42 protein-coding genes and 2 pseudogenes (2 of these 44 only partly in view) are annotated in these 57671 nt (G+C 69.6%); 27 read left to right on the top strand and 17 right to left on the bottom strand.

From position 1 onward, the window contains the following. From iolC to ACQF4J_RS28780, 10 genes are all read left to right on the top strand, one after another. Positions 1-766: the 3' portion of a 5-dehydro-2-deoxygluconokinase gene (gene iolC / locus ACQF4J_RS28735; protein WP_351565781.1), read on the top strand. It extends 185 nt beyond the left edge of the window; only the last 766 of its 951 coding nucleotides appear in the window; its start codon lies beyond the left edge, outside the window; the stop codon is at positions 764-766. 65 nt (positions 767-831) lie between these two features. Beyond that, positions 832-1716: a Cgl0159 family (beta/alpha)8-fold protein gene (locus ACQF4J_RS28740; RefSeq protein WP_427168630.1), complete on the top strand. Its 885-nt coding sequence runs from the start codon at positions 832-834 to the stop codon at positions 1714-1716. A gap of 7 nt (positions 1717-1723) precedes the next feature. Then, positions 1724-2539, top strand: a complete 816-nt coding sequence (gene iolB / locus ACQF4J_RS28745) for a 5-deoxy-glucuronate isomerase (RefSeq protein WP_351565789.1) — start codon at positions 1724-1726, stop codon at positions 2537-2539. Continuing rightward, positions 2536-4428, top strand: a complete 1893-nt coding sequence (gene iolD, locus ACQF4J_RS28750; RefSeq protein ID WP_351565792.1) for a 3D-(3,5/4)-trihydroxycyclohexane-1,2-dione acylhydrolase (decyclizing) — start codon at positions 2536-2538, stop codon at positions 4426-4428. Before iolB ends, iolD begins: the two co-directional genes overlap by 4 nt. A gap of 14 nt (positions 4429-4442) precedes the next feature. Next, complete coding sequence (mmsA, locus tag ACQF4J_RS28755; protein ID WP_427167120.1) at positions 4443-5945, top strand: CoA-acylating methylmalonate-semialdehyde dehydrogenase; 1503 nt, start codon at positions 4443-4445, stop codon at positions 5943-5945. Positions 5946-6187: 242 nt separating this feature from the next. Continuing rightward, the gene (locus ACQF4J_RS28760) at positions 6188-7588 is read left to right on the top strand and encodes an APC family permease (RefSeq protein ID WP_351565798.1); all 1401 of its coding nucleotides are present in this window, start codon (positions 6188-6190) and stop codon (positions 7586-7588) included. A 203-nt stretch (positions 7589-7791) separates the two neighbouring features. Next, positions 7792-10536 carry an alpha/beta fold hydrolase gene (locus tag ACQF4J_RS28765; protein ID WP_427167121.1) on the top strand — a complete coding sequence of 915 codons (2745 nt, stop codon included), beginning with the start codon at positions 7792-7794 and terminating at the stop codon, positions 10534-10536. After that, positions 10533-11405, top strand: coding sequence for an ABC transporter permease (locus tag ACQF4J_RS28770; protein WP_351565804.1), 873 nt, complete (start codon positions 10533-10535; stop codon positions 11403-11405). Before ACQF4J_RS28765 ends, ACQF4J_RS28770 begins: the two co-directional genes overlap by 4 nt. 172 nt (positions 11406-11577) lie before the next feature. Then, positions 11578-13140 carry a vWA domain-containing protein gene (locus ACQF4J_RS28775; RefSeq protein ID WP_351565807.1) on the top strand — a complete coding sequence of 521 codons (1563 nt, stop codon included), beginning with the start codon at positions 11578-11580 and terminating at the stop codon, positions 13138-13140. 87 nt (positions 13141-13227) lie between these two features. Continuing rightward, positions 13228-15147 carry an AMP-dependent synthetase/ligase gene (locus ACQF4J_RS28780; RefSeq protein WP_351565810.1) on the top strand — a complete coding sequence of 640 codons (1920 nt, stop codon included), beginning with the start codon at positions 13228-13230 and terminating at the stop codon, positions 15145-15147. 63 nt (positions 15148-15210) lie between these two features. Here the strand turns inward: ACQF4J_RS28780 and ACQF4J_RS28785 are convergent, their stop codons facing one another. The 3 genes from ACQF4J_RS28785 to ACQF4J_RS28795 all read right to left on the bottom strand — a co-directional run bounded on the left by ACQF4J_RS28785 (position 15211) and on the right by ACQF4J_RS28795 (position 17283). Next, positions 15211-15615 (bottom strand): rodlin, encoded by a 405-nt coding sequence (locus tag ACQF4J_RS28785; RefSeq protein ID WP_351565813.1) that lies wholly within the window; start codon positions 15613-15615, stop codon positions 15211-15213. Positions 15616-15763: 148 nt separating this feature from the next. Continuing rightward, on the bottom strand, positions 15764-16807 hold the full coding sequence (locus tag ACQF4J_RS28790; protein WP_351565816.1) for an LCP family protein: 1044 nt from the start codon (positions 16805-16807) through the stop codon (positions 15764-15766). Between the two features lie 62 nt (positions 16808-16869). Next, positions 16870-17283: a rodlin gene (locus tag ACQF4J_RS28795; protein ID WP_351565819.1), complete on the bottom strand. Its 414-nt coding sequence runs from the start codon at positions 17281-17283 to the stop codon at positions 16870-16872. A 342-nt stretch (positions 17284-17625) separates the two neighbouring features. On the opposite strand from ACQF4J_RS28795, the gene ccrA reads away from it, so the two are divergent. Both ccrA and ACQF4J_RS28805 read left to right on the top strand, forming a co-directional pair. After that, complete coding sequence (gene ccrA / locus ACQF4J_RS28800; RefSeq protein WP_351565822.1) at positions 17626-18936, top strand: crotonyl-CoA carboxylase/reductase; 1311 nt, start codon at positions 17626-17628, stop codon at positions 18934-18936. A gap of 880 nt (positions 18937-19816) precedes the next feature. Next, on the top strand, positions 19817-20275 hold the full coding sequence (locus ACQF4J_RS28805) for a hypothetical protein (protein WP_351565825.1): 459 nt from the start codon (positions 19817-19819) through the stop codon (positions 20273-20275). Between the two features lie 427 nt (positions 20276-20702). Here the strand turns inward: ACQF4J_RS28805 and ACQF4J_RS28810 are convergent, their stop codons facing one another. The 3 genes from ACQF4J_RS28810 to ACQF4J_RS28820 form a co-directional block, all read right to left on the bottom strand. After that, positions 20703-21491 (bottom strand): DUF2637 domain-containing protein, encoded by a 789-nt coding sequence (locus ACQF4J_RS28810; protein WP_351565828.1) that lies wholly within the window; start codon positions 21489-21491, stop codon positions 20703-20705. Between the two features lie 31 nt (positions 21492-21522). After that, a complete protein-coding gene (locus ACQF4J_RS28815; RefSeq protein WP_351565831.1) occupies positions 21523-21780 on the bottom strand; it encodes a hypothetical protein in 258 nt (85 codons plus the stop codon). Between the two features lie 459 nt (positions 21781-22239). Further along, complete coding sequence (locus tag ACQF4J_RS28820) at positions 22240-22986, bottom strand: IPT/TIG domain-containing protein (RefSeq protein WP_351565834.1); 747 nt, start codon at positions 22984-22986, stop codon at positions 22240-22242. 895 nt (positions 22987-23881) lie between these two features. Here ACQF4J_RS28820 and ACQF4J_RS28825 point away from each other — a divergent pair. From ACQF4J_RS28825 to ACQF4J_RS28835, 3 genes are all read left to right on the top strand, one after another. Continuing rightward, on the top strand, positions 23882-24298 hold the full coding sequence (locus ACQF4J_RS28825) for a hypothetical protein (protein WP_351565837.1): 417 nt from the start codon (positions 23882-23884) through the stop codon (positions 24296-24298). A gap of 294 nt (positions 24299-24592) precedes the next feature. Then, positions 24593-25609 (top strand): IPT/TIG domain-containing protein, encoded by a 1017-nt coding sequence (locus ACQF4J_RS28830; RefSeq protein ID WP_427167122.1) that lies wholly within the window; start codon positions 24593-24595, stop codon positions 25607-25609. A gap of 217 nt (positions 25610-25826) precedes the next feature. Continuing rightward, entirely contained in the window at positions 25827-26330 is a 504-nt protein-coding gene (locus ACQF4J_RS28835) for an Ig-like domain-containing protein (protein ID WP_351800388.1), read from the top strand. A gap of 315 nt (positions 26331-26645) precedes the next feature. Here ACQF4J_RS28835 and ACQF4J_RS28840 read toward each other — a convergent pair whose 3' ends face one another. Further along, positions 26646-28052: an MFS transporter gene (locus ACQF4J_RS28840; RefSeq protein ID WP_427167123.1), complete on the bottom strand. Its 1407-nt coding sequence runs from the start codon at positions 28050-28052 to the stop codon at positions 26646-26648. A gap of 775 nt (positions 28053-28827) precedes the next feature. On the opposite strand from ACQF4J_RS28840, the gene ACQF4J_RS28845 reads away from it, so the two are divergent. From ACQF4J_RS28845 to ACQF4J_RS28870, 6 genes are all read left to right on the top strand, one after another. Continuing rightward, positions 28828-30552 carry a fatty acyl-AMP ligase gene (locus ACQF4J_RS28845; RefSeq protein WP_427167124.1) on the top strand — a complete coding sequence of 575 codons (1725 nt, stop codon included), beginning with the start codon at positions 28828-28830 and terminating at the stop codon, positions 30550-30552. 44 nt (positions 30553-30596) lie between these two features. Next, on the top strand, positions 30597-37313 hold the full coding sequence (locus ACQF4J_RS28850) for an SDR family NAD(P)-dependent oxidoreductase (RefSeq protein ID WP_427167125.1): 6717 nt from the start codon (positions 30597-30599) through the stop codon (positions 37311-37313). 577 nt (positions 37314-37890) lie between these two features. Next, on the top strand, positions 37891-38904 hold the full coding sequence (locus tag ACQF4J_RS28855; protein ID WP_351565854.1) for an alpha/beta hydrolase: 1014 nt from the start codon (positions 37891-37893) through the stop codon (positions 38902-38904). 80 nt (positions 38905-38984) lie between these two features. Beyond that, positions 38985-40214, top strand: coding sequence for a glycosyltransferase (locus ACQF4J_RS28860; protein ID WP_427168631.1), 1230 nt, complete (start codon positions 38985-38987; stop codon positions 40212-40214). 402 nt (positions 40215-40616) lie between these two features. Then, positions 40617-40844 (top strand): chaplin, encoded by a 228-nt coding sequence (locus ACQF4J_RS28865; RefSeq protein WP_351565857.1) that lies wholly within the window; start codon positions 40617-40619, stop codon positions 40842-40844. A 114-nt stretch (positions 40845-40958) separates the two neighbouring features. Further along, a complete protein-coding gene (locus tag ACQF4J_RS28870) occupies positions 40959-41996 on the top strand; it encodes a chaplin family protein (RefSeq protein ID WP_427167126.1) in 1038 nt (345 codons plus the stop codon). A 253-nt stretch (positions 41997-42249) separates the two neighbouring features. Here the strand turns inward: ACQF4J_RS28870 and ACQF4J_RS28875 are convergent. Further along, positions 42250-42948: pseudogene (locus ACQF4J_RS28875) on the bottom strand (ATP-grasp domain-containing protein); the annotation flags it as partial. Positions 42949-43047: 99 nt separating this feature from the next. Here ACQF4J_RS28875 and ACQF4J_RS28880 point away from each other — a divergent pair. Then, positions 43048-44343: a glycoside hydrolase family 26 protein gene (locus tag ACQF4J_RS28880; RefSeq protein ID WP_351565863.1), complete on the top strand. Its 1296-nt coding sequence runs from the start codon at positions 43048-43050 to the stop codon at positions 44341-44343. Positions 44344-44365: 22 nt separating this feature from the next. On the opposite strand, the gene ACQF4J_RS28885 is transcribed toward ACQF4J_RS28880, so the two are convergent. The 9 genes from ACQF4J_RS28885 to ACQF4J_RS28925 are packed head-to-tail and all read right to left on the bottom strand — an operon-like array spanning position 44366 to position 54815. Then, on the bottom strand, positions 44366-45460 hold the full coding sequence (locus tag ACQF4J_RS28885) for a GNAT family N-acetyltransferase (RefSeq protein ID WP_427167128.1): 1095 nt from the start codon (positions 45458-45460) through the stop codon (positions 44366-44368). Then, positions 45457-46107, bottom strand: a complete 651-nt coding sequence (locus ACQF4J_RS28890; RefSeq protein WP_427167129.1) for a lipopolysaccharide biosynthesis protein — start codon at positions 46105-46107, stop codon at positions 45457-45459. Before ACQF4J_RS28890 ends, ACQF4J_RS28885 begins: the two co-directional genes overlap by 4 nt. Beyond that, positions 46104-47255 (bottom strand): glycosyltransferase, encoded by a 1152-nt coding sequence (locus ACQF4J_RS28895; RefSeq protein WP_427167130.1) that lies wholly within the window; start codon positions 47253-47255, stop codon positions 46104-46106. Before ACQF4J_RS28895 ends, ACQF4J_RS28890 begins: the two co-directional genes overlap by 4 nt. Beyond that, a complete protein-coding gene (locus ACQF4J_RS28900; protein ID WP_351565875.1) occupies positions 47255-48007 on the bottom strand; it encodes a polysaccharide deacetylase family protein in 753 nt (250 codons plus the stop codon). Before ACQF4J_RS28900 ends, ACQF4J_RS28895 begins: the two co-directional genes overlap by 1 nt. Next, the gene (locus ACQF4J_RS28905; protein WP_427167131.1) at positions 47997-49955 is read right to left on the bottom strand and encodes a lipid II flippase MurJ; all 1959 of its coding nucleotides are present in this window, start codon (positions 49953-49955) and stop codon (positions 47997-47999) included. Before ACQF4J_RS28905 ends, ACQF4J_RS28900 begins: the two co-directional genes overlap by 11 nt. After that, a complete protein-coding gene (locus tag ACQF4J_RS28910; protein WP_427167132.1) occupies positions 49952-51316 on the bottom strand; it encodes an O-antigen ligase family protein in 1365 nt (454 codons plus the stop codon). Before ACQF4J_RS28910 ends, ACQF4J_RS28905 begins: the two co-directional genes overlap by 4 nt. A gap of 9 nt (positions 51317-51325) precedes the next feature. Continuing rightward, the gene (locus ACQF4J_RS28915; protein ID WP_351565884.1) at positions 51326-52753 is read right to left on the bottom strand and encodes an exopolysaccharide biosynthesis polyprenyl glycosylphosphotransferase; all 1428 of its coding nucleotides are present in this window, start codon (positions 52751-52753) and stop codon (positions 51326-51328) included. Then, entirely contained in the window at positions 52750-54042 is a 1293-nt protein-coding gene (locus tag ACQF4J_RS28920) for a glycosyltransferase (protein ID WP_427167133.1), read from the bottom strand. The genes ACQF4J_RS28915 and ACQF4J_RS28920 overlap by 4 nt, the downstream gene beginning before the upstream one ends. A gap of 53 nt (positions 54043-54095) precedes the next feature. Then, the gene (locus ACQF4J_RS28925; protein WP_427167135.1) at positions 54096-54815 is read right to left on the bottom strand and encodes a hypothetical protein; all 720 of its coding nucleotides are present in this window, start codon (positions 54813-54815) and stop codon (positions 54096-54098) included. Positions 54816-55091: 276 nt separating this feature from the next. Between ACQF4J_RS28925 and ACQF4J_RS28930 the strand changes: the two genes are divergently transcribed. The 5 genes and pseudogenes from ACQF4J_RS28930 to ACQF4J_RS28950 form a co-directional block, all read left to right on the top strand. After that, positions 55092-55328 carry a chaplin gene (locus tag ACQF4J_RS28930; protein WP_351565892.1) on the top strand — a complete coding sequence of 79 codons (237 nt, stop codon included), beginning with the start codon at positions 55092-55094 and terminating at the stop codon, positions 55326-55328. A 564-nt stretch (positions 55329-55892) separates the two neighbouring features. Next, the gene (locus tag ACQF4J_RS28935) at positions 55893-56342 is read left to right on the top strand and encodes a hypothetical protein (protein ID WP_351565895.1); all 450 of its coding nucleotides are present in this window, start codon (positions 55893-55895) and stop codon (positions 56340-56342) included. Positions 56343-56364: 22 nt separating this feature from the next. Then, positions 56365-56655, top strand: coding sequence for a hypothetical protein (locus ACQF4J_RS28940; protein ID WP_351800417.1), 291 nt, complete (start codon positions 56365-56367; stop codon positions 56653-56655). Between the two features lie 139 nt (positions 56656-56794). Continuing rightward, positions 56795-57292 carry a DUF5949 family protein gene (locus ACQF4J_RS28945; RefSeq protein WP_351565901.1) on the top strand — a complete coding sequence of 166 codons (498 nt, stop codon included), beginning with the start codon at positions 56795-56797 and terminating at the stop codon, positions 57290-57292. Next, positions 57289-57671: pseudogene (locus tag ACQF4J_RS28950) on the top strand (hypothetical protein); it runs 160 nt beyond the window's last position. The gene ACQF4J_RS28945 and the pseudogene ACQF4J_RS28950 overlap by 4 nt, the downstream one beginning before the upstream one ends.

Genomic DNA, 57671 nt, shown 5'->3' on the forward strand with positions numbered 1-57671 from the left:
CTTCGGCACCTATCTCCACGAAGCGCTGCGGGACTTCGGCGTCGACGACCGCTGGGTCACCCCGGTACCGGGCCTGCCCACGCCGGTCACCTTCTGCGAGGTCTTCCCGCCCGACGACTTCCCGCTCTACTTCTACCGGCGGCCCAAGGCCCCCGACCTGGAGATCGACGCCCACGACCTCGACCTCGACGCCATCCGCGAGGCCCGCCTCTTCTGGGTCACCGGCACCGGCCTGAGCGAGGAACCCAGCCGTACGGCGACGCTGGCGGCGCTCGCCCACCGCGCCAAGGCCGGCCCGACCGTCTTCGACCTCGACTGGCGCCCCATGTTCTGGACGGACCCGGCCTCGGCCCGCCCCTTCTACAAGGAGGCCCTGCGCCACACCACCGTCGCGGTCGGCAACCTCGACGAGGTGGAGGTCGCCACCGGCGTCCGCGAACCCCGGGCGGCCGCCGAGGCGCTGCTGGACGCGGGCGTGGAGCTCGCGGTCGTCAAGCAGGGCCCCAAGGGCGTCCTCGCCGTCGACAGCAAGGGCGGGTCGGCCGAGGTGCCCCCGCTCCCGGTGAACGTCCTCAACGGCCTCGGCGCCGGCGACGCGTTCGGCGGCTCCCTCTGCGACGGCCTGCTGGCGGGCCGGGACCTGGAGACGATCATGCGGCGCGCCAACGCGGCCGGGGCGATCGTCGCCTCCCGGCTGGAATGCTCGTCCGCCATGCCGACGGCGGACGAGATCGAGGCCGCCCTCACGGCCGGAGCGGTGCTGTGAGGGCCGGCCGGGTCCGCGGGGCCGAGGGCGAGGGCACGGACGTCGGCGCGACCGGCGCGCCGGCCGTGCGGAGCGTCGACGTCGGCGAACTCGTCCGGCTGCGGGCCCAGCGCCCCGAGGCGATCGCCGAGGCCGCCGCCCGCCGCACCCGCCGCCCGCTGCTGAACGACTCCGGCCGGCTGATGATCGTCGCCGCCGACCACCCGGCCCGCGGCGCGCTCGGCGTCGGCGAGCGCAGGTTCGCCATGGCCAACCGCGCCGACCTGCTCGAACGCCTCTGCCTCGCGCTGTCCCGCCCCGGCGTCGACGGCGTCCTCGCCACCGCCGACATCCTCGACGACCTGCTGCTCCTCGGCGCCCTGGACGGCAAGGTCGTCATGGGCTCCATGAACCGCGGCGGACTGCAGGGCGCCAGCTTCGAACTCGACGACCGCTTCACCGGCCACCGCGCCGAGGACATCGAGCGGCTCGGCTTCGACGCCGGCAAGCTGCTGCTGCGCATCGACTACTCCGACCCGGGCTCCCTGACCACCCTGGAGTCCACCGCCCGCGCCGTCGACGACATGGCGGCCCGCCGGCTCCCCGTGTTCGTCGAGCCGTTCATCAGCCGCCGCACGGACGAGGGCAGGCTGAGGAACGACCTGTCCGCCGAGGCGGTCACCAGGTCCATCGCCATCGCCTCCGGGCTCGGCGGCACCTCGGCCTACACCTGGCTGAAGCTCCCGGTCACCGAGAACCCCGACGACATGGCCGAGGTCATGCAGACCTCCACCCTCCCGGCCGTGCTGCTGGGCGGCGAGGTCGGCGACGACCAGGACGGCGCGTACGAGAAGTGGCGCGGCGCCCTCCAACTCCCCACCGTGCGCGGCCTGGTGGTCGGCCGCTCACTGCTGTACCCGGCGGACGGCGACGTGGCCGCCGCTGTGGACACCGCCGTAGGACTGCTGTGAGGGCCGCATGAGCAGCAAGGAGCTGTACGTTCCGCGGGGCGCCACCGCCGACGCCGATCACGTGCTCGACATCGGCCCCGAGCGGGCAGGCTGGGAGTACAGCAGTCTGCGCGTCGTCGAGCTGGCGCCGGGGCAGACACACACGTTCGCCACCGGTGACAGCGAGTGGATCGTGCTTCCGCTGGAAGGCGGATGTACCGTGCGAACGGCGGACGAACAGTTCCAACTCCTGGGCAGGGGAAGCGTTTTCGCGTCGGTCACCGACTTCGCGTACGTTCCCCGTGACGCCCGGGTCCAGATCGCCTCCGGCGCGGGAGGCCGCTTCGCCCTGGCAGGAGCGAAGTGCGAGCGACGACTCCCCGCCCGCTACGGCCCCGCGCCGGAGGTCCCCGTCGAACAGCGCGGCAGCGGAACCCAGTTGCGGCACGTCCGCAACTTCGCCTCCGCCGACGCCTTCGACTGCGACAGGCTCATCGCCGTCGAGGTGATCACCCCCGGCGGCAACTGGTCCTCGTACCCGCCGCACAAGCACGACGAGCACCGGCCGGGCGTCGAGGCGGAGTTGGAGGAGATCTACTACTTCGAGATCGACGGCCCGAACGGTTTCGGCTATCAGCGCGTATCTCCCTCCCGTGAGGGCGGATCCGACGTCCTCGCCGAGGTCCGCTCCGGCGACGCCGTCCTCGTCCCCGACGGATGGCACGGCCCGTCCATCGCCCAGCCCGGCCACGACATGTACTACCTCAACGTCATGGCGGGGCCGGGCGAGACACGGGAGTGGCGGATCTGCTTCCACCCGGACCACACGGAGGGTTACCGATGACTCCGACCACCTCGACGACGAGGCTGACGGTCGCCCAGGCGCTGGTGCGCTTCCTGTCCGCGCAGTACACCCGGCGCGACGGCGTACGGCAGCGGCTGATCGGCGCGACCTGGGGCATCTTCGGCCACGGCAACGTGGCCGGCATCGGCCAGGCGCTCGTCGAGTACGCGGACGACATGCCGTACCACCAGGGCCGCAACGAACAGGCCATGGTGCACGCGGCCGTCGGCTACGCCCGCCAGTCCAACCGGCTGTCCACCCACGCGGTGACGACGTCCATCGGCCCGGGCGCCACCAACCTGGTCACGGGCGCCGCCCTGGCCACGATCAACCACCTCCCGGTCCTGCTCCTGCCCGGCGACGTCTTCGCCGGCCGCCCCGCCGACCCGGTCCTGCAGCAGCTCGAAGTCCCCTACGCGGGCGATGTGTCGGTCAACGACTGCCTGCGGCCGGTGTCGAAGTACTTCGACCGGATCACCCGACCCGAGGCCCTGATCCCGTCGGCCCTGAACGCCATGCGCGTGCTGACCGACCCCGTCGAGACCGGCGCCGTGACCCTGGCCCTCCCCCAGGACGTCCAGGCCGAGGCCTACGACTGGCCGGAGGAGTTCTTCGCCGAGCGCACCTGGGTCGTACGGCGCCCGGGCGCCGATCCGACCGAGCTCGCCGAGGCCGTGACCGCGATCAGGAGCGCGCGCAGGCCGCTGGTGATCGCCGGCGGCGGCGTCCACCACAGCCGCGCCGAGGCGGCCCTCGCCGAGTTCGCGGAGACCACCGGCATACCGGTCGCCTCCACCCAGGCCGGCAAGGGCTCCCTGAACCACGACCACCCCCAGGACGTCGGCGGGATCGGCCACACCGGCACCGCCACCGCGGACGAACTCGCCCGCACCGCCGACCTGGTGATCGGCGTCGGCACCCGCTACACCGACTTCACCACCGCCTCCGGCACCCTCTTCGCCGGTGCGGACGTCCGCTTCCTCAACCTCAACATCGCGCCCTACGACGGCCACAAGCTCGCCGGCCTGCCGCTGATCGCGGACGCCCGCTCGGGCCTCCAGGAGCTGACCGAGGCGCTGGAGATGCACGGCCACCGGGTCGCCGCCTCCTACCTCGCCGAGTACACCGAGGACAAGGAGCGCTGGGAGCAGCGCGTCGACGCCTGCTACGAGGCCGACGAGCCCGACGTACGGCCGACCCAGCCGCAGGTGCTGGGCGCGCTGGACGCGATCGTCGACGAGACGGACGTGATCGTCAACGCGGCCGGTTCCCTCCCCGGCGACCTGCACAAGCTGTGGCGGGCGCGCTCGAAGGACCAGTACCACCTGGAGTACGGCTACTCCTGCATGGGCTACGAGATCCCGGCTGCCATCGGCGTGAAGCTGGCGGCGCCCGACCGTCCCGTGTGGGCGCTGGTCGGCGACGGCACGTACCTGATGATGCCGACGGAGATCGTCACCGCCGTGCAGGAGGGCATAGCCATCAAGGTCCTGCTGGTGCAGAACCACGGGTACGCCTCCATCGGCGGTCTGTCGGAGTCGGTGGGCGGCGAGCGGTTCGGCACGGCCTACCGCTTCCCGTCCGACGACGGCACGTACACGGGCGCCCCGCTGCCCGTGGACCTCGCCGCCAACGCGGCCAGCCTGGGCATGCGCGTGCTGCGCGCCAAGACCGTGAGCGACCTCCGGGACGCGCTCGCCGAGGCCCGGGCCGCCGACACTCCCACATGTGTCTACGTCGAGACCCAAACGTCAGACACAGTGTCGGGCGCGCCTCCGGCGCAGGCCTGGTGGGATGTTCCTGTGGCCGAGACCGCGACCCGGCCGTCGGCGGTCAAGGCACGTGAGCTCTACGAACGGCACGTCTCCACCCGACGCCGCCATCTGTGAAGGAGTAACTGGGCATGACGAAGATCGTCAACCACTGGATCGGCGGCAAGACCGCCGAGGGCACGTCGGGGAACTACGGCCCGGTCACCGACCCGGCGACCGGCGCGGTGACGACGAAGGTCGCGTTCGCGTCGGTCGACGAGGTGGACGAGGCGGTCGCCGCCGCCAAGGACGCCTACCTGTCCTGGGGCCAGTCCTCGCTGGCCAGGCGCACCGAGATCCTCTTCCGCTTCCGGGCGCTGCTGGACGCCAACCGGGACGCGATCGCCGAGCTGATCACCGCCGAGCACGGCAAGGTCCACTCCGACGCGCTCGGCGAGGTGGCCCGCGGCCTGGAGATCGTCGACCTCGCGTGCGGCATCAACGTGCAGCTCAAGGGCGAGCTGTCGACGCAGGTCGCCAGCCGCGTGGACGTCTCCTCCATCCGCCAGCCGCTGGGCGTGGTCGCCGGCATCACGCCGTTCAACTTCCCGGCGATGGTGCCGATGTGGATGTTCCCGCTCGCCATCGCCTGCGGCAACACCTTCGTGCTCAAGCCGAGCGAGAAGGACCCGTCGGCCGCGATCAAGATCGCCGAGCTGCTGGCCGAGGCCGGCCTGCCCGACGGCGTCTTCAACGTCGTCCACGGCGACAAGGTGGCCGTCGACCGCCTCCTGGAGCACCCGGACGTCAAGGCCGTCTCCTTCGTCGGCTCCACCCCCATCGCCCGGTACATCCACACCACCGCCTCCGCCAACGGCAAGCGGGTGCAGGCCCTGGGCGGCGCCAAGAACCACATGCTGGTCCTGCCGGACGCCGACCTCGACGCCGCCGCCGACGCGGCCGTCTCCGCCGCCTACGGCTCCGCGGGCGAGCGCTGCATGGCCATCTCCGCGGTCGTCGCCGTCGGCTCCGTCGGTGACGAGCTCGTCGAGAAGATCCGCGAGCGCGCCGAGAAGATCAAGATCGGTCCGGGCAACGACCCGGCCTCCGAGATGGGCCCGCTGATCACCAAGGTCCACCGCGACAAGGTGGCCTCCTACGTCTCCGGCGCCGCCGCCGAGGGCTGCGAGGTGGTCCTGGACGGCACCGGTCACACGGTCGAGGGCTTCGAGGACGGCCACTGGATCGGCATCTCGCTGCTGGACAAGGTGCCCACCTCGGCGAAGGCCTACCAGGACGAGATCTTCGGCCCGGTGCTGTGCGTGCTGCGGGTGGACACCTACGAGGAGGGCGTGGCCCTCATCAACGGCTCGCCGTTCGGCAACGGCACCGCGATCTTCACCCGGGACGGCGGCGCGGCCCGCCGCTTCCAGCTGGAGATCGAGGCCGGCATGGTCGGCGTGAACGTCCCGATCCCGGTTCCCGTCGGCTACCACTCCTTCGGTGGCTGGAAGGACTCGCTCTTCGGCGACCACCACATCTACGGCAACGACGGCACGCACTTCTACACCCGCGGCAAGGTCGTCACCACCCGCTGGCCCGACCCGGCCGACGCCCCCGCCGGCGTCGACCTCGGCTTCCCGCGCAACCACTGACCCAGGCGCCCGGGGCCGTCCGCACTGCGGACGGCCCCATTTTTTTGTCCGCGCGCGCTACGGTTCCCGTACGGGTGAAAATCGAAGAACCGGGGGAGTGAAGCGACGTATCCAGGACCTAAAGGCCTTCCGATCTACGGATTCCGTAGGTAAACGGGTATTGACGGGCTGGTTTTCGCCGGGGTTCCATGCAGCAACCCCAGCCGCCGGAGGCATCCGCACCAGCCGATCGGAACCGCTTCATGACCGACACGCTCCGCCCTGTCGACACCGCCGTCCCAGAGGCAACGGACAGCCACCCCAAGGCGCTCAAGCGCTCCATCGGGGTCGTCGGCGGAACCCTCCTCACCCTCTCCTGCGTCACCCCCGCCTCCACCCTCTTCGTGGTCGTCCCCGACCTGTTCGGCACCCTCGGCACCGCCACCGCCCTGACGATCGCCATCGGCTCCCTCCTCTGTATCGCCGTGGCGTTCTGCTACTCCGAGCTGGGCACCCTCATCCCCAGCGCGGGCGGCGAGTACGCGATGGTCTCGACGATGGCCGGCCGGCTCGCGGGCTGGCTGGTCTTCGTCCTGTCGCTGCTGGTGGTCATGATCGTCCCGCCGGTGATCGCCATGGGCACGGCGGACTACCTCGCCCCGGTCGTCCACCTCGACCCGTCGATCGCGGGCGCCGGCGTGATGCTGCTGGCCACCCTCGCCGGTCTGCTCGACCTGCGCGCCAACGCCTGGATCACCGGCATCTTCCTGGTCCTGGAGGTCATCGCGGCGGCCGTCGTGGCGGTCCTGGGCTTCGCCCACAGCGAGCGCGGCGTGAACAGCCTGGTGTCGATGCAGGTGGCCGACGCGCACGGCCACACGGACACGGTCACGGCGATGCTGGTGGTCTCGGGCCTCGCGATCGCCCTCTTCGTCACCCAGGGCTTCTCGACCGCGGTCTACCTGTCCGAGGAACTGGAGCACCCGCGCCGCAACGTCGCCCGTACGGTCCTGGCCACCCTCGCCATCTCGACGGTGATCATCCTGGTCCCGGTCGCGGCCATCACCATGGGCGCCTCGAACATCTCCGAACTGAGCGGCGGCGACATCAGCTCCATGGTCACCGCCTGGTCGAACTCCGCGGTCGGCACCTTCGTCAGCCTCTGCGTGGCCCTCGCGATCATCAACGCGGGCATCGTCATGGTCATCCAGAACTCCCGGGTCCTCTTCGCCTCCGCCCGCGACAAGGCCTGGCCCACCCCGGTCAACACCGCCTTCGCCCGGCTCGGCCGCTTCGGCTCCCCCTGGGTCGCCACGCTCGCCGTCGGCGTCCCCGGCGCCCTGCTCTGCTTCGTCAACCTCGACACCCTGTACGGCGTCACGGGCGTCTCGGTGACCGGCATGTACCTCCTGGTCGCGGTGGCCGCCCTGCTCTCCCGCCGTGGCTCCCACAAGCACACCCCGGCCTGGCGGATGCCACTGTGGCCGACGGTGCCGGTCCTGCTGATCGCGGTCCTGGCGTACATCCTGACCCAGCAGGAGACGAGCTACCTCCTGTGGACCGGCGGCATCACCGCGGCGGCCACCCTGTACTGGGCCTTCTACCTCCGCCCCCGCAAGGACACCCGCTGGCTGGTCTCCATCCCGGAGGACCAGCAGACCTGACCGCCCCGCAGGGGCGGTTCAGGGGCGCGGGGAACTGCGCGACCATCCCCCACACACCCGCACCCGGCGAACTACGAGGCGCCCCGAGCCGGTAGCCGTACAGCACCTGCGGTACAACCCGATCCCCCGTACTCCTGCGGGATGGCCCACGGTTCCCACCCCGGTCTGCTCCAACTGTCGGAGACACCTCGTACCGTTGACGCATGGATCTTCGACCGCCCCGCCTGCGACGCCTGCTGCGGAACCCCCGGAAGGCCCTCGCCGCCGGGGCCGCCGTCGTCGTCCTCGCGGGCGCGGGTACATGGACGGCCGCCGCCTCGGACGACGCGGCCCCCGTGCACCGCTCGGACAGGGTCATGTCGATGGACGGCGTCCGCATCGACACCTCGTACTTCACGTCCGGTCCGAGCGGCCGCAGGCCGGCCGTGCTGCTGGCCCACGGCTTCGGCGGCAGCAAGGACGACGTGCGCAAGCAGGCCGAGGACCTGGCCAGAGACGGATACGCGGTCCTCACCTGGTCCGCCCGCGGCTTCGGCAGGTCCACCGGCAAGATCGGCCTGAACGACCCCCGGGGCGAGGTCGCCGACGTCTCCCGGCTGATCGACTGGCTCGCGAAGCAGCCCCAGGTGCGGCTCGACAAGGCGGGCGACCCGCGCGTGGGCGTAGCGGGCGCCTCCTACGGCGGCGCGATCTCCCTGCTCGCCGCCGCGTACGACCACCGCGTGGACGCCATCGCCCCGTCGATCACGTACTGGAACCTCGGGGACGCCCTGTTCCCGAACGGCGTCTTCAAGAAGCTGTGGGCCGGCATCTTCGTCAACTCGGGCGGCGGCTGCGACAAGTTCGAGCCCGACCTCTGCCGGATGTACGAGCGCGTCGCCGAGTCGGGCAAGCCGGACGCCCAGGCACGCGCCCTGCTGCAGTCCCGCTCCCCGTCGGCCGCCGGCGACCGCATCAAGGTGCCCACCCTGCTGCTGCAGGGCCAGACCGACTCCCTCTTCCCGCTCGGCCAGGCCGACGCCGCCGCGAAGGCCGTCAAGGCCAACGGCGCCCCCGTCGACGTCGACTGGATCGCGGGCGGACACGACGGCGGCGACCTGGAGACGAGCCGCGTCCAGACACGCGTGCGGGCCTGGTTCGACCGCTACCTCAAGGACGAGCGGGGCGCCGACACCGGACCGGCCTTCCGCGTCACCCGCACCGGAGGCGTCGACTCCACGGACGGCGCGGCCCGGCTGCGCGGCGCGACCGACGACACCTACCCCGGTCTGGAGAGCGGCCGGCGCCCTCTCGCCCTGCGCGGCACCGAGCAGAGCTTCGACAACCCGGCCGGCGCCAGCCCGCCCGGCGTCTCCGCCCTGCCGGGCCTCGGCGGCGCGGGCGGTCTCGCCCAGCTGTCCTCCCTCGGCGTCGGCGTCTCCCTCGACTTCCCCGGCCAGTTCGCACGGTTCGAGTCGGCGCCGGTCCGCAGCGGCCTGCGCGTCACCGGATCGCCAACGGTGACCGTCCACGTGAAGTCGACGAGCGACGACGCCGTCCTGTTCGCCAAGGTGTACGACGTCGGGCCGGGCGGCGGCACACCCGTACTGCCCTCCCAACTCGTCACCCCCGTCCGGGTGCAGGGCGCGAAGTCCGGCAAGGACGTCACGATCACCCTCCCGGCGATCGACCACGAGTTCGAGCAGGGGCACCGCCTGCGCCTGGTCCTCGCCTCCACGGACCTCGGCTACGCCTCCCCGGCCGCCCCGGCGACGTACACCGTCTCCCTCGAGAGCGACCTGAACGTGCCGACGGCTCCCGGTGTGCCGACCGCGGCCGCCCCCCTGCCGTCCTGGGTGTGGTGGCTGCCGCTGACCGGCGCCCTGATCGCCCTGGCACTCCTGGTCACCAGCCGCCGCCGGACGACCACGGCCCCGCCCCCCGCCCCGGACCTGGCCGAAGTCCCGCTCCAGATCACGGACCTGAGCAAGCGGTACGCGAAGTCCGCGGACCGCTATGCCGTGCGCGACCTGTCCTTCCGTGTGGAGAAGGGCCAGGTCCTCGGCCTCCTCGGCCCGAACGGCGCGGGCAAGACCACGACCCTGCGCATGCTGATGGGCCTGATCCGGCCGGACGGCGGCGAGATCCGCGTCTTCGGCCACGCGATCCGCCCCGGCGCCCCGGTGCTGTCCAGGGTCGGCGCGTTCGTCGAGGGCGCGGGCTTCCTCCCGCACCTCTCCGGCCGCGAGAACCTGGAGCTGTACTGGCGGGCGACGGGCCGCCCGGCCGAGGACGCGCACCTGGACGAGGCGCTGGAGATCGCGGGCCTGGGCGACGCGCTCGCCCGCGCCGTGCGCACCTACTCCCAGGGCATGCGCCAGCGCCTGGCCATCGCCCAGGCCATGCTTGGCCTCCCGGACCTGCTGATCCTCGACGAGCCGACCAACGGCCTCGACCCGCCGCAGATCCGCGAGATGCGCGAGGTGATGATCCGCTACGCGGCGGCCGGCCGCACGGTGATCGTCTCCAGCCACCTCCTGGCGGAGGTCGAGCAGTCGTGCACCCACCTGGTGGTCATGGACCGCGGCCGCCTGGTCCAGGCGGGCCCGGTCGGCGAGATCATCGGCTCCGGCGACACCCTGCTGGTCGGCCTGGCGTCCGACATCACGGACCCCGTGGTGGAGAAGATCGCGGCCCTGCCGGGTGTGGAATCGACAACCCGAGCCGACGGCGGCCTCCTCGTCCGACTGACGCCCGGTGGGGCAGCGCCCCAAAGGGGCGCGGGGAACGGCGCGACCAGCCCCCACGGCGCCGCAGACGACGAACAACGCCTCACCGCACTCCCCTCCGCCTCCGCCGCCGCAGGCCTCCTCGTCGAACTGGTCCGCCTGGAAGTCCCGGTCGCCTCCCTGGCTCCCCACCGCCGTCTGGAAGACGCCTTCCTCACCCTGATCGGAGGCAACGCATGAGCACGCTCACCGAGCGCACGGCGGAAGCCGAAACCGCCTCCGGTTACCGTGCCGCCCGCACCCTGCCCCTCCGGGTCGAGCTGGTACGCCAGTTGAAGCGGCGCCGGACGCTGGTCATGTTCGGCATTCTCGCCGCGCTGCCGTTCGTGCTGGTGATCGCGTTCGCGATCGGCGGCACCCCCAGCGACCGCGGCGGCCAGGTGACGCTGATGGACACGGCCACCGCGTCCGGCGCCAACTTCGCCGCCGTCAACCTCTTCGTGTCGGCCGGGTTCCTCCTGGTCATCCCGGTCGCCCTGTTCTGCGGGGACACGGTCGCCTCGGAGGCCGGCTGGTCCTCCCTGCGCTACCTGCTCGCCGCCCCCGTCCCACGGGCCCGCCTGCTGTGGTCCAAGCTCGTCGTGGGACTCGGGCTCAGCCTGGCGGCGATGATCCTGCTGCCCGTGGTCGCGCTGGCCGTGGGCACGGCCGCCTACGGCTGGGGGCCCCTGCAGATCCCCACCGGCGGCTCCCTGGACTCGGGCACCGCCACCCAGCGCCTGCTGGTCGTCGTGGCGTACATCTTCCTGTCCCAACTGGTCACCGCGGGGCTGGCGTTCTGGCTGTCCACGAAGACCGACGCCCCGCTCGGCGCCGTCGGCGGAGCGGTGGGCCTGACCATCGTGGGCAACGTCCTGGACGCCGTCACGGCGCTCGGCCACTGGCGCGACTTCCTGCCCGCGCACTGGCAGTTCGCCTGGGCGGACGCCGTACAACCGCATGCCGAGTGGTCCGGCATGATCCAGGGCACGGCGATTTCCATAACGTACGCCCTGGTGCTGTTCGCCCTGGCCTTCCGGGGTTTCGCCCGCAAGGACGTGGTGTCCTAGGTCAACGGAGGATCTCCCACCGGTCTCGACGGGCCATGATCGTGGCCGCTTCGAGATCCATCCGCAACGCACCGTCACGCACGTTCCGGCCCCCTGCGCCGTCACAGTCACTGAGAGCCCGGGCCTTCGCCCAGGCCCTCGAAGGCGTCGGACGACAAAGGGGGCACGGAAGATGGAGCACCGGTACCGGACACCACGGCAGGGCACGGCACCCGGCCGCACCCGACGGCTGCGGGCCGCCCTTCTCGCCCTCACGGCGACCGGCGGCCTGCTGCTGACGGCATGCAGCGCGAGCGACAGCGGCCAGTCCAGCGCCGACCGCTCGCATCACTCCGCGGGCCTCCCCGCCCCGTACGGCACCGGTGCCGACGGAAGCCGGAGTGTGACCTCGGACGAGAGCCGCTCGCCGTCGGCCGACCACCTCTCCACCTTCGCCCTCGACGTCGACACCGCCTCCTACGGCTACGCCCGCCGCGTCCTCGACGAGGGCAGGCTGCCCGACCCCTCGCAGGTCCGCCCCGAGGAGTTCGTCAACAGCTTCCGCCAGGACTACGACCGTCCGGACGGCAACGGCTTCACGGTCTCCGTCGACGGCGCCCGCACCGACAGGACCGACTGGTCCCTGGTCCGCGTCGGCCTCGCCACGCGGGCCGCCCACACCGACGACCGCCCGCCCGCCGCCCTCACCTTCGTCGTCGACGTCTCCGGCTCCATGGGCGAACCGGGCCGTCTCGACCTCGCCAAGCGCTCCCTCGGCGCGATGACCGACCGGCTGCGCGACGGCGACTCGGTCGCCCTGGTGACCTTCAGCGACGAGGCGCGGACCGTCCTGCCCATGACCCGGCTCGCCGGCCACCGCGGCAAGGTCCACGACGCCATCGACGAACTGGAGACCGAGGACTCCACCAACCTCGGCGCCGGCGTGGAGAAGGGGTACGCCACCGCCACCGAGGGCCTGCGCAAGGGCGCCACCAACCGGGTCGTCCTCGTCTCCGACGGCCTGGCCAACACCGGCGACACCGACCCCGACTCCATCCTCGAACGCATCTCCCGCGAACGCCGCGACCACGGCATCACCCTCTTCGGCGTCGGCGTCGGCAGCGACTACGGCGACGCCCTGATGGAACGCCTCGCCGACAAGGGCGACGGCCACACCGCCTACGTCTCCGCCGACGACGACGCCCGCAAGGTCTTCGTCGACCAGCTCCCGCAGAACGTCGACCTCACCGCCCGCGACGCCAAGGCCCAGGTCGCCTTCGACCCCGAGACGGTCGCCGAGTTCCACCTCGTCGGCTACGAGGACCGCAAGGTCGCCGACGAGGACTTCCGGAACGACAACGTCGACGGCGGCGAGGTCGGCCCCGGCCACACGGTCACCGCCCTCTACGCCGTCCGCACCAGGCCCGGCGCCGACGGCCACCTCGCCACCGCGAGCGTCCGCTGGCTCGACCCCGCCAGCCGCGCCCCGCACGAGGAGACCGGCCAGCTGGAGACCGGCGCCCTCCACGACGACCTGTGGACCGCCCCGCACCGCCTCCAGGTCACCGCGGTCGCCGCCTACTTCGCCGACGCCCTGCGCACCGGCGACGCGACGGGCGACCGGACCGGCGCCCTGCCCGGCAACCCCGGCCTCGACCGACTCGGCGAGCGCGCCCACGCGTTGGCGGACGTCACCGAGGACAACGACGTACAGCACCTCGCGGAGGCCATCGACGAGGCCGGTCTCATGAAGTGACACCGCCGGGAAATGGGACGGGCCCCCTTGACCTTTCCTTACTCACGAGTAAGTTGACCTCCCAGTCAGAGCCGACTGGGAGCCGTCATGGGCGTACGCAAGGATCTGAAGCGGGCCAAAAAGCGCACCGACCTGGCCGCCCGCATCAGGGTCGAGGTCGTCAGGGACGACAGCGGCGTGGTGCGCGAGGCCCGCACCGCGCCGATGGCCACACCCCCCACCACCGGCAGCATCGCCGACCTGCCCTTCGCCAACGCGGCCGAGGCCCCCGACGCCGTCGTCCTGCGCCGCAGGCGGGACAGCGCATGGCAGCCGGTCACGGCGGCGGCCTTCGCCCGCGAAGTCACCGCCGTCGCCAAGGGGTTGATCGCCGCCGGCCTGGAACCGGGCGGCCGGGTCGCCGTGATGTCCCGCACCCGCTACGAGTGGACGGTCCTGGACTTCGCGATCTGGGCGGCCGGCGGCCAGACCGTCCCGGTCTACGCCACCTCCTCGGCCGACCAGGTCGAGTGGATCGTCCGCGACTCGGGCGCCCGCTTCGCCGTCACGGAGACCGCGGAGAACACGGCCACGGTGACGACCGGCACCGCCGGACACGAAAGCCCGCCCCGCGTCTGGGAGTTGGACGCCGGCGCCCTCGACGACCTCACCGCCCTCGGCCAGGACGTCCCGGACGAGGAGGTCACCAAGCGCCGTACGGCCCTCGGCCCCGACACCGTCGCGACCATCTGCTACACCTCCGGTACCACCGGCAGGCCCAAGGGCTGCGTCCTCACCCACGGCAACCTGCACGCCGAGGCCGCCAACACGGTCGAACTGCTCCACCCGATCTTCAAGGAGGTCACCCACCAGACGGCCTCCACCCTGCTCTTCCTGCCCCTCGCCCACATCCTCGGCCGCACCCTGCAGATCGCCTGCCTGATGGCCCGCATCGAGATCGGCCACTGCCCCAGCATCAAGCCCGACGAACTCCGCCCCGCCCTCAAGGAGTTCCGGCCCACCTTCCTCGTCGGCGTCCCGTACCTCTTCGAGAAGATCCACGACACCGGCCGCGCCACCGCCGAGAAGATCGGCCGGGGCGCCTCCTTCGACCGCGCGGACCGCATCGGCGTCCGCTTCGGCCAGGCGTACCTCGACAGGTTCCTCGACCGCGGCAAGGGCCCGGGCCCCGCCCTCTACGCCGCCTGGGCCCTGTACGACCTCCTGGTCTACCGCCGCGTCCGCAAGGAGCTCGGCGGCCGGATGCGCTACGCCATCAGCGGCGGCTCACCGCTCGACCGCAACCTCAACCTGTTCTTCTACGCGGCCGGAATCATCGTCTACGAGGGCTACGGCCTGACGGAGACCAGCGCGGCGGCCACCATCGTGCCCCCGCTCAAACCCCGCCCCGGCACCGTCGGCCAGCCCGTACCGGGCACGTCGGTCCGCATCGCCGACGACGGCGAGGTGCTCATCAAGGGCGGCATCGTCTTCGGCTCCTACTGGAACAACCCGGACGCGACGGACGCCGTCCTGCGGGACGAGTGGTTCGCCACCGGCGACCTCGGCTCCCTCGACGAGGACGGCTACCTCACCATCACCGGCCGCAAGAAGGACATCCTCGTCACCTCCGGCGGCAAGAACGTCTCACCGGCCGTGCTGGAGGACCGGATGCGCAGCCGCCCGCCGGTCGGCCAGTGCATCGTCGTCGGCGACAACCGCCCCTTCGTCGCGGCCCTCGTCATCCTGGACCCCGAGGCGGTCGCCCACTGGCTGTCCGTCCGCAAACTGCCGGCCGACACCCCGATGTCCGAGGTGGTACGGGATCCGCGCATCCGGGCCGACGTGCAAAGGGCCGTCGACTACGCCAACGAGGCCGTCTCCCGCGCCGAGTCGATCCGGGCGTTCACCCTGGTCGACGGCGAGTTCACCGAGGAGAACGGGATGCTGACGCCGTCCCTGAAGGTCAAGCGGCACGCCGTCCACGTGGCTTACGCGGACGAGATCGAGGCGCTGTACACCAAGTAGCCGCCCGCGCACGCGAAAGCGGGCCGCCGATGTGCTCGGAGGCCCGCTGCGTGTGTCGCCCGATCAGCTGTTGCCGGCGCCGTTGCCGGACAGGACCGGGATGTTGTCCAGGATGTGCGACAGCGGCTCGTCGCCCTTGGCCTGGGTGGAGTTCTCGGTGCACTGCTGGTTCTGCGGGGCCGAGAGGATCGGGACGTCCTGGAGGGCGGTGGTGGCCCCCGTGAGGGTCTGGGTGTTGACCTTCGAGGGCAGGGCGAGGCAGGGCTTGTTCAGCGAACCCTGCACGAGCGAGAGCTGGGGGCTCATGTTGCCGTGCGTGGCCTGGTTGCCGTACTTCTGGACGGAGCCGTTGCCGTTCGCGGTGGTGACCCCGTTGTCGTTGCCGATCGCCAAGGCAGGGGCGGCGGTGGCGGCCGTGGCGCCGACGATGGAGGCGGCGATGGCCGCGCTTGCCCACAGCTTCTTCATGTTTCTTTCCCTTCGGAGAGCGGACTCCGGTGCAGAGTTTCGGAGAGCGGACCCCGTTGTAGAGCCGCGTCTTGACCAACCACCGAGTGGGGGTTTGGTTGCGCTGTTTGCCCCGTTCGGCCCAATAGGGGGAGAAAGTGTTATCTCGTTACCGACACGCGAGTGAGCTTCCCCGGAGAGGCGGGGAGGAGTGCATGTCCGGCGGATCGCTGGGGAGGGGGCTCTGTCCCGCCGGGATCAGCGGCCGGTCCGCACGCAGGTCGGCGAACATCTGGTCGGACTTCTTCCGGTCCCAGCGCAGTGTCGAGCCGACGCCCGTGATGACCGGGTTGAAGCCGGCGATCGGCACCGTGGCGAACTCGGTGCCCGACAGCGGCACCCGGCTCAGTTCGGACGCCAGCTCCACCAGACCACCGGTCCCGATGCCCTGGTCGACGGAGGCGGCGCCGAGGAGGGTGCGGCCGATGCGCAGCATCGCTGCCGGGTCGGTCAGTACATGCCGGGACACCAGTCCGCGCAACGCCGCGACCAGGAACCGGTGCTGACGTTGGATCCGGCCCAGATCCGCCGAACCGTCCACATGGCGCGAGCGGACGTATTGCAGGGACTGACCGCCGCCGAGCCGGTGCCGGCCGGGCGCGATGTCGAGCTTGGTGGCCGAGTCCTTCAGCCGGCGGCCTGTACACACCTCGACTCCGCCGATCTGGTCCACGGCGTCCATGAACCGGCGGAAGTCGATCTGCAGGAAGTTGTCGATCGGCACGTTCGTCATGTCCTGCACGGTGCGCACGGTGAGCTGGGCGCCGCCCTCGGCATAGGCGTTGTTGAGTTTCGCCGGATGCGCCGGACGCAGTTTCCCCGTGGAATCGTCGCGCCGGGCGGGAATCTGCGCGAGGGAGTCGCGCGGCAGACTGACCACACTCACGCGGTCCCGGCGTTCGGAGAGATGGACAAGCATCATGACGTCCGTGCAGTCGCAGGCGACACCACCCGCGTGGAACTTCCGCTTTTCCTCGGGTGTGATGGTGTCGCGGCCGTCGGTTCCCAGCAGCAGGATGTTCGTTCCGTGGTCCGCTTTCGCGGGAGCCCGGAACGCGGAGTTACCGAGAACGGGGACGGCAGCCAGTAGCACCATCCCCGGAATGAGCAGGCGCCGCAGTGATTTCCGGAAACGGAAAGGGTCTTTCGCCATGCGAGGAACGTAAGCGAACGGGCCGCCGATGTGCTCGGAGGCCCGCTGCGTGTGTCGCCCGATCAGCTGTTGCTGACGCCGTTGCCGGACAGGACCGGGATGTTGTCCAGGATGTGCGACAGCGGCTCGTCGCCCTTGGCCTGGGTGGAGTTCTCGGTGCACTGCTGGTTCTGCGGGGCCGAGAGGATCGGGACGTCCTGGAGACCGGTGACGGCCTCCGCCCCCGTGAGGGTCTGAGTGTTGACCTTCGAGGGCAGGGCGAGGCAGGGCTTGTTCAGCGAACCCTGGATGAGGGCCATCTGCGGGCTCATGTTCCCGTACGTCGCCTGGTTGCCGTAGATCTGCGCGCTGCCATTGCCGTTGGCGGTGCTGACGCCACCGTCGTTGCCGATGGCCAGCGCCTGGGGCGCGAAGGCGGCCGAGGCTCCGACAACGGAAGCGGCGACCACCGCGGCAGCCATAACCTTCTTGATCACTTGCTGGTCCCTTCTGGAGTAACCCCGTCCACCGGAGCCCCCTGAACAACTCGGCCCGGACCGCATGGTTGCTCCCCTTCACTCCGATGGCCGAAGGTGAATCCCGGCGGGGGAGCTGCGCGGTGCAAGCGTAGGTGGGGTGGCCTGCTCCATTCGGGGGGAAGAACCCGGCGGACCGGGAATGCGACCTGCCCAGTTGACCTGGGATTTTGCAGGAGGCCAGAGCACACTGCTTTTCTTGCGCTTGCGCTACTGGCTGGGTAAGGGCTTCCTAGGAAAGGAAAGTGCGGGGGCAGTAACGCCGCGGGCGTTGGTCAATAGGGAGTCATGATGCAGACGTCTATGTCCGAAGCAGTCATCGCTGGCGCCGAGGCAGCGGACCTGGAGGGTCTCCCGGTTCCAGACTACTTCCCGGCTGCCACCGTGCGCGAGGAGGACATCGACATCTTTCAGTCCATGGAGGACAAGGACGTACGCAAGTCCATTGTGATTGACAAGGTACCCATGCCCGATCTGGCGCCCGATGAGGCATTGGTCGCCGTCATGGCCAGTTCGATTAATTACAACACCGTGTGGACGGCCATGTTCGAGCCGATCCCCACATTCCAGTTCCTCAAGCAGATGGGCAAGGCTGGCGGCTGGGAGAAGCGCCACGACTTGCCGTACCACATCGTCGGCTCTGACGCATCGGGAGTCATCGTACGGGCAGGTTCCTCCGTACGAAAATGGAAGGTTGGTGATCACGTTGTAATTTCCCCCGCCTACGTCGACGAGCAGGACCACGACACCCATCGCGACGGAATGCTCGGAGAGGGACAGAAGGCTTGGGGTTTCGAGACCAATTTTGGAGGATTGGCGCATTATGCAGTTGTCCGGGCCAGCCAGCTGATGCCTAAGCCTGCTGCACTGACCTGGGAGGAGGCGGCAGTCAATCCGCTATGCGCAAGCACTGCTTACCGAATGTTGGTGAGCGACCGCGGAGCGCAGATGAAGCAAGGAGACGTTGTTCTTGTATGGGGCGCTACCGGAGGGCTGGGATCCTATGCCGTTCAGCTGGTCCTCAACGGCGGCGGAATCCCTGTCGGTATCGTCAACTCGCCTGAAAAAGCAGAGACGTTGAAGGCACTCGGATGCCATGCGGTCATCAACCGCGCCGACCTCGAAGAAGGCGACCCCGGGATTCTGCAGCGGCCCGAGGGGTGGAAGAGGATGGGGCGAGCCATCCGCGACATGGTTGGAGAGGACCCGCACATCGTGTTCGAGCACGTCGGGAGGAAGACCTTTGCGGCATCCGTCTTTCTTGCCAGACGCGGAGGCACCGTCGTGACCTGTGGGTCGAGCACAGGTTACGAGCACCTCTATGACAATCGATACCTCTGGATGCGCCTGAAGAGGATCATCGGGAGCCACGGTGCCAACCTCCACGAGCAGTGGGAGGTCAATAGGCTCATCGCGTTGGGACATGTGGTTCCAGCCCTTTCTGCAACGTACACCTTGGATGAAGTCGGGGTTGCGGCCCGCAGCGTTCAAACCAATCAGCACATCGGCAAGGTGGGCGTGCTGTGTCTCGCCCCTCAGCCCGGCTTGGGTGTCACCGATCCAAACGCCCGGGAGAAGATCGGCGAGCACCGCCTCAGGGCGTTCCGTAGGTAAGTAGTCCGAATCGCCTTGCGCGGAGCACAAGGCTGGCTGTTGCGGGCGATCCAGCGGAACTGCGCGATGGCACCGTACGCTTCGAGCGGGCCCGACCGGAAAGGGAGACAGTCGGGCCCGCTCAGCAACTCCACGCGAGGCCCCGGTCTGATGAAACTCCGGCCGGTCCATTTGCATGGAGTCAGACATGGGTAGCGTGATTAACCGGTAAGCTGCATATCTCTTTAAGCCTCTTTAGCGAGCCTGCTGCGACCGTCCATACCCGCGCCATATACCCGCCTGTAACGCTGCAAGTGTACCCGCAAATCCCGAACCGTTGAACATGCTATGCACCGGAACACCATGTGCATCCCATCGGGCGGGGGGCGAATTGCGATAGGTCACGCAAACCGGCAAACCGGCACTGAGCTTCTTTCATCCTGAGTTCGTTCAGATCAGAAGATGTGAACTGCACGAACGACCCTCGGAGTAGGCGCCGGGGCTTGAGCTGGGCGAAGGCACGTGCGCCGGATGCGCGCAGGAGGGCACGGTGCGGCGGTCAGGCCCGGCGCCCAGGCGGCCAGGACCTCGAGTGTCTCGTCCGCATACCGCCACGCCGTCGCCTCCCCTCCGACACGTGACGGAAGTCGGGCTGCTTCAAGCAGGCCCTGCTGGTCTTGGCCAGGGACCTCGCGAGCCCAAACCCGGGGATCACGCGACATCGCCGATGCCCTGGCTGCCTGCTGTCACCCACAACGGTGATCCCCGAAGCGCCAGGGTTCGCCACCCTTCCCCGCCCTTCCGGCAACCATCAGCATGATCACCGTTTGACCTGCGGAGACGTACTCAGTGCACAGCCATGGGTATGGCGCGTTCCCGACGAGGCCCTTCAGGAGATCACATGTGGAACTCAGCATGGATGCGCAGTGTGGAGTGGCTTGCCGCGGCCTCCTCCGACCCCCGAGCGTGCAAACGGCAGTGGGACTCCGGAACGGGTGCCACCCTGCTGGAAGCCGGGCGCTACTGGAACGTTCTCAGTGTCCCCGAAAGCCTCGGGCTGCTCGCTCTGAACGTCCTGTGGGAGGACCCGCTGCGCACTCCCGGCCCCGTCCTCAGGCACAGAAGAGCCCGTAGGGTGGGCTTCTTCCTGCCTCCCGGCCCCGCCGGCCAGTGGATCGGCCTCGGAGTCCGCCACGTCGGCAAGGGATCCTGGATTGCGGTCCCGCCCCCTTACCGTGACACCGGACACCTGGAATGGGTCATCCCACCCAATGGAACTGGGGCTTTGAATTCCCCCGACCTGCTGGAAAGAGCCCTGAAGACAGCCACACTTGCTGGGCCACCATTCATGACCAGGTAGTCAGCGTTTCCCGGTGCGGCTGGTCGGCCGGGGCTCGGCAGCCGTGTTCGGAGCCTGTGCTCCTCCGTTCGGCGGCGCACCGCTGGCGCCGGGGCTGCGCCGCTTGCAGGGTTGCGGTGTGGGCTCATCCGGTCCTCCCCACGTCGCTGCCTGGGCCGGAGGCTCCCGGTGCCGCCGTTAACGGCGAAGTAGCGGCGGCACCGTTTGGGGCTTGTCTGGGTGACTACTTCAGGCGCCGCCGGCGCTAGCGGCGGTCACCCTCACGGGTGAGATGAGTTAGATGATCTGCCCGACGACCTCGACGTGCGTCGCGTTGGGGCTGTGCTCGGGGCCTTGACACGAGTGCGCCGCTTGGCCTCACGGTCAAGCGGCGGGGTGGGGTTGGACTTCGACATGTGGATCTCCGCAGTGATCGGAGACCCAGGTGTCAACGATGATCGGCACTTTTGATTGACACGGGTGCCTCCGTCGGCTGCAGTCGGTGTCGGCGCAATGGGCGCCGGGGCGGCCTGGTCAGGGTGATCTGACGTACCAACTGCTGGAAACAGGCCAAGGACGCGAAGATCGGCATCGCAGCCGCCGCTCTGCCCATGAGGTCGTTTGGGGCCTGGGCGATACACAGGGCCATGGCGATGGAGGAGAACACCAAGACCACGCACCAGGAGTGCAAGGACCGGCGCCGGTGCAGCGCGTGGCGCAGAATGGACAGCGACGCCACCAGCCAGGGGCCGAAGATCAGGAGAGGCCACCAGGGGACGACGCTGCTGGCGGTGGGGCCCGCCGCGATGAACAGCAGCGGATCATAAGCGATCACCCCACCCAACACGCTGACTGTCGACGCGATGACGGCCACCACTGCGCCAATGCAGTAACTGAGAGTGAGGAGCTTGTCTTTGCGTCGTGCCCGCGTCTTCCGATGACCCGGGGTCGCGGTCTTTACGGGGGGCAACTCTGCGGTGATCTGCACCAGGTTTTCCCGATGGGACCTCGTATCCGGAGGTTCCCCGATGCGTGCGGCCGGAATTTTGGCCTGCTCCGCCTCGACAGCGTCGCGCAGTATATAGGCCAGCTCCTCTGCAGGATCCCAGCCTGACTCCGGCGGCGTCAAAGGAGGATAGAGAATCCCAACTGGGTTCTGATATTCGTTGGCGTCCTTATAGCCGTAGGAAAATTCGGCGGAGAAATCGGAATAGGGGGTTGGTACTTCTTCGTGCATGGCGCGGCTGCCCGTCCTTTTGCGTCGACACTCAGGCTTCCAACTCCATCCAGCGTCTTGAAAGACCACCTTCCAGAACGCTCAAGGCGTGCACGAAATCCTGCAGGTCATCATCGGTTGCATCAAGCGTGATGGACAGTCCCCCCTTGGCGAGGATCCCGTTGGCCGTTTCGGTGGTGGCGGGTTTTGGGATGTAAGTGAACGAGCCCAGCCGTGTGACAGGGACACCTTCCGAGTGCGTCCTCTTCGGGAGAGGACTGATCGTCTGTTCCTCGATTGCCTTCGTCATGTAGCGACTAACGGCGTCCCTCGTTGGCGGATGCGCCGCGAACGGGTGAATGATTAACAAGACAAACATGTTGTGCAGGTGTCGGGAAGGCCTATAGGCGATCGTATGAGGCGGGGAATGTTGATCATCCACAACCTCTACTTACTACTGTATGAGTATCTCGGCCGACTGTGCTTTTACAGTAATCCTGACCAGAACGGCGAAGGGGGCAGCTCGTTTCGAGTGAAGTTCTGCCGCCGTCGTCGCCTCGATCGCCGCCGCTGTGGCGTCGGCTTCGTTGCCGGTAACGCCAGGGCCGGCGCGCGGACTGGGCGGCCGGCGACACGGTGGCGTGATCCGTTCTGTGTCGGGGAACGGCGTGCCATGTACTAGATCCGGAGAGGGATGAGACCCGTCCGGGCACAGGGGGGCTGCCGCCCGGACGGGTCATTGCCTTCGCTGTGCGAAGGCCGGGGAGGGTCAGATACCGGGGCCGGCGACGTAGGTGAACGCGCCCACTGCGGTGGCGGACCCTGCGGGGTTGGTGACGACCACGTCGACCGCCCCAGCGGTGCCGGGCGGGGTGACCGCCGACAGCGTGGTCGCGTTGATCACCGAGAACGGCGCAGGGGTGCCGCCGAAGGTGACCGAGTCGGTGCTGCCGAGGTTGGTGCCGGTGATGGTCACCGCCGTACCCCCCGACGTGGGACCCGAAGTCGGGCCGAGGGAGCCGATCGTGGGGTCGTCGATGTAGGTGTAGGTCAGGCCGTTGTTGGTGCCCCCGGCGGTTGTCACGCTGACCGCCACCGGCCCGGCCGCCGACCCTGCCGGCACGGTGACGCTGAGCGAGCTGTCGGAGTTCACCGTCGGCGTCGCGGTCACGCCGCCGAAGGACACGCTCGTGGCCGTGGACAGGCCGGTGCCGTTGATGGTGATGCTGTTGCCTCCGGCCAGCGCCCCGGAGGTTGTTCCCAGGGAGGACTTGAACGGGGCGCCGACGTAGAAGAACGACACCGGATTGCTGACCCCGCCCGGGGTGGTCACGGTCACCCCGACCGATCCGGTCCCCGAGGGGGCAACAGCGGTGACCTGGGTAGGCGAGACGTTGGTGACGCTCGTGGCCGGCTTGCTGCCGAAGGTCACCGCGCTGGTGTTGGACAGGTTTGTGCCGGTGATGGTCACTAAGGTTCCGCCACCGGTGGAACCCTGATTCGGAGAAATGGGCATGAGGACACTCCTCGCTGATCGATGGGGACATGCGAGGAACCGGCATGGGGGACCTGCCCACCGGGGCGCAGTATGGTGAGCCGCGCCGCAGGCAACAGACACCTGTCCCGACGCCTTCAGGCGCCGTCAGTCTGCCGGGCCCAGAGTGAATGGAGAGCTGCCCGCCGCGGCATGGCGGCAGCACAGCAGCCTGCGTCATCTCCTTGGGCAGGGAGAAAACCGGCAAGGGCTGCCTGTCTCAACGCTCACCCCGGCACGGGATGGGCAGCCCGCCGGTTCGCACTCTCAGTGACCCACAGCCCCAAATGGGTGACAAGGGGCCACACCGCATATCACCCGAATGGAGTACACCTCAGGGAGGCTCCCCGCGGGCCGACCGCATTCCCACCTGCCAGTGAACGGCCAACTCGGCCTCCAGCTCGGCGATGCGTTTGCCGTGCGAGTTCGGACCGATCGGTTCTGGTCGAGGACCTTGCGGCGGAACTCGTCCCTGCGGAAGACGACTTCGGGTTCGCAGGATCGGGTGTGACCTCGCCGTAGGCGTGGTGAACGGCTACCCAACACCGGTCGCAGGGCAGGCGCGCAAGCCGGTGGTACACAGGAGCCCGCAACGAACATGCTTAAGCATCCGTTGTGTTGTGCTGCCCCCTTGCGAGAGGCGGCTCCCTGTGGAGTACTTGAAACAGCGAACCGGCGGGCCGCCCATCCCTTGACCGGAGATCACGCCAAGGGCGGCATGTGCCGGTTCTTCTCTGTGCGCCGACGGCGGAACTCCGCCACCCCGGCTGCACAATTCGGATGCCGACCTCCTCCTTGGACCTTCCACGCAGGAGTCCCCGTGGTCCCTGGGGACTTGATGTGTCCTTGCCTTGTTCTGTCAACGAGGAGCCTCGTCATGCCTATCTCTTCGCACCAGGCATCCACCGGCGACGGTGCTCTGGCGACCATCACCAGTACGAACCTGTCTGGCACCGCCGTGTCGCTTTCGGGTGCCGGCAGTGGCGGCGAGAGGATGACCGACGCGGACGGCCCGGGCAACCCGATGCCGTTCTTCTGCATCGGTGCTTCGTTCAAGTCCTCGCTCAGGTCGGCTTCCGGCGCTTTTCACAGCGGTAACGCGGTCACGATCAACGGCGTTGGGCCAACAACGGCCGCCGCGTGTGTCGTTCGGGTATTCGACCCTCGAATACGGTGCCGCCAGGTCCTCACCGGATGGCAGCTTTCTTTCAGCGCCAAGGCGGCTCCGATGGCTGCAGGCTCGATTCGTCGTTCAGGGCCCAGCGGGACAACAGCCGTCCACTCTCCGCGTTGATCACCAGCAGCTGTGATGTTCCCTGCCGATGTCCACTTCGGCCCCTGTCCGGAGCGCGGTGACCTCCGTCAGCAATCGCGCCGGTGGGGCCCAGCAGACGACCTCGTCTCATCGCCCTGCACAGCGATCGAGTCGCATCTCCCCACGGGCGGTCGAGATATCGCGAGGCTCCGGGGTGGCCAAGCTCCTTTAGCCGTCTGGCGGTCCCACCCCCAACAGCCGTGCCCAGAGCCCTGGGCCCCGCTGAACTCACGAATGATCATCTGGAAGCCGCCAGAAAGGCAGGGCATCGTCATGCCACCCACGATCAGCACCATCAGTCCCTTGCAGGGGCCCACCACCGGTAGTACCACCGTCACCCTCACCGGCACTGGGATGACGGGGTCCACCGCCGTACGGTTCGGCAGCACCAATGCCACCTCCTTCACCGTCAACTCGGCCACTCAGATCACCGCCGTGAGCCCGCCCCACGCCGCGGGAGCCACGGCGGTGACCGTCGTCAATCCAACCGGCACCAGCAACTCGGTGACGTTCACCTACGTGGCGGCGCCGACACCGGTGGTCACGGGACTGGCCCCGAGCAACGGCCCGACGTCGGGCGGTACCAGTGTCACTCTCACGGGAACCGGGTTCACCGGGGCCACCGCGGTCACTTTCGCCGGCGTCCCGGCGGCCTCGTTCACCGTGAACTCGGCCAGCCAGATCACTGCCGTGACACCCAGCGGAAGTGCCGGGGCCGCCGTCGTGACCGTCACGACACCGGGGGGCACCAGCGCCCCGGACGCCTTCTTCTTCTACGCGGCGCCTCCCGTCCTGAGCAGTGCCGAACCCGCCCGGGGTTCGACGGCCGGAGGAGTGACGGTCACACTGACCGGGAGCAATCTGCTCAACGCCGGCCACGTGTGGTTCGACAACACCAACGCCACCTCCTTCACCGTGGTGTCGGCGACGCAGATCACGGCCATCGCCCCACCGGGCACGGGCAGTTCACCGATCACAGTGATCACCCCGGGGGGCACAAGCAATCCTGTCGCCTTCTCCTACGTCCCCGGCCCCACCCTGACAGCACTGGTGCCCAGTAGCGGTCCGACGTCCGCGGGCACCCTCGTCACCCTCACCGGGACGAACCTGGCCACCGCCTCAGCCGTCGTCTTCGGGGCTGTGACCGCCCCGTTCACCGTCGTGTCGAACACACAGGTCACGGCGACCGCACCCGCAGGACCTGCGGGTCCCATCACCGTGACTGTCACCACAGCGGGCGGTACCGCCCCCGGGCTGACCTACACCCGCAAGGCCCCGCCTGGCATCTGACACCCAAAGACCCCGGGCAGGAGACGCCGCCCACACCTCGTACGTAGAGCACCATGCACCGCTCCCACGCTCGCCCGTACGACGACCGGTTCATACGGATGATCCAATCAGGCTACTTGCGGGCGCTCCTTCCCGGACAGCAACAGAGATCTTCCTAGCGTGAGGCTCGCACGGCATCCGCAGTCCGCGGATCCGGCGAGTACAAGGAGCCGAATCAGTGAGGATCACACCACGTAGAGGGCGACTGGTCGTTGCCACAGCCCTGGCCGCCGTGCTGGGCCTGGCATCGCCTGCCTGGGCCGTAGCCTCGAGCACCACGGTGACGGCCATTCCGGCGTCCGCCGTGGTGGGTTCTTCGGTGCTGCTGACGGCCACGGTCGACTGTACCGCCGACCCTAGCGGCGGGCTCGGCGTGACGTTCTTCGACGGCCCCACCCTGCTCGACACCGTGCCCGTCGGTGCGGACGGCCAGGCCGGTTACACCGCCACGTTCACCACCGCAGGCCCGCACAACATCACCGCCGCCTACAACGGCAACGCAGAGTGTGACGCCTCCAGCGCCACCACCACAGTCCAGGTCACGCCGCCGGCACCAGGCCCCACTCCGGGCGGGTGTTTCCTGCTGTGCAACGGGCTGATCAACTTCTCCGTCAGCGACTCCAACAACAACACCGTTAACATCTACAAGGACCCGATCACAAAGCAGAGAGCTGCACGTTAATTGGCTCCGTCCGGGTCTGTAACAGCGGCCAGCGTCTCGCGCAGAGCGGACGGGGCGTTGACCAGTACTTCCAGGGCAGGACCAGTTGCTCGTCGGGCACGAGTGCAGGCGGCCCGGACTTGGCACACTCTCGACAGGTTCCACGGTCTCCAACTCCACGGCGGCGTCGGTCACTTGACGTCTCTCTAGTGATCGTCGGATCCGCCGTTAGATTGACACTCCCGCCTCCGGGCTGAGCGAGCGCCCTCGCATCATGACCACAAGACCGCGATCACCGGCCCTGACTCGCCCGGACACGGCCTTGTGCAACACCCTTCAGGGCGGGCACTTGATGGGGCGCAGGGCCCACACGGCCACGGGTGCTCCGATTGCCACGAGTGCCGCTGCCACACAGAGACCGAGCTGGTAGCCCGTAAGGAATGCCTGCCCCTGTGTGGCTCCTCGAGACACGGACGCATAATCTCCAACGGTCACTACTGCACCCACCAAAACAATACCGAGCACGCCGGACAGTTCGCGGGTAGCGCTGAACAGGCCGGCGGCGAACCCGGATAGGTGGACGGGTGAAGATTCCAGGGCGCGAGTTGTCAGAGGAAGAGCCAAGGCGGAGCCTGCTCCGACAGCCGCCAGACCGGGCATGAGGTCGAGGAGCTTGCCCTGAAGACTGCCGAGGGCGATCAGCAGCAGTCCCGCGGCAACTGACATCAGACCTGTAGCGGCGACTTGGCCATCTCCCCACCGCTTGGCCATGACGGAAACGAATGGGGCGGTCAGGAAGAGAGCTGAAACCACCGGAGTGAACGTCAGCCCCGCTTCTGTCGGGCTGAGGTGTAGTGCGCTCTGCAGGAACTGGGACGTATAGAAGTACACACCGGTCACGCCCAGGCCCCACAGGAGCTGGGTGATGAGCCCGCCGGCAAAGGGGCGGGCTCGAAGAAGTTGCACCACCGCAGGGCTGCTGCGCGTGCTGCGCTTCTTGCACATCAGCACGATCGCACCGCTGAGGGCGGCGAACCCTGAGACGATCACGGACGGCTCACCGAGCCCCGTGGAAGGCGCCTGGATCAGGCAGTAGACGAAGGAGGCGATGGACAGGCACGCCAGCGCGATCTGACGATGCAACCCTTCGGCTACATCATGTGCGCCCTGTTGTGGACGAGACGGGCCGCTGGGCAGGGCGAAGGCACCGACAATGAAGCTGGCTACGCCGAGCGGGACGTTCATGACGAACAGCCACTGCCATCCAAGGTGCTGCGTGACGACGCCGGAGATCACAGGCCCAAAGGCCAAAGCAGAGGCCATCGCGGCGGTCGTCGCGCCAAAGCCCGCAGTCCGTACCCGGCTCGGGAGATCGTGCGACATCATGGCGAGCGACGCGGGCAGGATGAAGGCGGCACCGCCGCCCTGGACACCGCGGAGGCAGGCCAGCACCAATCCTGTGGTCGACAAAGCGCAGCAGGCCGACGACACCGTGAATACGGCGACACCTGTCAGCAGGGACCATCGTCGCCCCTTTCCGTCCGTCAGTCGCCCGGCAAACAGCAAGAAGCTGGCGAGGGCCAGCGGGTATGCGGTCGCCACCCATTTCACATCAGTGTCTGTCAGGCCGAGTTCAGTACGCATCTGCGGGAGGGCGAGATTCACTACGGTGTTGTCCAGGGCGGTCAAAAAGGTCGAGAGAACGACAGCTGTGACGATGCTTAGTACACGTAGTCGACCCATGATTCCCTGCCTGTCACGATGCTCCTGATATTTGCGTCGGCAACCCATCTGTCGTGACGGTCAACTACTGGCCTTCTGGTGCGTCTCGCCGCGGTGAGGCCGGTTTAGCCGAGACATCCAACGGCGAGGTTGCCCCGGTACTGGATATTGCGCAGGCCCCGACCGATGGGCGCATCAGGTGATCTGCGGGTGTCCAGGCACTTTTGCAACCCGGCGTCCTTGTGCACGTTCAGGTTGTCTCATTGGGGCACGATCGGCGCGGGGAACTGCTCCCAGCAGGTCGCGGTCATGGCCTAGGAGGTAGCGCGCCATCGGGCGCTGGGAGCGTTGACGCCCCCGGATGACGGGTGTCCGCGCCTGACCCGCGGGGGAGCAGCGGGTGGCATCAGTGAGAAGGCGGCGTCGTCTTCGACGCACAGCCTTCCCGGGTGCCGCCACGGTGGTTCATTCGAGTGGCCCAGCGCGACGACCACAGTGTGCGGGTCCCGCGACATCACGCCGGCGAGGCCGGCGATTCGGAACAACAGACCTGGCACCTGGGCGCATAGACATAGAAGCGCTCTCGAAACCCGCTGCCCGATGCGCGGGCCGCCCGCCGTCCAGATGGCGGCGTGTCATGTGGAGATGGGTTCGGTGTCGTGTTTGACTGTTTCGTGCTGCTTTGCATTCCTAACCGGGAAACTGCGGCATGTGAGATCCCGTTCGGCTCTGCCCGACTGATCCCGGGGCTCTTTGCCATGCTGAAACGAAGGTCGGTGAGTCAGTGCCATCGTCGGTGACAGAGACACTCAGCCATCAACTCGCCCACACGGCCGCATGCACCCCTGACGAAACGGCTTTTACGTTCGTCGACCACAGCACTGATAGCCTCGGAACAGTCACCTCGCTGACGTGGGAGCAACTCAATACCCGCGTACGTCTCACAGCCTCAGGCCTGCGACACATGGGTGCTGCTGGTGAAAGAGTCGCGATCGTCGCGCCGCAGTCCCTCGAATACATCGTCGGCTTCCTGGGTGCCATCTGCGCGGGAGCGATCGCCGTCCCGCTGTTCACCCCGTTCCTTCCAGGCCACAAGGACAAACTTGCGGCGGTCCTTCAGGATGCGGCCCCCATCCTGATGCTGAGCGTAGAAGACCACCGCCAGCCACTCGCGGAATTCTGCGCTGCCCAAGGCATCGTGTCCGGCTGCAGCGTCGTCACCGAATCGGACGTGCAGGAGGTCGCGAAGCAGTTTCCTGTCGAGGCTCGAGACCCTCAAGCCGGTGATCTGGCCTACCTGCAGTACACCTCCGGCTCCACGCGGATTCCATCGGGCGTGGAGATCACACATTCCAACGTGTGCATCAACGCTCGGCAGGCGCTTGATGCTTACGACGTCCGCCGAGGGCGCAACTGTACTGTGGGGTGGCTGCCGCTTTACCATGACATGGGTCTCGTGCTTGCGGTCGCCTTGCCCATCATGGGGCATATCCCTTCGGTTCTCATGGATCCCCTGGCGTTCATCCAACAGCCGGGCCGTTGGTTGAGCCTGCTCTCTCAGCACAAAGGGGCCATCACCGCGGCACCCAACTTCGCTTATGACTACTGTGTCGAACGGGTGACTGCCGACGAACGGGCCGCTCTGACGCTCGGCTCCGTTGCAGCCATGGTCAACGGAAGTGAGCCCATCGCGCCGCGAACCCTGGATCGCTTCCAGGCGGCATTCTCGGCGGTCGGCATGAAGCGCACGACCATGCGCCCCTCCTACGGGCTTGCCGAAGCCACGGTCTTCGTTTCTGCTTCTCCCGTTGGCGAAGAGCCGACGGTCACCGCCTTCGACAGGCAGTCCCTGCGGGAGGGGGTTGCCCGCGTCGTCAAGGACAGCGACCAGGGGGAGACGGTCGTCGAACTCGTCGCATGCGGCCGGCCGGCCGGCCAGGAGATCGCCATCGTGGATCCCTCGACGCAGAGGCGGCGAGAAGACGGGCAGGTCGGGGAGATCTGGCTTCGTGGACCGAACATCGGACGCGGTTACTGGGGCTCCGCCGAAAGCAGTGAGGCAGCCTTCCGCGCAGTTCTCGAGGGAAGTGAGCCCTGGCTGCGTACCGGAGACCTCGGCGTGTGGCACGACAAGCAACTCTACGTGACTGGGCGTCTCAAGGATCTGGTGATCGTCGACGGCACCAACCACTATCCGCACGACATCGAAGAGACGGTCCAAAAGGCACATCCGGTGATCCGGCCCCACCACATCGCTGCATTCGCGGTGACCACTGCCGGCGGGGAACGCCTGGTCGTCGTCGCTGAGCATGGCCGGGACCTTACGGATGCCGACTCCGTTCTCGAGGAGGTGACGCGCGCAGTCCGGGCCGCAGTCGTCTCCGCGCATGGACTTGCCGTCCACGACTTCCTTCTCGTGCAGCCCGGGGCGGTTCCCCGCACCACCAGCGGCAAGGTCGCCCGCAGCGCATGCCGTGACCTGTACCTGGCCGGTACCTGGGCGGCACCCACCGGCGACTAGGCGCGCGGGCGGGCCCTACACGACGGAGCACCCGGGGAGAGACCATGCAACCCAACACCGAAGCGGCCACGGAATCCGAGGACGACCCGATCTCCGCACCGGGGCTGCGGGCAGCCCTGCGCCAACTCGTCAGTGACCTCTGCAGGGTGCCACAGGAAGAAATCGACGCCGCCGCCCCGCTGGCGACCTACGGCCTGACCTCCCGTGCCGCAGTCGACTTGGCCGGACGTCTGGAACGGCTGCTGAAACGCCCGCTGCCCGCCACCCTGGTGTGGGAATACCCAACCATGGACCGTCTCGTGCAGCACCTGTGTCCCGTCCCGCAAGATGCTGTCGAAAGCGGGGAGCCACGAGCACGTTCCGAGCAGCCCCTCGCTGAGGGGCTCGGCCCAGACGGCGACCACGTTCGCGTGGCCTCTTCGGCACCATGCTCTGTCGCGGTGGTCGGCATTGGCTGCCGCCTGCCCGGTGGTATCAGCGGGGCGGACACCTTCTGGAGACACCTGCTGACGGGCAGCGACCTTACTGGGCAGGTGCCGAGCAGACGGTGGCGAGATTTCGCCACCGGCCCCGGCGCTGCGAAACTGGTCGAGGACACCACCCCCTACGGTGCCTTCCTCCACGACATCGAGGCCTTCGACGCCGACTACTTCGGCATCACCCCGCGCGAAGCCGAAGTCATGGACCCTCAGCAACGACTGCTGCTGGAGGTGTGCTGCGAAGCCCTGGACCACGCGGGAGTGCCGGCGCACGGGATCGAAGGCACCAACACCGGTGTGTTCGTCGGACTGAGCGCCCTCGAATACGGCCATCTGACCACATCTGATCCCTCGCGGCTCACCCCCTGGACCAGTACCGGGGCGGCCGGGAGCATCGCAGCCAATCGACTGTCGTACGTCTTCGATCTGCACGGGCCCAGCCTCACGATCGACACGGCCTGCTCGTCGTCCCTGGTCGCCTTGCACCATGCTTGCCGGAGCCTGGGGAGCGGTGAGTGCGACACCGCCCTGGCGGCCGGAGTAAACGTCCTGCTGTCTCCTCTGGTCACGGCCTCCTTTGAGCAGGCTGGAGCACTGGCCGCCGATGGACGCTGCAAGCCCTTCGACGGCTGCGCTGACGGCATCACCCGAGGAGAAGGCTGCGGGGTTGTCGTGCTCAAACGGCTGGCCGATGCCCAGCGCGCCGGCGACAGGATCCTGGCCGTCATCAAGGGCACCGCTGTCAACAGCGACGGACGCTCTGCGGGGCTCATGGCCCCCAACCCCGCAGCTCAGGAGAGCCTTCTGCGTACGGCGCTCGACCACGCACAGGTCGAGGCCGACAGCATCGACTACGTCGAGACACACGGTACCGGTACCCTCCTGGGCGACCCCATGGAAGCCAGTGCGCTGGGTGCTGTGCTGGGCTGCGGCCGGCCGGTCGACCAGCCGCTGCTGATCGGGTCGGTCAAAAGCAACCTCGGCCATCTCGAGGGAGCCGCGGGCATCGTCGGTCTCATCAAGACGGTCCTGGCATTGCACCATCAGCGCATCCCGCAGAGCCTGCACTTCCATACCCCCAACCCGCACATCGACTTCCCGGCCCTGCGGCTGCGGGTCGTCACCGCCACCACCCCCTGGCCGGAGCGGCGTTCCCGGCCTGCGCGGGCCGGTGTCTCCGCGTTCGGTTTCGGCGGCACGAACGCGCACGTCGTGCTTGAACAGGCACCCGACGTCAAGCGTGTCCTGCCCGCTCCCGGAGTGCAGACGGAAGACGGTTGCCACGACGGCCCCCACGTACTGATCGTCTCGGCTCGGTCAACGGATCGCATCGCTGACGCGGCAGCCAGCCTTGCCCGATTGACCGCGGCCGAGGACGCACCCGCCCTGGTGGACATCGCGCACACGCTTGCCCGCCACCGGCGAGGCCCCAAGTGCGCGGCCATTACCGCGCGTACCGGCCAGGACGCGTCAGCACTACTGGCCGCCCTGGCGCGCGGCGAGGAGCTGCCCGGCATCGTCTCCCCGCTACCGGACGACCCGGCAACAGGACGATCGGCCGCTACCCGCCGGCCCGTCTTTGTGTTCTCCGGCTACGGATCCCAGTGGCAGGGCATGGGCAGCCGACTCCTCCAAGAGGACATGTTCTTCGCCGCAGCCGTGCGCGACCTCGACCCGGTCTACCTGGCCGAAACGGGGCTCCCTTTCAGCAGCATGCTGACCCCGTCGCCGTCCTCCACCCACGTCGACCACGTCCAGCCTCTGCTGTTCGGCATGCAGATCGCGCTGGCGCGAACCCTGGAAGCCTACGGTGTGCGCCCCGCGGCCGTCATCGGTCACTCGATGGGAGAAGTCAGCGCTGCGGTCATCGCAGGAGCACTCGACCCGGCTGACGCTCTGCGCGTGATTCTGCGCCGGTCCGAGGAACTGGCCGCCATCGACGCACAGGGCCTCGGGGCGATGGCCGCTGTCGAGCTCCCGCTCGAGACCCGCGCAGCGGTCCTGTCGCGTCACCCCGGCGTCGGCATCGCCGTGCACTCCTCTCCCCTCAGGTGCACCGTGGCTGGACCCGCGCAGCGTGTGCAGGCACTGGTGGAAGAACTGGTGGCCCAAGGGGTGTTCGCCCGGCTCCTCGAGGTAGCGGGAGCAGGTCACTCCCCGGCAGTCGATCCCGTGCTGCCGAGGGTCCACCACGCGCTGGCAACGCTGCGTCCCCGACGGGCGGACCTCCCCTGGTACACCACCGTGCACGAAGACCCCCGCGCAGACGTCCACGCCGATGCCGACTACTGGTGTGCCAATCTCCGCCGCCCCGTTCGCCTCTACCAGGCGGTCGAGGCGGCCGCGGCAGACGGGCACGACCTTTTCCTCGAAATCTCACCCCACCCCATCGCACTCGTTCCGTTGAACGAGACGCTCCACGCCCACGGGGCACCGGCCATCCCCCTGCTGAGCAAGGAGGGAGATGAGGCAGTCGACCTGCGCACGGCACTCACCCGACTGCACCTCGCCGGCGTTCATCTGAACGAAGACCGCCTGTGGCCTGTCGGGACGCGCGTCGCCCTGCCCACTCCAGCGTGGCGGCACAAGCGCTACTGGTTCGGCCGCCCAGGACGGGCATCCGCTGCCTCCGTCGGCCACGGCCTGCTGGGCACACGTACCGACGATCCGCGCAACGACACGATCCTGTGGCAAACCGACCTGGGAGCCGGCACTGCCCCCGCTCCCGAAAGCCACCTCCACGGCTGTCCGGTCCTCACCCTGCCCGCAGCCGCCGCCATCATGATCGCGGCGGCCCGGGAAGCCCAAGACTGCGACGCGAGCGCTTGTGTGCGGATCGAGGACCTGGCCCTGCACGGATGGCTGCCGATCGCCGGCAGCACACCCGTCACTGTGACGTGGGAACCCGGCGAAGAAGACGCCGTCGCAACGATCAACGCCCGCGCCACCGACGGCACCTGGCATCGCTATGCATCAGCTCAGGTCCGCGTCCTGGGAGAACCTCCCGAAGACACACCCGAAGACACCCCCGGAACGCAACCGGCCCTCACCAGCCACTGGGCACCCACCGCAGAGGGGGAATCGGCCTCTCGGGCCGTCGAAGAAGCGCTCACCGCAGTGCTCTACGCGCCGGCCGGAACAAGCACAGCCGATGCGCACAACGCCGTCCCCGGCATTGATCCTTCACAGACTGTCCCTGTCGCCCTGCACCGCATGCACGTTCACAACCTCACGGCAGACGGTCCCCTCAGCATCCAAGCACACCCCACCGCACCCAAGCCCGCGCCATCTGCCGGCGCACCGACGCCCCCGGCCGACACCCTGCCGGCCTGGAACGTGGTCGCTAGCGGGTCAGGAACGCGCATCACGGCCCAGGGCGTCCAACTGCACTGCGCCGAACGCGCAGAAGTACCGGAGCCACTGGAAGCGTTCACCTACGAGATCCAGTGGCAGAAGTCGCCCGCCCCGCTGCCCGGACGACTCGACAGCGCGCTCGTGCTGAGCGACGAGGCCTCCGCGCGTTCGAACGACACCGTGACCACCGCTCTCCGCGCCGCCCTGAAGCAGCGACGGGTACAGACCACAGCCGGCACGTATTCCGAAGACCACACAGACCAGGTACTCGCCGACTGGCTGGCCGGCACCGAGCGCCATGCCACCCGGGCCGTAGTCCTCCTGCTGCCCCCTCCGGCACAGGCCAACCATGCAGAAGCGCTGCAGACAGCCACACAGGTCGCCAGACACCTTGCGTCCAATGCCCCTGCCACACCACCACGACTGTGGCTGGTCACTGAACGGGCCGTGTCGACGTCACAGGCCGAAGCCGGGGTACCGAACCTGGCCTGTCTTCGCGGACTCGTCCGCGTCCTGCGCCTGGAGGAGCCCGGCCTGAGGACAAGCCTGGTGGACCTCGACATGCACCCCGGCTCCGCCGACGACCTCGTCCAGGAACTGCTCGGCGACAGCCTTGAAGACGAAGTCGTCTGGCGTCTGGGAACCCGTCTCGTCGCCCGTCTGACCCACGCCGACCTGACGGAACAGCAACACAAGGCGCCGTTCGTCCGGCGCAGCGGTGCCTACATCATCACCGGCGGCCTCACGGGTCTGGGCCTGGCGACGGCGCGCCGCCTCGCCGACCAAGGTGCGGGCCGCCTGATCCTCAACGGCAGGCGGCCGCCTTCGCCGGAAGCCCAGAAGGCCATCGCCGAGATGTCGGGCGGCGCCACCTCGATCGCTGTGGTGCAGGGAGACATCGCAGACCCTGAGGTAGCGGCACGACTGGTCGACAGCGCATGCAGCGAAGGGCACACCCTGCGCGGGATCGCCCACTGCGCCGGTGTCCTCCATGACCGGATGATCACCGACCTCGCCACATCCGACATCGACACGGTCCTGCGCCCCAAGGTCAAGGGAGCACTCCAACTCGACGAGGCACTCGGCAGCCACACACTGGACTGGTGGGTCTCCTACAGTTCCGCAGCGGCACTTCTCGGTTCGCCGGGCCAGGCTGCCTATGCCGCCGCCAACGCATGGCTGGACGCGTTGGCGCACCAGCACCGGGCCCAGGGCAAGACCGCCCTCTCGATCGCGTGGGGCCACTGGCGCGACACCGGCGCCGCCCCGGCCCAGCGCGGCATGGCGCTGGAAGGCCTCAGCATGTCCGAAGGCCTGGACGCATTGCACACCCTCGTCATCCGCAACCGCACGCACACAGGTGTCGTGCACTTCGACACGCGCCGAGTGCTCGAGGCATTCCCCGGCATGCTCGACATCCCCTTCTTCTGCGAAACGCTGACAGACGACACCACCGCCGACGACGACTGGGCGGGCCCCGACAGTGTCGCAGCACTCGGTGCCGACGCGGCCGACAAGGTCTTCGAGCGGCTGGTCAAACGCACAGCTGCCATCATGGGCTTCAGCGTTGCCGACCTCGACGAGACGGCCTCCCTTCCAGCGCTCGGCCTCGACTCGCTGATGGCCGTACGCATCCGTAACGCCGTCCAGCAGGACTTCGCCGTCACCCTGCCCACGGACCTCATGCTGCGGGGCGCAACGCTGCGGGAGGTCGCCGACGCCCTGCTGAGCGCCCTCGGACTGGGCGCCGACAATGAGCAGGCGCCGTCCCCGTCCGAGAGCGGATCCACCTGTCGGCCGCAGCCCGTCCTGCCGTCGACTATCCAACCGCGGGATGCCGCCGAGCGCCTGGTTGCCAGCACCTGGACGGAGGTCCTGCACAGTCGGCCCAGCGACGTACGAGCCGACTTCGTGACAGCCGGCGGAGATCGTGGCACCGCTGAGCAGCTCGTGAAGGCAATCCAGCGCCGAGTCGGCGACGTCCGCCTGGACATCACCGCAACGGACATCCTGGAGCAGCGGACAGTGGCCGGGGTGGCAGACCTCATTCGGCCGGCAGTCAATCCGGCCGCCGAGTCCGTCATCACCACGTTGCGAAAGCCTGGCCCAGGCACGGCAAAGGCTCCGCTGTTCACATTCCATCCCGCCGGGGGACCGACTTCCGTCTATCGGCCGCTGACGGAACTGCTGCCGCCCGACCAGCCTGTGTACGGGATGGAGCGGATCAGCACGCTCGATACGATGGAAGAGAAAGCGGCACATTATCTGGACCTCGTGAAAGACATCCAGCCGCACGGACCGTTTCGACTTCTCGGCTGGTCTTTCGGCGGCTGCCTCGCCTACGAAATGGCGCAACAACTGCGGGCAGCAGGAGAGGACATCAGCTTCCTCGGCCTCGTGGACACGATCCTTCCCGCTGCGCTGCCCGGCCTGCACTCGCAGGACGTACTGCTGGAGCGGTTCGGCCGTTTCGCCGAGTACGTACAGAAGACCTATGGGTATGACCTTCAACTGCCGTACGACGAACTGGCCGCCACCCCCGAGGATCAGCAGATCGATCTGGTCATGCGCCTGGTGGCCGAGTCGGGCCTCGACATGAGCCCTGGGATCATGGAACACCAGCGGACCTCGTATCTCGACGCGCGCGTCGGTGAACGCTACACACCGCGGCCGTACAACGGTCCCGTAGTTCTCTACCGGGCTCAGCAAGCGCAACCGCTCACCACGGCCCTCGACCCGCGCTACCTCAGGTCGGAGGCGGATCTCGGCTGGGGGCCCCTGTGCCCCGCCCTCGAGATCGTCCCGGTTGAGGGTGACCACCTCTCCCTCATCGATCCGCCACACGTTGCCACGATCGCTCGCCACCTGACGCAGTCCCTCAGGTCGGTCGGACACCGACCCACTGACGACGGACAAGAATTCGTCTGAGGCAGCTCAACCGACCAGTCGGTGCCACACCTGTGGCACCGACTGGCGATCCAACACCTCCCAGGGGGGCCCATCGCAGCTTGGCCGTCGCCGTAGCCTCCTACCCCGCTACGGCGACCGCGGCTACACCCCCGAGAGGTATGGGCTGCCCACCGGTTGGATATCTCCAGTGACTCAACATTCGGCATATGCCGCAAGAACCAGGGGAATATGTTCACCCTTTTGGCGGGGCGTGCCGGGGGTGGGCATCGCGGCAAGGGTGCAGGGAACCGTTAAAGCTGCTCATATGCCCGGAGTGCGCGAGAGCCTGGTAGCGCTCTGCTGAAAGAGCCGCATGACGGCGTCGTCGTAGCGCAGCGATCAAGAAGGTGGGGTCCTTTTGCGCCGCCTCCGGTGTGTCCGCTGGTACTCGGTGGCGCAATTCGGCATGGTCTGTCTCACACCGGGTCTCGATATTAAGGAAATCCACGGCGGCGCACCATTCGGAGGGTCGCTCACCTGCGGATCTCGCGCTCCAAAAAAGTTTGGAACCCCTCATTCCCGGCACCCCCATGTCCTCTTGAGGAGACTTCGCGGCATGACTCTTTTGGTCAGACTTTTTGCCGGTCGCCTTCGGCTGCACAGCCTCCGGCACGTGACACTTCTCTCACTCCTTACTCTACTGATTACCGCGGGGGTGTCGACGGCGGCGGCAGGCAATGGCGGCCGGCCGGGGGTCGCCCCGGAAGCTCGCATTGTTTCCGTGAAAATGATCGACTCCCGCACGCAGGACCTCATGGTGAGCTCGCCGGCCATGAAGAGCGTCATCCCCGTTCGGATCATTCTGCCCAAGAATTGGGCAAAGGATCCAAAGGTAAACTTCCCAGTCTTGTACATGCTGCACGGCGGTGATGACGACTACACTTCGTGGACTCGTGAAACCGATATCGAGGAATTGGCGCGGTCGTCAAATGTGCTCGTCGTGATGCCCGACGCCGGGAAAGCCGGGTATTACAGCGATTGGCACGCCGGTGACCCACGGTGGGAGACGTTTCACACGGGTGAGCTGGTGCGCCTTGTGCAGAGGACATACCGAGCCAGTTCCTCAAGGGCGATCATTGGCCTGTCCATGGGAGGCTTCGGCGCTCTCAACTATGCGGCACGTCACCAAGGAATGTACCGGTACGTAGCCGCAATGAGTTCCTACGTCGATCTGAACGACCCCGCTGTCCGATTTGCCCTGGCACTCGGCTCCCAGAGGGACGGCATCGACATCAGGCGCGTCTGGGGCGACCCCGTCAGGGATTCCGATGTCTGGCAGGCACACAACCCTTCCGCCATGCCGCGTGCTTTCCGGGGCACGCACGTCCATCTCTCGTCGGGCAATGGCGTGCCGGGCCCGTTGGACCTTCATCGCAGCTACGATCAGGTACTCGTGGGCGCAGCGGCTGAAGCGATGCTTCCAAAGTCCATGGAAAAGTTCGCTTCCTCGCTCCGCTTCGCGGGCGTAAATGTCACGACTCACTTCTATGAGCCGGGCACGCATGCCTGGCCGTACTGGCAGCGAGAACTGCACATCATCTGGCCCGCCGTTATGAGATCACTCAAGTAGTGCAGCTTTCCACGGAGGTCCTGTCGGCCATGGCGTGATGCCGACCCGGCCGAGAAAGGGATGGCATGAGGCGAACGGTGATGATCTTCGCTGCGGGATCACGCGGCGACGTTCAACCTTGTTTGGCGTTGGGAAGAGAGCTGATTCGGCAGGGGAATCGAGTCCGCGTCCTCGCCAGCATGCGCTACCGGCCTCTCGTCGTCGGTGAGGACGGGATTGATTTTCACCCCCTCGTTGCGGACCCTGCGGAGATCATCGATTCAGCAGAGGGAAGGAAACTTCTGGAAACGGGGAGCAATCCGGTTTCCTTCATCCTCGGCATGAGAAGGGTGTTGCGCCCTCACATCACCGATCTACTCGAACAGACACAAGTGGGCGCGAAGGGGGCCGACTTGGTTCTGGCCCCTTCTTTTGGCTTCCTCGGCATGCACCTCGGTCAGTTCCTAGGGGTTCCACACGCGATCGTTCACTTCCAGCCCAGCCAGCCCACCAGAAAATTCCCGCACCCCTTGATGCCGGCTGCCAAGCTACTCGGCTCCCTGGGCAACCGCTTGAGTTTTGACGCGGTCGATGCCGGTTCCTGGCTGATGTTCCGTCCCTTCATCAACGAATGGCGCCGGCAGGGCCTCAACCTGCCGGCCTTGTCCCTGCGGGCTTCAATGCGTCGTATCCGCCGTGCGCCTGTACTCTGTGCGTTCAGTCCCTCGATCGTGCCGAGACCGCCCGACTGGGGCGGGAATGTCCATATGACTGGATTCTGGCATCACGAACAGCCGTTCTGGGAGCCTTCCCGACAGCTCCTGGACTTCCTCGCCGATGGCCCGCCACCTGTTTATTTCGGGTTCGGCAGCATGACGCCCAAGGATCCCGCGGCCACCAGCGACCTCGTGCGGAAGGCACTGCGACGTGCAGGACTGCGCGGAGTGCTTGCCGGCGCTCCCGAAACGAGTGAGCCCGACATGCTCGCGGTGCGGGAAACACCCCACGACTGGCTGTTTCCGAGGATGGCTGCAATCATCCACCACGGTGGGGCGGGAACCACGGCGGCAGCGTTGCGTGCCGGAAAGCCGTCACTTGTCTGCCCATTTTTCGGCGATCAATTCTACTGGGCAGATCGGGTGCATGCACTGGGTGCCGGGCCCAAGCCGTTGCCGGCCCGCAATCTGACAGCCTCTGACCTCACCCAACGTCTCCGCATCCTCACTAGTACGGCTTACGCCGATGCGGCCCAGAGGATTGGCAGGGCACTCAGTGCAGAAAATGGAGTTTCCCAAGCCTGCAGCGTACTGAACACCTACCTACAGAACTGAGGGCTTGACTGGACCGGGGCATCGCCACAGAGCCGCGCCGAACTACTCCCTTGATCGGGTGATGTCGCGGCTCACCGGCGGCCTGCGCGAGGGCTGTTCGAGGGCAAGCGGATCACCTGCTTCCCCACCAACACCGTCGGCCAGCCCCTTGTGGGCGAGCCGCCCCGGGCCGCTTTTCAGATTTCCGGCACCGCCTGGGGGAAGCGTCTCTTACTCCTCCCGGGGGAAAATCGAAGATTCAACACGAGGCGTTCGAGTGAACTGACCCGCGGCGCGCGTTCCGTGGTTTCTTCGTTTGTCTATCCCTCGTTGTGCAGCCTGCAGTCATGGTGCGAGCCGTTCAAGCTGTGCTCGCTCGGTTTCGGCCGTCACCAGGACATGACTGCAGAGAAGGGAAAGCTCATGAAGAAGACCGCCGCTGTCGTCGCGGGTGTGATCATGGCTCTGGGTGCGGCCGCACCGGCTTTCGCGGACGCAGAAGCCACGGGTATCGCGATCGGTTCCCCAGGGTTCCTCTCGGGCAACGTGATCCAGATCCCCATCGACGCTCCGTCCAACGTGTGCGGCAACTCGACCGACGTCACCGCTCTGCTGAGCCCCGCGATCGGCAACCGTTGCAGCAACGACTGACGACGTAACGCTCAACGCACCAGCCGCCGCGGCTGTCTCGTGGCCGGCCTTGGACGTCTTCTCTCCGTTCCAGGGCCGGCTTTTCCCACTTCTCCCAGCAGGAAGACAACCAGAGTGCGACAGACCCTGAGCAAGGGAATGGTCGCGGCCGCCGCCGCGACGAGCATCCTGTCCCTGTACACCAGCCCCGCCCTTGCCGACTCGCAGGCGGGTGGGGCCGCCAAGAGCTCGCCGGGCATCCTGTCCGGCAACAATGTCGAGGTCCCCGTCGAGGTGCCGGTCAACGTCTGCGGCAACGCCGTCAACGCGGTCGCCGGACTCGACCCGACGTTCGGCAACCACTGTGCGAGCGACTCGGGTTCCCCCAAGCACCGCGAACACCAGAGATCGCATGAGGACTACGGCGACGACACGGGGTACGGCGACGAGGACTCCGGCTACGGCGACACGGGTTACGGTGACCACGGTGGCGGACACGTCGACCCCACCCAGTCCCCCGGGCTCGACGACCCCACGCCACCGCCCGGTGGCGGGCACCACTCTCCGCCTCCGCCCGGCGGAGGAGACCACACCCCGGCCCCGTACGGCGAGACCACGCCTTCGCCCCATGGTGCAGGTGACCACACTCCGCCCGCTTACGGCGATGGCGATCACACTCCGCCCGCTTACGGCGATGGTGACCACACTCCGCCCGCTTACGGCGATGGCGATCACACTCCGCCCGCTTACGGCGATGGCGATCACACTCCGCCCGCTTACGGCGATGGCGATCACACCCCGCCCCCTTACGGCGGCGATCACACCCCGCCTCCCTACGGCGGCGATCACACCCCGCCCCCTTACGGCGGCGATCACACCCCGCCCCCTTACGGCGGCGATCACACCCCGCCTCCCTACGGCGGCGATCACACCCCGCCTCCCTACGGCGGCGACCACACCCCGCCTCCCTACGGCGGCGACCACACCCCGCCTCCGCCCGGCGGAGGGGACCACACCCCGCCCCCCCACGGCGGCGACCACACCCCGCCTCCCCAGCTGCCCCATACCGGCAGCAACAAAGAGGCCATGCTCGCCGCTTCCGGTGCGAGCGCCGCGATGATCGTGGCCGGGGCCGTGCTGTACCGACGGGGCCGAGCCGGGTCCCGGCGGTAGTGCCGAGGTGACTGCGCCGGGTGCCGGACGGGTTCTCGTCCGGCACCCGCGCCCGTGCTCGTCGACCTCCGGTGCCTGGTGCCGGGCGAACCACAGGCCGTAGTCGGCGAACATCTCCACCGGGACCGGTTCCCCGTGCCGGGCCGGGACGCCCTGGCCGGCGCAGCAGACGTCGAGGCGCCAGGAGGCCATCGACCTGCCGAAGACGCGCAGGTTCGGTTCCCGGCCGGCGGATGCGGGCCGCGGCGCGGCGAGCCGCGTCGGCGAAGAGCCGGTACTGGGCGCCCGGGCGGGGGTTGAAGTCCAGCAGGAGGTAGCGGCAGTCGGGGTCCAGCGGCCCACCGCCGTCAGGCCCGCGCCGCGCGGCCAGGACCACGGCTTGACGCCGGCTCCGCCGCCGCGGACGCGGCCCGCCCGGTTGGCGTATCCGTGGAAGAACCAGTCCGTGGCCCGGGGCAGGAAGCCTGCAGCAACAGGCGGCTGCCCGCCTCCTCGGCGCGCAGGTACAGCTCAGGGGCGTCCGAGGCCGAGCGCACCATGACCGTGCTGTGCAGGTCGGAGTCCGTCGGGAGCAGCCAGGGGCGGCCCCACTTCGCTACCACGGGCAGCCGTGTGGAGGGGTGGGGGACGTCCGGGGCGGCGCACAGGTCGGCCAGTTCGGCTTTGTCGGCGACGAGTTCGGGCAGAGTGGCCGGCATCGCCGGGAGCAGACAGACGGGGTGAGGTCGTCGCGCAGCCGGTTCACCGCGACGGCGCTCGCGTCGTCCGTAGAGATCGGCACCTGGCGGACAAATCGCGATCGGGTAACGGAACTTCCCTTGGAATCGGCGACCACATGTACCTCGACTCCCGCTCTGCCGAGCGAGGGCACGGCCCCGAGCGTGCCGTGGTGAAAGGGATTCCGGTCGATCCGCAGCACAACGGCGGGGACCCGGATGTCAAACAGCGACACGGTCATGAATTTCTTGTCACTCGTTGGCCGTAACGGCGGTGGCGTAATTCCTGCCGATATGACTGAGTGTCAGTAACCGGATTTCAGAAAGGAGCGGGCATGGACCGAAAGAAGCGACGTCCCCGGTCCCGGGTGCTGGCCGTCGTCGCGGCGGCCGCGGCCGCGTCCCTCGTGCTGGCCTCGGGCACCGGATTCGCCGCGGGGGTGGTGCGGGTCGGCGACCCGCCCGCCTCCACACCGGCGCTTCCCGCGACCCCGCCGCTGCCGTCGGCGGTGACGCCTGCTGTCGTCACCGCACCGCCCGCCGTCACCGACCCGTCGGCCGTCGTCACCCCGCCGGCCGTCCAACCCCAGCCGGACACCCCGGCGTTCGGCGCCTTCCTCGACTCCGGTGCCCAGGGCATCGTCCGCATGGCCGAGCTGAGTACCTGGCTGGGCGGCGCGGACCTGCGCGTAGGCCACACCTACCTGCCCGGCAACCACTGGAGCGACATCGAGGGCGCCCCCGGGTTCCTGGACGTGTGGGCGGACTGGCGTACCGAGCGCGCCGACCGGATGCTCGTCCTGAACGTGCCGATGCTCGATCGCAACGAGGACGGCGTCTCCGACGCGGAGGTGGTCCGACTGCTGCGGCTGGGCGCGGTCGGCACGTTCGACGGTCACTTCAGGGCCCTCGCCGAGCGCCTGGTGGAGTTGAAGGTGCCGGACACGGTGATCGTGCTGGGCTGGGAGATGAACGGCGTCACGTACACCTCCCGCTGCGGGCCGGACCCGGAGGCCTGGAAGAAGTACTGGAACAGGATCGTCACCACCATGCGCTCGGTGCCGGGCCAGAAATTCCGGTTCGATTTCGCACCGACCCGCGGCCGGGACGCCATTCCCTGGACGCAGTGCTATCCGGGCGACGACACGGTCGACATCATCGGCATGGATTCGTACGACCAGCCCTCCGGACTGTCGTTCGACGAACAGGTGAAAGAGCCCTACGGCCTGCAGCAACACGTGGACTTCGCCAAAGCCCACGGCAAGCCCATTTCCTATCCGGAATGGGGACTGTTCCGCAACGGCGACAACGCCGAGTACATGAAGCGGATGCTCGCCTGGATGGACGAGCACAAGCCGCTCTACAACACACTCACCGACTACTGCCCGCACGGTGTCTTCGAGTGCGGGGAGAACCCGAGGTCGTCGGCGGTCTACCGGTCCGTCCTCTTCGGCCGCACCGACGAGGCGAGTCCGCCCCCGACCCCGGAGCCCACCAATCCGACCCCGGTGCCGACCTCGACCCCGGTGCCCTCGCCCAACTGCTCGCCGGTGAACCTCGGCGACTGGGTCGAGTACTGGCTCGGCGGGACGCTGTGCCTGCGCTTCGACTGGTGGTCGCGCAACCAGTGAACCCGAGGCGGCGGCAGGTGCCTCACGGCCCGCCGCCACCGCGCTCCCTCCACTCCCGCACGACCCGCACGACCTCCTTGCCCCGCTGCCGCGCGGCCAGGTCGCAGACAGCCGCCGCCAGCAGCGGGGCCGTACGCCGCCGGGCCAGCAGCAGCCGCTGATTGACGGCGGGTTCGGTGCGCCAGTGGTGCTTGTACGGCTCGTCGCCGCGCAGCAGGCTCAGCGTGCCGCGAGCGTGCCGGGTGCAGGCGTCGAGCAGCATCACCGCCACGTCCACCTTGCGTTCGCGCAGACACGGATGGGCGCCGTACAGATAGCCGCCCGCCAGCAGTGGGGACAGCAGGGTCAGGTCGACGGCCACCACGTCGTCGTCGAGCCGGAACTCGGTGACGACCGCGTCCCCGGCACACACCATCGGCCCGACCGCCCGCACCAGATGCTCCCGGAACCGCTCCCGCAGATGCTCGGACGTCACCTTCCGTCCCTGCCACTGCAGTTCGTGCAGCTCCAGCAGCCGCCGCAGCGCCTTGTCCACCTCGCCCGGCCCCACCACATGCCGCTCGACGCCGAGCGCGTCCAGCTTGCGCAGCTTGGCGCGTACCCGCTGGGCCTTCGACGACGGCAGCCGGGCCACCAGTTCGTCCATGGGTACGGCGGGCAGCTCCAGGCACAGTGAGTCGGCCACCCGGCGCCGGGGTCCGTGCCAGCGGTCGTATACGCGCTCGGCCGCCGAGCCGGGCCGTACCTCGCGCAGATCGATCAGCGAGGTGCGGGCGCAGGCGGACAGGCCTTCGGTGAGCGCGGCGGCCGCGTCCTCGCCGCGTTCGTCGTCCAGCAGGACGTCGCCGTAGTCGGAGATCGCCCCGCCGAGCGGCACCAGCGCGGGCACGGGCCGGCGCACCCGCATCAGGGGAGCGGCGGCGACGAGTGCGCCGCCGTCCCGCACGAGCAGCAGGCGCAGCCGTCCGCGCCTGCCGTACGACAGCCACCAGGAGTGCAGCCAGGCATGGCTCTGGAAGGGGGTCGCGGTGGCGCACCGGCCGTGCAGCCGCCCCCACTGCGCGCCCAGTTCACCGAAGGCGACCTCATCGGTGACGAGTTCGGTCGTGTACGTCACAGCTGGCCGTGGGCTTCGGCGGCAACGGCGGGGGACGGCACGGAGAGGGCGCGCCCGGATCCGTCGGCCGTGCGGCGCGGCCGGACCAGCAGCACCAGTCCGCCGAGCAGCCCGCCCGCGCTCGCGCCGACCAGGCCTGTCACCGCCGGGGAGGCGGAGGAGGGATCGGTCGGCCTGGTCGCGCGGGCGAACTGCTGGAGTTCGACGTTGGTCTCGCTCCTCGTGTCGGTGGAGTGCTGGGTCAGCGCACGAGAGACGGCGTTGGCCATGTCCGCGGCCAGGTCCGGGCGGGAGGAGGTGGCCGTGATCGCGACCATCGGGGCGTCCGGCGAGGTCGCCGCCTGCACGCTGGACTGCAGCGTCTTCACGGATACGCCCGCCCACACCTGCGCGCCCCTGAGCACGGCGAGCTGAGTGGCGACCCGGCCGTAGGCCTGCGCGAAGCCCAGCGCGGACGCCGGGTCGGACTTCGAGGTCGGCACGGCGACGACATAACTGGTGGCCGTGTACGTCGGTGGTTCGGCCAGGCCGTAGCCGCCGCCCAGGAGGCCGCCGGCGAGGACGCCGGCCGCGATCAGGGTCCAGGGCGGCAGGGTCCGGGCACGGGTGACGGCCGCCCGGCGCCGGGCGGTGAGGGTTTCGGTCATGACGAGGGGGCTCCCTGGAGTGACGGGGACGACGACGGGGACATCGCGGCCGTGTACACGCCCATGAGCTGGGCGGCGCTGCGGGTGATGCAGTAGTGGCGGGCGGCCTCTGGGGCCGTCCGTGGACCTGGGCCCTGCGCGCGGGTCGCGGCGACGGCGGCCGCGAACTCCTCGACGCCGCACGGAACCCGACGTGCGGAGGCGGCCAGGTACGGAGGCAGGTCCTCGATCGCCGGGCAGGAGGCGTAGAGGACCGGCAGCCCGGAGGCCAGCGCCTCGACGATCGCCAGTCCGAAGGCCTCCTCCGGCGACGGCGAGGCGAGCACGTCCATCGCGGAGGCGAGCGAGGGAAGGTCGGGGCCAGGGGTGCCGTCGGGCACGTAGGGGCGTTCGCCGGTGAACAGGACCCGGTCGGCGACACCGGCCTCGTGCGCGGTGCGGCGCAGGACGTTCTCCTCGTCGCCGCCGCCGACGAGCAACAGCCAGTGGTCCCGTGGGAGTCGTGCGAGAGCGTGAACGAGGAAGTCGAAACGTTTGCCGGGGGCGAGGCGTCCGATGCCGCCGATGACGTACGCGTCCTCGGGCAGCCCGAGGCGGCGGCGGGTGCGGTGGCGCCGGTCGGGATCGAAGCGGAAGCGGGGCAGGTCGATGCCGTTCGGGACGACCTCGATGCGGGGGGCCGGGACGCCCCAGCGGCGCAGGCGCTCGGCGACCGTGGGGGAGACGGCGACGGTCGAGCGGCCCAGGCGCTCGCTGGCCAGGTACAGCGAACGCACCCCCCGCGACAGCCGCCGGCCCTCCATCTGGGAGTCGCCCAGGGAGTGTTCGGTGGCGACGATCGCCCGGACCCCGGCGAGACGGGCGGCCAGGCGGCCGTAGACGCAGGCGCGGTAGAGGTGGGTGTGGACGAGGTCGTAGCCGCCCGAGCGGATGAGCCGGACCAGCCGGGGCAGCGCGGTCAGGTCCCGGTTGCCGGCCATGCCGAGGTGGGTGACGCGCACCCCGTCGGAGGCCAGCCCGTCGGCCACCGCACCCGGGTTGGTGAGCGTGACGACATCGCAGTGGACGGGCAGGTGCCGCACCAGCAGCCGCAGTTGCTGCTCGGCGCCGCCCACGCCGAGGCCCGTGATCACATGCAGCGCCTTCATCACGCCCCCACGACGGGACGGCGGCGCAGCCGGTGCAGCCGGTGCTTGAGGAAGAGGCGTACGGCGTGGTCGTTCTGCCCGACATGGACGCGGGGGAGGGCGTGCGGGCCGGTCAGCGGGCCGGGGTCGATGGCGCAGGCATACGCGTACCCGGCGTCCCGTACGGCACCGACGACCCGCCGGTCGATCACGCCGTACGGATAACAGAACCCGGCCACCGGGCCGCCGGTCAGTTCCTCCAGCAGGGCCCGGCTCTCGAACACCTCGGCCTCCAGCGTCGCGTCGTTCGTTTGGGTGAGGTCGAGGTGGGTGAGGCCGTGCGAGCCGATCTCGACGCCCTCGGCAGCCGCGTGCCGGATGCCGTCGGCGGTGAGCAGCGCCTTGCGCGGACCGCGGGCATCCCAGGCGTTGCTGCCGCCGAGCCGGCCCGGAAGCACGAACAGGGTGGCACCGCAGTCCCAACGGCCGATGATCGGCAGGGCGTTGTCGACGAAGTCCGCGTACCCGTCGTCGAAGGTCAGCGCGATCAGGTCCCGGCCCTCGCCGCGGGCGCGCGCGGCGAGCAGCTCGGCCAGGGAGACGGCCCTGAGGCCCCGCCGGTGGAACCACCGCAGCTGGGTCTCCAGCCGCTCGGGCGTGACCGTGATGCGGTACGGGTCGTCCGCGCATTCGGCCACCGAGTGGTACATCGCCACCCACGGAACCGGACCGGGGGCGAGTCGTCTGCCGACGTCTTGGGAGTCAACGGCCATGCTTGAGCCTTCGTGTGACGGTGCGTACGGAGTGGAGCGCTGGGTCGAGGCCCTGGGCGCGGAGAGCCAGGCCGAGCAGGAGGAAGACCGTGGTGGCGGTCAGGCAGCCGGCGGCCAGGGCGGGCACGGGGGAGGCGACGTGCTGTGCCACGAAGGCTCCCGCCGGCGTGGCAACCACCGCGGCGCGCAGCGGCTTGGTCAGCTCCGCCAGCACCCGGCGGGTGCGGATCGGGACGCCGCCCCGGCCCATGCCGGCCAGCAGCAGGGCGGCGCTGACCGTGATGCCGGCGGCGTTGGCGGTGGCGATGCCGTCGACGCCCCACGGCAGCACCGTGAAGGACCCGATCCAGGCCGTCACCACGATGCCGGCCGTCATCGCGCCGACCGGGTACCAGGTGGGGCGGGCCGCGGAGAAGTAGGACCGGACGAGGGCGCCGACCAGGGTCTGGCCGAGCAGCCCGAGGGCGTACACGCGCATGACGCCCGCCGTCGCCGCCGAGTCCCTCGGGGTGAACGCGCCCCGCTGGAAGAGGAGTTCGACGATCTGCGGAGCGCAGGCGATCACGATCGCCGTGCCCAGCAGCACGATGCACGCGGCCAGCGACAGGTCCCGCTCCACTCGGATCCGGGCCCGTTCAGTGTCGCCCTCGGCCAGTGCGCGGGCCACCACCGGGAAGGTGACGGTACTCAGCATCAGCGACAGCGCCATCGGCATCTGGGCGACCTTCTGCGCGTAGTTCAGGTGCGAGATGGCGCCGGCCGGGAGGTGGGAGGCGAGGAGCCGCTCGATGAGCACCTGCGACTGCCGGCACAGGGCGAAGAGCAGGACGCTGGCGACCAGGGCGAAGTCCATGGGGCGCACCTGGCCGGGGGCGCAGGCGGCCACCGTGTCCGCCCGCTTGCGCAACTGCCGCCACAATGAGGGCAGTTGTACGGCGATCATCAGGCATCCGCCCATCGCGACGCCGACCGCCGCCGATCGCACCCCCCAGCGGCCGCCGAGGACGAACATCCCGCTGATGATGCCGATGTTGTAGGCGACGTAGATCGCGGCGGGGGCGAGGAAGCGGCGGTGGGCGCGCAGGGCCGCGCTGCAGTAGCCGGCCAGCCCGAAGCTGAGTACGCAGGTCGCCGTGAGCCGGGTGCAGTCGACGGCGAGCGCGGGGTGGGGCAGGCCAGGGGCGAGGGCCTCGACCAGTTGCGGTGCGGCGACGACGAGCAGGACGGCCGTGGCGACGAAGCCCAGTGTGAGGCGCGGCAGGGTGGCACCGACCAGGGCGCGGACCGGATCGCCGGGAACACCTTGCGCGCGCCGGGCCAGCGCCGCGCTGAACGCCGGGACAAGCGCGAACGCCAGACCCTCCTCGATCAGGAGGGTCGCCGCGAACTCCGGCACGGTCCACGCCACCAGAAACGCGTCCGTCTCGCTCCCGGCCCCGAACAACCGGGCCAGCGCCTGGTCCCGCACCAGCCCCAGCAGGGCCCCGGCGACGGAGAGCCCGGCGGTGACGAGGGCGGCCTTGGCGAGGAACCGCCCGGACGCGGAGGCCGAGTCGGGGGCGCCGCCCGCGCCGGGACGACCGGCCGGCGCCTCGCCATCTCCGGGGCGGGTGGTGGGGTCGTACGGGGGGACGGGGCTCGGTGCGCTTGCGAGGGTCCGGGCGTTGGTGGGGTCGTACGGGGGGACGGGGGTGGGTGCGCTTGCGAGGGTCCGGGCGTTGGTGGGGTCGTACGGGGGAGCGGGGGTCGGTGCGCTCTCCGGGGACCGGGTGTCCGTGGTCCCGGGGGCGTGCCAGGGGGCGGCCGGGGCCGGCACTCCCAGGGCGTCCGATCCGTCCGTGGGGCAGGGCCCTCCTGGGACGCCCGCCGTGTTCGCCGGCGTCCCGGGGACCGGCGCGGGCCCGGCGGCGCGGGCGATCCGGGGGACGCCCGGGGGTGTCACCGTCATCGCGACGCGGCCTCCTCGGCATCGCCGACGGTCCGCTCGACCGCTCCCGCGGCCCGTCGGGTCCGGGGCCCGGCCTCGTCGGCCCCGACCAGCGCCCACCAGGCCACCGCGCCGAAGACCACGGCCGTCAGTACGGTGGACGGGCCGCCGATGTCCGCGTAGGCGAAGTCGATGAGCTGCCAGATCAGCAGGCCGGTGCCGATCAGGGAGCAGTCCGGATCCGTGCCCGTGACCCGCGCGCGCCACAGACCGCGCAGGCCGCACACCAGCAGGGCCAGCCAGCTGCCGACCAGGGCGAGGGCCCCGACGAGGCCCTGCTCGGCCAGCACCAGCAGGTACATGTTGTGCGGGGACAGCAGCGGCTGCTTGCGGAAGGCCGTGCCCGCGCCCTCCGTGTCGCTGCCGGAGGAGAGGGCCAGTGAGGCGTGGCTGTCCCGGTGGTCCGGGAATCCCTTCAACCCCACGCCGGTCAGCGGCTGTTCGTGCCACATGCCGACGGCCGCCGCCCACATCGTGTACCGGTCGGTCACGGACTGGTCCGGTGCGTCGGTGACCCGCGTGATGCTGTAGATCCGCTCCTGCAGCATCGCCGAACCGACCCCGAAGCCGCCGACCAGGACGACCCCGGCGGCGACCGCGACGGCCCCCACCTTCAGCGCCCGCCGTGGCCCCGCGAGCACCAGCTGCACCGCGCAGGTGGCCGCAGTGGCGATCCACGCCCCGCGGCTGAAGGACAGGGCGAGCGGGAGGAGCAGCGCCGACGCGCAGCACGCGGCGGCGGCCCGCTGCCGTACCGAGGCCCGGCCGAGCGCCAGACCCAGCGCGCACACCAGGCCGAAGGACACGACCGTGGCCATGCCCATCACGTCCGTCGGCCCGAAGGTGCCCACCGCGCGGACGTCCTCGCCCTGGTAGGAGGCGCCGGTCCCGGTGACGTACTGGTGGACCCCGATCGCCCCCTGCCACACCGCCAGCCCAACGAACGACCAGGCCAGCAGCCGGAAGTCACTACGGCCGCGGATCAGCAGCAGCACGGCGGCCGGCACCAGGACGAAGATCTGGAGGTAGCGCCCGAGACCGGTGATCCCGGCACCTGGCGAGGGCGCCCCCATCGCGGCGACCGCGAGTCCCAGCACCGGAAGGCCCAGTACCAGTGCGGCCGTACGGGACAGGGGGCGCCTCCGGTCCCGCGCGAGACGGGTCGCGCAGTACAGCACCACGAGCGCGGAGACCGCGTCGGCGGGGCCCGCGCCGCTCTCCCCGGTGGGCGGGAGCGGCAGACCGAGCAGGACGAGCACGGCGAGTACGGGCAGGACCGGCGGCCACTCGCGGAGGCGGGGCACGGGCAGGGCGTGACTCATGGGCGCGGCTCAGCTCCCTGTCGGCCGTGCGAGTGCGGCCGCGGTGCGCAGCAGGATGCAGATGTCCTGCCACAGCGACCAGTTGTCGATGTACGCGTTGTCGAAGCGCGCCCGGTCCTCGATCGAGGTGTCGCCGCGCAGGCCGTTGACCTGGGCGAGCCCGGTGATCCCGGTCCGCATCCGGTGGCGGGACGCGTAACCGGGGTGGTTCTGGCTGAACTGGGCGACGAAGTAAGGGCGTTCGGGGCGCGGGCCGACCAGGCTCATATCGCCCCAGAAGACGTTCAACAGCTGGAGCAGCTCGTCGAGGGAGCTGCGGCGGAGGAAGCGGCAGAACCACGACATGCGGTCCTCGTCGGCCACGCTCCAGCGGGTGGCGGACTCGTGCTCGTCGACCGGGCGGTGGGTGCGGAACTTCAGCAGGGTGAAGGGGCGGCCGTCCTTGCCGATGCGCTCCTGCCGGAAGACCACCCCCGGCCCGTCGCTGACCCGCAGCACCACGGCGCACACCAGCAGCAGCGGACTGACCAGCAGCAGGAGCGTCCCGGAGACCAGCACGTCCAGCAGTCGCTTGCCCACGCTTCCGCGCCGCGGCCCGTGCCCCATGTCGAGGCGCCGGCAGGAGAACCCGGCGAGCTGGTCGCGGGTCGCGTACGACGGTGAGTCCGCGTCGACCTCCCACACCTCGCACCCCGACTCGGCGAGCGCCCGCAGCAGCGGTCCCTGCTGGGTCCGTACCGAGGGGTGGACGGCGAGCACGTCCCGTACGCCGTTCTGGATGAGCGCCCGCTGCACCTCCTGACCGGTCGTCAGCACTGGCAGTCCGTCGGTCCTTTCGGGGTGCTCGGCCACGATCCCGACCGGGCGCACCCCGCAGCGCGGGTGACGCAGGACGGCGGCGGCGACGCGCTGGGCGGTCGCCGCCGGGCCGATGACCAGGGCGGTGCGGGGGCGGCTCAGCAGGGCGGTACGCCGGCGCCAGTGCACCAGGCCGCGGCCCGCGCAGTCCGCCGTCGACTGGAGCAGGAAACCCAGCAGCAGGGTGCGGGCGGACAGCGCGTGCGCCGGGGCGTACGCCGCGACGAGCGCCGCGAGCGCCGTCCAGGTCACGGCGATCCGGCCGCAGACGGCGGGGAGTTCGTCGAGGACGCCGGGGGCGTGCTGCGGGAGACGCGGGCGCAGCAGCGTCGACGCGACGACCAGGAGGGCCAGCAGCAGGGGGCCCTGCTCGACGCCCGCGAACGCCACGGCGCCGAGGACGGCGGCGGTGACGTCCGCGGCGAGCAGCGGCACGGGGGAGGCCGGGCGCGCCGGAGGGCGGCCGGCCGGGAACCGGAATCCGGCTCCGGCGGTGCGCGTGGGCATGACCGCGACGGGCGAGAATCCGGGATCCCGTGGCTGCCCGCCGGGCGAGGGGACGGTACTTTCCGCGGTCACGAGTGGATGGACTCCCTGTACTCGGAGGGCACGGCGGCAGCGGCGGACACGTCGCCGAGCAGGTCGCGGTACACGCCCGTCACCGCCTCGGCCGCGTGCCGCACGTCGTGCGTGGACAGGACGTGGCGGCGCCCCAGATGCCCGAGCGACTCACGCAGCAACGGATCGAGCAGCAACGAGGAAACGGCGTCGGCGAGTTGGGCCGGATCGCCCGGGGGGACGAGGCAGCGGGGCATGGGGACGGCCGCTGGGATTCCGGTGCCGGCCGCAGGAGAGGCGGGGGTCTCGGGGCGGCCGGGCGTGAAGACGGGAGCCCGGTTCGCGGGGTTCCCCGGGGCCCGGCGGGCAGGGCGCAGAGCCGGTGGCAGGCTCTCGCGGGCGCCGTCCACGTCCGTCAGGACCACGGGGCGCCCGCAGGCCATCGCCTCCAGCGGGGCGAGCGCCATGCCCTCCCAGCGCGAGGGCAGCACGACCAGGTCGGCGGCCTGGTACCAGGGCGCCGCGTCGGGGACGGTCCCGGCGAAGACCACCGACTCGGGTGCGCGAGAGCGGAGTTCGACGTGGTCCGGCCCGTCGCCGACCAGCACCAGACGGGCCGCGGGGACCCGGTCCTGCACGGCGTACCAGGCGTCCAGCAGGACGTCCTGGCCCTTCTGCCGGCACAGCCGCCCCACGCACACCACCAGCGGGGCCGCCGGATCGACGTGCGGAAGCAGCGCGGCCCGTACGGTGTCGACGGCCGCGGGATGGAAGCGCCCCGGATCGATGCCGTTCGGTACGACCGCCCAGGGGGCGGCGATCCCGGCGCGCGCTCCGGTCGCGCGCTCCGCCTCGCTCACACACACCACCCGGGAGGTCCAGCGCGCCCCCCATCGCTCCCACCGCAGCGCCAGCGCCGCCATGCCCCCCTCGACCGCCTCGAACGACCAGGCGTGCGGCTGGAACACCGTGGGGACGCGTCCGCGCACCGCGAGCCGCCCGGCCAGCCCCGCCTTCGCGCTGTGCGCGTGCACCACATCGGGCCGCGCCTCCGCGACCACCCGCACCAGTCGGCGTACCTCTCGAACGAGTGTCGGGCCCGGCGAGCGGGTCGCCCGCCAGTTGTGTACGTCGGCGCCCAGTGACCGCAATTCGTCGGCGAGACGGCTGGCGGGGCAGGCGACCGAGACGTGCAGGCCGGCCGCGAGTTGCGCCCGCGTCAGGTTCATCACGACACTGGCGACCCCGCCGTCCACCGGCTGGGTGACGTGCAGGACCCGTGACCGGGGGTCGGGTGCTGGCAGGTGCATTGCGCGGTTTCCTCGCTCACGGTGGCGCTCGGGACTGCGGGCGGGACCGCGCCTCACTCAGTTGCGTCGACGGCCCGGAAGAGCACGCCGGCCCATGCCGCGTCCCGCTGGGAAACGAGCCGGAAGGCCGGCTGGTCACCACCGCGTCGCAGAGCGGTTCCGAGATCGAACACATCGGAGCCGTAGCCCAACGTGTTCGAGCACGAGGGCTCCCGCCGGCTCGGAGGCGTGCGCGGGGCGCTGATCGTCGAGTTCAGGACGCCGTCGCGGGGGTTGGCGGCGTCGGTCAGCACGGTGTTCGGCCCGCGCCCCGTGGAGACGGTGAGCGAGTCGGCCCTACGGCCGCGGTCGCCGCCGTGGGCGACCAGGGCCGCCCGGCCCGACGTTCCCTTCGGGACGCGCACACCGCGCGGCCGGACCTCCTGGCCGAAGCGGGCGTCCAGGGTGCCGAAGCCGTCCCACAGGGTCGGGTTCCCGCCCCAGTACAGGCGCGCGTACGTCACCCGGGCGCCGTCCGGCGGACGGACCTCGGCCCGGGAGGAGTTGTAGGTGTCGGGATTGCTGTCGACATCGACGTAGGACCGCGTGCTGACGGCCGTGCCGGCCGCGCGGACGATGCCGCCGTGCTGCAGCGCGTGGTACCGCTCGGCGAACGGCAGGCGCGGGGCCTCGGGGGCGGGGGGCGCGGCGGCGCGGGCCCGCGCGCAGAACACTCCCGGAGCGAGGACGCCGACCGTCGCGCGGCGCAGCAGCGGACCCGGGGAATTACGCATGACTGGCAGTGCCCTTTCGGGAATTCGGGAATTCGGGAACCTCAGGGAGCGAGAGGAATGCGATCGGCTGGCTTCAGGGAGGCGCGTCCGGGGGTGCGCAACTCTAGCCGCTATCCGTATGAATCCCCCAAAAATGGACAAGTGTGTCGGATCGGCGAAACGTGGTCCGTTGCCGGATCACCCCTTTGGCGGCACAACCCGCGCGCGCGTCAGGCGTTGACAAAGCGCCGGGTATCCGCCCGGATGTTTGTGTCAACCCTCAAGGAGCACCTCTCCATGTCGCGTATCGCGAAGGGCCTGGTCCTTACCGCCGCCGCCGCGGCGGTCGCCGGCGGTGCCGGTATCGCCTCCGCCGACTCCGACGCGCACGGCGTCGCCGCCCACTCCCCGGGTGTGCTGTCGGGCAACGTCGTCCAGGTTCCGATCCACGTGCCGGTCAACGTCTGCGGCAACACCGTCGACACCACCGGTCTGCTGAACCCCGCGTTCGGCAACGTGTGCGTCAACGACTGACGTCCCTCGACGTCGCCGCCTTCAGGCGCGCACTCCCCTCGCCGGCCGCCCTCCCGTGGTTCCTCCGCGGGCGAGCGGCCGGTTCGCACTGCCCCGAACGGGGCCGTGCGGTTGCGGGGCGCGAGGGGTGATCCCACGGTGGGCAGCAGGTCCCCTTCACCACCGAACCGTCCTCACCCGGGTCACCGACCTGCTGAACGCCGTCCTCGAGGCCCGCAACGGCCAGTTCCCGGCCGCCGACGCCGACATCCTCGGCAAGGCCGCCACCGACGCCCTCGCCAAGGTCTCCGCCGCTGTCCCCGCGGCGCCCGCGACCCGGCGCTCCCCGCGACCCCCGCCACCCCGGCGACGCCCGCGACCCGGCACTCCCGGGGCCCCCGCCACCCCGGGGACGCCCGCGACCCCGGCGCTTCCCGCGACCCCCGCCACCCCGGCGACGCCCGCGACCCGGCACTCCCGGGGCCCCCGCCACCCCGGCGACGCCCGCGACCCTCGCCACCCCGGCGACCCCCGCCACCCCGGCCATCCCCGCCGCTCCGACCTGCGCGCGACCCTGCCCTGCCCGTGCTGCCGACGCTCGCCAAGAACGGCGACGACGCCAGGCCGAGGGCCGCGGCCGACCTCACCGGCGACGCCCTGTCCGTGCTGCGGAAGGCGATCGACTCCCGGCTCCAGGCGGTCACCTCCGGGGACGTCACCCAGGCGGTGCCGGCCGTCACGAGCGTGGTGGCGGGACTGGTCAACACCGTCACCGCGACCCTGCTCGGCGGCAGCCTCCCCGCCGCGAACCTGCCGGGCCTTCCGGTGTCGACACCTTCGCTGCCCGCGACGCCGGCGCTGCGCGTCGAGCGACCCGGACGAAGGCCGAACTCACCGCGCCCGCCCGGCAGATCCGGTACGAGGGTCGGCCGGGCGGCCTTTCATACGAGAATGAGAAACGTTTTCTGCGAGCGGGGTTTCCCCGCCGGTCGCGGATCGTTGGGCACGGCGTCAGAATTCACCCTGGTGACGTGAGTTGCCCAATGAAAGGAACCCGATGAAGTCTCTGAAGGCCGCCGCTGTCGTTGCCGGTACCGTCGCCCTCGCCGGCGCCGCCGCGCCCGCGTTCGCCTACAGCGCCTCTGACATGACGCCCACCAGCCTCAACGGCGCCGTGAACACGCTCACCAGCGGACACATCCAGCCCCGCGACATGATGCCGCTGCAGCACCAGTCGCACGCGCTCGACACCGAGAAGAAGGGCTCCTTGCTCAGCACCGTGAAGGGCGCGACGGGCGCGCTGAACAAAAACGGCGGACTGCTCGGCGGCCTTCCGCTCCAGCACTGAATCGCACCGGAACCGAATTCACGTAGTGCCGCAGGCTGTTCGACGCGAGTCCCTCGTTCGTGTGGAGAGGGCGGGGACCGTCCCCCGGTCGGGTGAGAAGCCGCCCGGCCGCTTCCCGGGCCGTCGATAAGGTCGCGCGGTGACCTCAACCTCAAGCGAAACCCGCCCCCTCGGCCCCGCCGAACTGGGCACCCTCGTCGTGATGGCCTGGAGCGGCGAGGCCCCCGACGGCGACATGGCCTACCTGCTCGTCCACCCCCTCGGCGACGCGGCGGACGGCCCCGAGGCCGCGTCGGCCGCCGTCGCCGACCTGCTCAGGAGCGTCGGCCTGCCCATCGGCGGCGAGCTGACCGACGCCGCCGCCAAGCCGAGCCTGCCGCTCAGCCTGCTCGTCGCGGGCGGCCACGCCGTCGTCACCCTGCCGGGTTCCAACGCCCAGTGCACCCCGCCGCCGGAGTGGCTCGCTGCGGTCGCCGAACGCGGCTACGCCTACCTGGTGTTCACCACCCGCCCCTGGCCCGAGGCCGAGCCGGGCAAGCCCGTCGACCCGGAGGCCTTCGCCGCCTTCGCGGGCGCGGAGGAGACCCTGAACGCGGCGGCGCACGTCGTCCTGCCGGCGCGCAGGCTGCGCGGCTGACGACGGTGGCCGAGGGCCAGGGCGCGGCGGGCGGGCACGGACCCCGGGTTCGCCCTGCTGCTGGTGATCACGGGGTCGGCACGGTCCCCGCCCCCGTGCCGCTGGAGGGTGCCGAGCAGTCCCTGGGCATGGAACTGCCCAAGCTCGGCGGTGAGATTCCCCTGCCGACGCCGGGCCGGCCCCACGGGCCGCGGTAACTCGAGGGCCGGCTCATCCCGGAGCACGTCCTGCCGCAGCCGCCCGTCGCCGTCGGGCTATCCGGCGCCGGCCTGCGCGCGCCTCTGCCATAGGTCCTGGGCGACCGGTTCGGCCACGTCGGCGTCTCCACCCCCGCCTCCGACCCGCGCACCCTCGCCCCCGGCCTGAACCTGGACGCCCC

Origin of the sequence: Streptomyces sp. C1-1, from assembly GCF_050214755.1 — a bacterium.
GTDB lineage: Bacteria > Actinomycetota > Actinomycetes > Streptomycetales > Streptomycetaceae > Streptomyces.

Coding starts and splice junctions, on each gene's coding strand:
- ACQF4J_RS28860 (WP_427168631.1), top strand. CDS start 38,985: ATGATCTTCGCTGCGGGATCACGCGGCGACGTTCAACCTTGTTTGGCG.
- ACQF4J_RS28805 (WP_351565825.1), top strand. CDS start 19,817: ATGTGGAACTCAGCATGGATGCGCAGTGTGGAGTGGCTTGCCGCGGCC.
- ccrA (WP_351565822.1), top strand. CDS start 17,626: ATGTCCGAAGCAGTCATCGCTGGCGCCGAGGCAGCGGACCTGGAGGGT.
- iolB (WP_351565789.1), top strand. CDS start 1,724: ATGAGCAGCAAGGAGCTGTACGTTCCGCGGGGCGCCACCGCCGACGCC.
- ACQF4J_RS28910 (WP_427167132.1), bottom strand. CDS start 51,316: ATGAGTCACGCCCTGCCCGTGCCCCGCCTCCGCGAGTGGCCGCCGGTC.
- ACQF4J_RS28855 (WP_351565854.1), top strand. CDS start 37,891: ATGACTCTTTTGGTCAGACTTTTTGCCGGTCGCCTTCGGCTGCACAGC.
- ACQF4J_RS28905 (WP_427167131.1), bottom strand. CDS start 49,955: ATGACGGTGACACCCCCGGGCGTCCCCCGGATCGCCCGCGCCGCCGGG.
- ACQF4J_RS28865 (WP_351565857.1), top strand. CDS start 40,617: ATGAAGAAGACCGCCGCTGTCGTCGCGGGTGTGATCATGGCTCTGGGT.
- ACQF4J_RS28765 (WP_427167121.1), top strand. CDS start 7,792: ATGGATCTTCGACCGCCCCGCCTGCGACGCCTGCTGCGGAACCCCCGG.
- ACQF4J_RS28785 (WP_351565813.1), bottom strand. CDS start 15,615: ATGAAGAAGCTGTGGGCAAGCGCGGCCATCGCCGCCTCCATCGTCGGC.
- ACQF4J_RS28900 (WP_351565875.1), bottom strand. CDS start 48,007: ATGGCCGTTGACTCCCAAGACGTCGGCAGACGACTCGCCCCCGGTCCG.
- ACQF4J_RS28780 (WP_351565810.1), top strand. CDS start 13,228: ATGGGCGTACGCAAGGATCTGAAGCGGGCCAAAAAGCGCACCGACCTG.
- ACQF4J_RS28880 (WP_351565863.1), top strand. CDS start 43,048: ATGGACCGAAAGAAGCGACGTCCCCGGTCCCGGGTGCTGGCCGTCGTC.
- ACQF4J_RS28810 (WP_351565828.1), bottom strand. CDS start 21,491: ATGCACGAAGAAGTACCAACCCCCTATTCCGATTTCTCCGCCGAATTT.
- ACQF4J_RS28825 (WP_351565837.1), top strand. CDS start 23,882: ATGCCTATCTCTTCGCACCAGGCATCCACCGGCGACGGTGCTCTGGCG.
- ACQF4J_RS28895 (WP_427167130.1), bottom strand. CDS start 47,255: ATGAAGGCGCTGCATGTGATCACGGGCCTCGGCGTGGGCGGCGCCGAG.
- ACQF4J_RS28760 (WP_351565798.1), top strand. CDS start 6,188: ATGACCGACACGCTCCGCCCTGTCGACACCGCCGTCCCAGAGGCAACG.
- ACQF4J_RS28830 (WP_427167122.1), top strand. CDS start 24,593: ATGCCACCCACGATCAGCACCATCAGTCCCTTGCAGGGGCCCACCACC.
- mmsA (WP_427167120.1), top strand. CDS start 4,443: ATGACGAAGATCGTCAACCACTGGATCGGCGGCAAGACCGCCGAGGGC.
- ACQF4J_RS28920 (WP_427167133.1), bottom strand. CDS start 54,042: ATGCACCTGCCAGCACCCGACCCCCGGTCACGGGTCCTGCACGTCACC.
- ACQF4J_RS28925 (WP_427167135.1), bottom strand. CDS start 54,815: ATGCGTAATTCCCCGGGTCCGCTGCTGCGCCGCGCGACGGTCGGCGTC.
- ACQF4J_RS28770 (WP_351565804.1), top strand. CDS start 10,533: ATGAGCACGCTCACCGAGCGCACGGCGGAAGCCGAAACCGCCTCCGGT.
- iolD (WP_351565792.1), top strand. CDS start 2,536: ATGACTCCGACCACCTCGACGACGAGGCTGACGGTCGCCCAGGCGCTG.
- ACQF4J_RS28840 (WP_427167123.1), bottom strand. CDS start 28,052: ATGGGTCGACTACGTGTACTAAGCATCGTCACAGCTGTCGTTCTCTCG.
- ACQF4J_RS28940 (WP_351800417.1), top strand. CDS start 56,365: ATGAAGTCTCTGAAGGCCGCCGCTGTCGTTGCCGGTACCGTCGCCCTC.
- ACQF4J_RS28815 (WP_351565831.1), bottom strand. CDS start 21,780: ATGACGAAGGCAATCGAGGAACAGACGATCAGTCCTCTCCCGAAGAGG.
- ACQF4J_RS28775 (WP_351565807.1), top strand. CDS start 11,578: ATGGAGCACCGGTACCGGACACCACGGCAGGGCACGGCACCCGGCCGC.
- ACQF4J_RS28790 (WP_351565816.1), bottom strand. CDS start 16,807: ATGGCGAAAGACCCTTTCCGTTTCCGGAAATCACTGCGGCGCCTGCTC.
- ACQF4J_RS28890 (WP_427167129.1), bottom strand. CDS start 46,107: ATGACCGAAACCCTCACCGCCCGGCGCCGGGCGGCCGTCACCCGTGCC.
- ACQF4J_RS28850 (WP_427167125.1), top strand. CDS start 30,597: ATGCAACCCAACACCGAAGCGGCCACGGAATCCGAGGACGACCCGATC.
- ACQF4J_RS28930 (WP_351565892.1), top strand. CDS start 55,092: ATGTCGCGTATCGCGAAGGGCCTGGTCCTTACCGCCGCCGCCGCGGCG.
- ACQF4J_RS28820 (WP_351565834.1), bottom strand. CDS start 22,986: ATGCCCATTTCTCCGAATCAGGGTTCCACCGGTGGCGGAACCTTAGTG.